We start from the raw sequence: 55,565 nt of genomic DNA, 5'->3' as shown, positions 1-55,565 counted from the left end.
GGTAGCACGGCGGCGGCGATCGTCAGCGCCGCCGTGGCCGCCGCCGCGGCCAGGCCGACGTGAAGCAATTTGCGGAGAGGAAAGGCATGCACAGCATGATGGTAAAGCCCATGCGGCCCGGCCGCTGGGCAGCCCAAGGCCCTTCTACGATCAGCTGATGAGTCACGTAGACGCCGGAGCGCCCGAGCGGCTATTCGCGCTGGCCGAACGGGTGCCGGGTTTTATGCCGGCGGAAGAGGGCCGCGCGCTTTACGACGCCGCACTGCGGTACCTCGGCGGCGGCGTCGGTGTCGAGATCGGTACCTACTGCGGCAAATCCACGCTGTTGCTCGGCGCGGCCGCAATGCAATCGGGTGGCGTGCTGTACACCGTCGACCATCACCATGGCTCCGAAGAGCACCAGCCCGGCTGGGAATTCCACGATGCCTCGTTGGTCGACGAGGTCACCGGACTGTTCGACACGTTGCCGACATTCCGCCGCACGCTCGACGCCGCGGGTCTGGACGACCACGTCGTCGCGGTGGTGGGCAAGTCACCGATCGTGGCGCGCGCCTGGCGCACACCACTGCAGTTCTTGTTCATCGACGGCGGCCACTCGGAGGCCGCTGCCACACAGGACTTCGACGGGTGGGCGAAGTGGGTGACCGCCGGCGGTGCGTTAGTGATCCACGATGTGTTCCCGGACCCCAAGGACGGCGGGCGCCCGCCGTACTACATCTATTGCCGCGCCATCGATTCCGGTCAGTTCCGCGAGGTTTCGGCTACCGGGTCACTACGGCTGCTCGAACGCACCAGCGGGCAAGCGGGCCAGCACGTGTGACCCATTCGATCAGCGGCCGGGCCCGGCAACCACGCATTCGCAATCGAAGTCCGTCTGCAGGCCCATCGGCAGCTCGTCGCCGCGGAAGATGCCCGCGCCCCGCGTGGTGTCCGAGAGCGCGTCGGCCGCCAGGATCATCGCCGCCCCGGTCCAGGTGGTGCGCTCCTCGGGCCAGCGCTTCCCATCCGCGAACACCAAACCCGTCCAGTACGATCCGTCGTCTTCGCGCAGATGGTGCATCGCGGCGAATTGCTGATGTGCGGCGGACCGATGGCCGATGGCTTCGAGAGCCATCACCAGTTCGCATGTCTCGGCACCGGTGACCCAGGGCCGATCGTCAACGCAGCGGATGCCCAGGCCGCGGACCACAAAGTCGTCCCACCGCTGCCTGATTCGCGCGGCCGCCGCCGGGCCCCGCAGCGCGCCGCCGAGGATGGGGTAGTACCAGTCCATCGAATAGCGGTCCTTCTCGGTGAACGCCTCCGGATGCGCGACGATCGCGTGGCCCAGCCGGCCGAGCGCCAGCTCCCACTCCGGCTGCGGGTCCCCGACCCGGGCGGCGAGCGCCAACGCGCAGCGAATGCTGTGAAACACACTGGCACACCCGGTCATCAACGCTTCCGGGAGCGGTCCGGCTTCGCTTTGTGCCCAACAGATCTCGCCATATCCGACCTGTAAGTCGATGACAAAGTCGATCGCCTTGTGCACCACTGGCCACATTGCGGCACCGAACGACTCGTCTCCGGTCACCAACACGTGATGCCAGACACCGGTGGCGATATACGCGCAGAAGTTGCTGTCGCTGTTGGCGTCTTCGACTGTCCCCGAACGGAATTGGATCGGCCACGAGCCGTCCGGGCGCTGGGTGCGACGGCTCCATTCAAAGGCGGCCCGCGCCGGCTCTAACAGTCCCGCGGCCGTGAGCGCCATCGCGCACTCCACGTGGTCCCATGGATCCGTATGGCCACCGTCGAACCACGGAATCGCACCCGAGGGTTCCTGCGCCGCGGCGATGGAACGCGCGGTCTGCCGACACTGCTCGGGTGTAAGGACGCCCGGAACCGCCGGCGGGCTAAACCGATGCAACTGAATATCCCGGGGTTTCCTGGCTTTCGGCGGCCTGCCGCTTGACGAAATACATCGCGACGCTCTTACCCACTATCGGATTGAGCAGTGACTCGGCCAGCTGCGTTATCTTGGGCCGGCGCATCAAATCCCACACCAGCAGCTTGTGGTAGGCGGCCACCGCCGGATGCTCGGCGTTCGACACGCCCACAGCACACTTCAGCCACCAGAACGGGGAGTGCAGCGCGTGTGCATGATGGGCGTGCGTCAATTCCATTCCGCCGCCGGTGATCTTGTCGCGCAATCGGCTGGCCCGGTAGATACGCACGTGGCCGCCCTCGTTGCTGTGATATTCGTCCGACAGCAGCCAGCAGACTCGCTCGGGAAGCCAGCGCGGAACGCTGACAGCTAACGTGCCGCCCACCTTGAGCACCCGGACCAACTCGGCGATAGCAGCGTCGTCTTCCGGTACGTGCTCGAGGATTTCGGATGCGATCACGCAGTCGAATGCCTCGTCGGGATACGGCAGGCTCAGCGCGTCACCGACAACCACTTTCGCCGACGCCGCCGCCGGCACCTCACCGGACTCGGCCATCGCACGCAGGATGGTGTCCACCGAACGCAGTTCGGACTCGTCGCGGTCGAAGGCGACGACGTCGGCACCGCGCCGATACGCTTCGAACGCATGCCGGCCCGCCCCGCAACCCACATCGATGACCTTGGTGGAGGGCCCGATGCCCAGCCGGTCGAAATCGACGGTCAGCATCGCGTGATCGCCCGCTCGTAGACCCGCACGGTCTGCGCGGCCACCGCCTCCCAACTGAAGACGTCGACGGCGCGCGCCCGTCCCGCCTTCCCCAGATTGCGGCGCTTTTCGGGCGAGTCAAGCAGCTCGCCGAGGGTGCGGGTGAGCGCATCCGCGTCGGCCGGCGGCACCAGCTCGGCGCAGGCACCATCGGTGCCCAGGACCTCGGGCAGTGCGCCCACCCGGCTGGCGACGATCGGGGTGCCACTCGACATGGCTTCGACCGCGGGCAGCGAAAACCCTTCGTAGAGAGAGGGAATGCACGCAACCTCGGCCGATGCGAACAACGCGGCGAGCTCGCCGTCGGAGAGGCCACTGGTGATGTGGACGATGTCGGAGATGCCGAGTTCGGCAATGAGTTTGTGGGTGGGGCCGTTGGGTTCCACCTTGGCGACGAGCCGCAACTCCAGGTCTCGGCTGGTGCGTAGCCTGGCCACCGCGTGCAGGAGGGTGCGGACACCCTTGAGCGGGGTGTCGGCGCTGGCGATCGCGATGACTCGGCCCCGAATCCGCGGCGTCGGCCCCGGCTTGAACAGGTCGGTGTTCACGCCCAACGGCACGACGTGTAGTTGGTCCGGCGTGACACCGAAGTCGGCGACGATGTCCGCCGCCGAGGACGACGACACCGTCAACAGGTCCGGGATCTGGCGCGCCACTTGCTCTTGCATCGTCGAGAACCCATACCACCTGTGCACCAAGGGTTTTCGCCACCACCGCGCTGCGGCGAGATCCAGCACCCGATCGCGGGTGATGGGGTGGTGCACGGTCGCCACCACCGGCAACCCCGCGCGGGCGATGCTCAGCAGTCCGGTGCCCAGGCTCTGGTTGTCGTGGACGACGTCGAAATCGGCCGCCCGCTCGGCCAGCAGCCGTGCGACACGCAGCGTGAAGGTCCGTGGTTCGGGAAACCCCGCGGTCCACACGGTGAGGAGTTCCAACAGGTCGATCGAGTCGCGAATCTCGCTCGGGCGCGGCACCCGGAACGGGTCGGGCTCTCGGTACAGGTCAAGGCTGGGCACCTTCGTCAGCCGCACGCGCGGGTCGAGCAGCTCGGGATATGGCTGGCCGGAAAACACCTCGACCTCGTGACCGAGCTCCACCAAACCGTGGCTGAGATGGCGCACGTAGACGCCCTGTCCACCGCAATGGGTCTTGCTCCGGTAGGACAGCAGGGCAATTCGCATACTCAACTCTTATCCGCTGGCCGACGCACGCCGACGGGCACCCCCCGAATCCACCGCCATCAACGCGCTCCCGAACGCGGTGACAGCAAACTGGACATGTGTCCAGACTATAGTTCGATCAGCTAACCGATGCAACGAGCGTGGTCGACCCGTTTGCTACGATCGCGCGGTGCGCGGTTCGGTTTCGCGACGCGATGTCCTTAAGTACGCTGCACCGGTTCTGCTGGGCCTGGGGTCGGTCGCCGCGACGGTCAACGAACCGAACGCACGAGCCGCGGGCGTCACGCTGATCGACTTTGCGGAGCGCAGGATCGCGCCGGACGAGATCAAGTCGGCGGGCTACGACGGGGTGGTGAACTACGTGTCCGAGGAGCGGCCGGGCGCGCACTTCGAGGCAAAACCCATCACCCGCGAGTACGCGGACGCGCTGCGGGCCGCGGGTCTTCACATCGTCAGCAACTTCCAGTACGGCAAGCCCGGGTGGCCCACGCCGTCGGACTACACCCGCGGCTACGACGGCGGCGTGGCGGACGCCCAGACGGCCTTGCGCCTCCACGGCGCGGCCGGGGGTACGAATTCGGCGCCGATCTTCTTCAGCGTCGATGACAACATCGACGAGAACACCTGGAATGGCCCTGCGGTGCAATGGTTTCGGGGCATCAACTCGGCCCTGGGCGTGGGGCGCACCGGCATCTATGGGCATGCCCGGGCCTGCGGCTGGGCGATCCGCGACGGCGTCATCGGAAACTCGACCACCCCGGGCCACCGCTGGGCGTGGCAGACGAGGTCGTGGTCGAACGGCGCGCGCGAACCGATGGCCGTGCTGTATCAGGCCGTGGTCAACAGCCCGTCGAACCCGGGTCCGCTGCTGGGCGGCATCAATGTGGACGTCGACGAGGTCCTCGCGGCCGACTACGGACAGTGGGATTTGGACCGCTGACCCAAAAGTCACCATTGCGACCGACCACGGCGTGTCGTGTGCCTGGTTTATGTGTCGCGGAAGGGCCAAAACGACGACGCCCCCCGAGCCGATTGCTCGAGGGGCGTCGCGTGGTCTCGCTGACCAGACCCTGCGTTACTTGAGATCGAACCGGTCGGCGTTCATGACCTTGACCCACGCCGCGACGAAGTCCTCCACGAACTTCCCGTGGGCGTCGTCCTGCGCGTAGACCTCGGACAGCGCGCGCAGCACCGAATTGGAGCCGAACACCAGGTCGTTGGCGGTGGCGGTCCACTTCAGCTGACCCGTAGAGCGGTCGAGCACCTCGTAGACGTTCTCCGCCGACTCCGATGCCTTCCACTCGTTGCCCATGTCGACCAGGTTGACGAAGAAGTCATTGGTCAACGTGCCGGGCCTGTCGGTGAAGACGCCGTGCTTGCTGCCGCCGTGATTGGCACCGAGGGCCCGCAGACCACCGACCAGCACCGTCAATTCCGGAGCCGTCACGCCCAGCAGGTACGCCCGCTCGACCAGCAGTTGCTCCAGCGGCGCCTTCTCGCCCGGACGGATGTAGTTGCGGAATCCGTCGGCGCGCGGCTCGAGCACCGCGAACGAGTCGACGTCGGTGTTCTCCTGCGATGCGTCGGTGCGGCCCGGCGCGAAGTGCACCGCGATCTCGTACCCGGCGTCCTTGGCCGCCTTCTCGACCGCCGCGGAACCGGCCAGCACGATCAGGTCGGCCAGCGAGATCTTCTTGCCGCCGGCCGCCGATGCGTTGAAGTCCTGCTGGATGCGCTCCAGCACCGGCAACACCTTGTCCAGTTCCGAGGGCTCGTTGCACTCCCAGCTGCGCTGCGGCCCGAGGCGCAACCGCCCGCCGTTCGCGCCGCCGCGCTTGTCGGTGCGGCGGAAGCTGGACGCGGCCGACCAAGCGGTCTTGACCAGCTGCTGAACCGTCAGGCCGGATTCCAGCACTTTCTTCTTCAGCGCCGCGATGTCCTTTTCGTCGACCAGCTCGTGGTCGACGGCCGGAACCGGGTCCTGCCAGAGCTGAGGCTCGGCGACCCACGGCCCGAGGTAGCGGGTGATGGGTCCCATGTCGCGATGCAGCAGCTTGTACCAGGCCTTGGCGAACGCCTCGGTCAGCTCCTCGGGATGGTCGAGCCAGCGACGCGTGATGTCGCGGTAGATCGGGGACTCCCGCAGCGAGATGTCGGTGACCAACATCGTCGGGGCGCGGCCCGGCCCGCCGAACGGGTCGGGGATGGTGCCCGCGCCCGCGCCATCCTTGGCGACGAACTGCCAGGCATCGCCGGGGCTCTTGGTCAGCTCCCACTCGTAGCCGTACAGGGTCTCCAGGAAGGTGTTGTCCCACTTCGTCGGGGTGGGTGTCCAGACCACCTCCAGGCCGCTGGTGATGGCGTCCCCGCCGGCGCCACTGCCGAACGAGCTCTTCCAGCCCAGGCCCTGTTGTTCGATCGGCGCGGCCTCCGGTTCGGGGCCGACCAGGTCGCCACTGCCGGCGCCGTGGGTCTTGCCGAAGCTGTGGCCCCCGACGATCAGCGCGGCGGTCTCCTCGTCGTTCATCGCCATCCGGCCGAACGTCTCGCGGATGTCGATCGCCGCCGCGATCGGGTCCGGCTTGCCCTCGGGGCCTTCCGGATTCACATAGATCAGGCCCATGGTGGTCGCGCCGTAGGGCTGCGCGAGGTTCCGCTCGCCCGAGTAGCGCTTGTTGGTGCCCAGCCATTCGTCCTCTTCGCCCCAGAGGATTTCTTCTGGCTCCCAGACGTCTTCGCGGCCGAACGCAAAGCCGAAGGTCTTGAAGCCCATCGACTCTAAGGCGCAGTTGCCGGCGAAGATGATCAGATCCGCCCAGGAGATCTTGTTGCCGTACTTCTTCTTCACCGGCCACAGCAGCCGGCGGGCCTTGTCCAGGCTCACGTTGTCCGGCCAGCTGTTGAGCGGGGCAAAGCGCTGCATGCCCTGTCCGCCGCCGCCGCGGCCATCATGGATGCGGTAGGTACCGGCGGCGTGCCAGCTCATCCGGATGAACAGGCCGCCGTAATGGCCGTAGTCGGCGGGCCACCAATCCTGCGAGGTGGTCATCACCGAGATCACGTCGGCCTTGAGCGCGTCGACGTCGAGCTTGGCGAACTCCTCGGCGTAGTCGAAGTCATCGCCGAGCGGATTGGACTGGGGGGAGTGCGGGTGCAGCGTCGACACATCGATCTGGTCGGGCCACCAGTCCCGATTAGTCAGTGGCGCATGCGATTTCGGCTTCGGCGCCTCGATAGTCGGGTTTTCGCTCTCTGACACAACATTCCTTTCGGGTGGTGGGTAAATCGGGCCACGATCACCGGAGTGATCAAGAATCTGCCGTCGAGCAGTCGGGGCACAGGCCCCAATAGATGACCTCGGCCTCGTCGAGAACGAAACCATCCAGGACGTTGTCGCCATCCGACGGGGTTAGGCACGGCGCCGAACCGACGGCGCAGTCGATGTCCGCGATGACACCGCAGGATCGGCATACGACGTGGTGATGGTTGTCGCCGACCCGGGACTCGTAGCGGGCGACCAAGCCCAACGGCTGGATCCGCCGAACCAGGCCCGCGGAGGTCAGCGCGTTGAGGACGTCGTACACCGCTTGTCGGGAAACATCGGGCAGCCCCAGCCGCACCGCCGAGAAGATCGTCTCGGTGTCGGCATGCGGATGGGCGTGTACCGCCTCCAGCACGGCGACTCTGGGCCGTGTCACACGCAGATCGGCCATCCGCAGCTGTTCCGCGTAGTCCGCCGATGAGGACACCCTGCCAATATGGCCCCTTATCTGGAATCAGTCAAGAGTTTCCTGGCGGGGATCCGGACGAGTCAAACCGATCGGCGCCGAGCCGGCGGTGCGCACCTCACGACGGCGGCGCCAGGGCGCTGCCCTTGCGCCATTGGTCCCAGCTGAGCGTCCAGTCGCCGTTCTGCGACAGCTTCAGCGGCGGTCCGCCGGTGTTGCGGACCTCGACGATGTCGCCGGGCACCGAGAAGTCGTAGAACCATTTTGCGTTGTCGCCGTTGAGGTTCAAGCATCCGTGCGAGGTGTCGGTGTGGCCCTGGGCCCACACCGTCGCGTCGAGCTGGTGCAGGTAGATGCCGTCACTGCTGATTTTGGTCGCGTAGTTGATGGTCTCGCGATATCCGAGGCGGGAATTCTTGGGCAGTCCGAAGGTGGAGGAGTCCATCACGACCGGGTTGCCCTTGTCGAGCACGGTGTAGACGCCCGGGGGAGTCCACAGCGAAATCGTCTGCGAGCCGATGGTTTCGGTGCCGCCCATTCCCATCGACGTGGGCATGGTCCGGACTAGCGCGCCGTTGTTGAAGACGCTGACCATTTTCGTGGCATCGTCGGCGATGGATACGTGCGCGTCGCCGATGCGGAATGACACTCGGGTGTCTTCCTGCCCGAATAGGCCGTCGCCCAACGCAATTCCATAGATCTTGGCTTCGGCGGTGATTGTGCTGCCCGGCGCGTAGTAGTGCTCGGGTCGCCAGTGAGCGTTTTGGCTGTCGACCCAGAACCACGAACCCTGCACGGGAGGGTTGGTGGTCACTTTGAGCTGTCGTTCGGCTGCCGCCCGGTCGGCGACTTGCTCGTCGAAGTGGGCGACGACCACCGTTCCCACGCCGTAGGTCCCGCCTTCTTGCAGGGCCGCTTCGGATGTCGTGGTCAGTGAGACCTTGGTCTGATTGGGCGGCAGCAGGGTGGAGAACGTCGACACTTGGGTGCCCGCAACGCCGTTCGGCCCGACGCTGGTGAGCGTCAGCGTGTACGTGCGTCCGTAGCCCAGGGGGGCGGTGGGCTTCCAGACGGTGTTGTCCGGGGTCATGATTCCCTCAACCGGTCTGCCGGCGTCGTTGACCATGCGGACACCGGTCAGCTTCCCCGTGTCGGCTTTGACCATGACCGGCGTGAGCGGATCGACGTCACGCGTGTCGGGGCCGGGCATGATCGTCACCCGCGCCGGCCCGGACGGCTCGGACGTCGGACGGGCGGTGCAGCTGCCGGCGCCGACCACTCCGACGACAACGAAGGCGGCCAGCAGGTACCGACGAACGAGCTGTGCACGGTTAATGGACGTCATAAGAGTTGGCCGAATCCTCGCGTTGTTGTTGATCAGGTACCCGCGGCGCCTGGGGCCTGAAACCGCGTGCCGAGGGATCACGGCGTCATGGCCGACGACGATCTTGACCGTCTGTACTCGGTGGAGCCCGGCGCATTCACCGCACAGCGCACCGAACTGGCCGCGGCCGCCAGGCGCCGCGGTGACGAAGCCGCCGCCAAACGGATCTCCGCGGCGCGCAAACCTACGACGGCGGCGTGGATCGCCAACCGGCTGGTGCTCCAACACGACGACGTCAAACAGCGCCTGGCCGACCTGGGTGATCGCCTGCGCGCCGCGCACTCCGCAATGGATGGCGACCGTATCCGCGATTTGTCCGCCGAACAGCACCGGCTCATCGACGAACTCGCGCGGGCCGCTTTCGAAGCCGCCGAGGTGAACAAGCCGTCGGCGACGCTGCGTGACGACCTGACCGGCACACTGCAAGCCGCGATCGCCGATCCCGACGTCAGGACGCGACTCGGCCGGCTGGCCAGGGCCGAAACATGGTCGGGTTTCGGCGAATTCGGGGGCGCGGCGCCGGTCGCGAAGGGGCCGGAGCGCCACCAGGACGCCCGCAGGGACAAGTTGAAGGCCGCCCTCGCCGCCGCGGAGCGGGCCAAAGCCGAAGCCGAGCGCGTGCTGTCGCGCCGTCGCGCCGAGCGCGACGCGGCTCGGCAGCGTCGGGACGACGCGGCGGATAGCCTGCGCGAGGCCGAGCGCGAGATGAAGAGAGCCGACGACCGCTACGACAAAGCGCAGCAAGAAAACCGCGCCGCCGAGGATTCGCTGAAGCAGGCAATAGCGCAGCTGAAGCGCGCGTAAGCGCGCGTGCGCGGCCGACAGGCCCGTTTCCCGACGCCGCTGCCGGGTACCAGCCCAGGCATGACTTCTTTATGGTTCGCCGAGCGAGCCGAACAATCTTGGACAGCCAGCCGGCTTGCGGACGGTCCGGCGTCCGCCGATGTCATCGTCGTCGGGGCCGGCATCACCGGGCTGATGACAGCGGTTCTGCTGAGCCGTGCCGGCAAGGACGTGCTGGTCTTGGAGGCGCATACCGTCGGTTCCTGCGCGACCGGCAACACCACCGCCAAAATCAGCTTGTTGCAGGGGACCCAGTTGTCGAAGGTCCTACCGAGGCACGGCAAGAAGGTGGCACGGGCCTACATCGACGGCAACCGGGAAGGCCAGGACTGGGTGCTCGAGTACTGCGAGTCCCACGGCATCGCGGTTCAACGCGAGGACGCCTACACCTATGCGCAGTCCGCCAAGGGCGTGCCGTCCGCGCGGCGGGAATTGGAGGCTTGCCAGGCTGTCGACCTGCCCGCGGTATGGGAGGACGACGCCGGCGTGCCATTCCCGTATCACGGCGGTGTGCGGCTGCCCCACCAGGCGCAGTTCGACCCGATGCCGTTCCTGGACATGTTGGCCACGGAGTTACTCAACCGCGGTGGACGATTGGTCGAGCACGCCCGTGTCCGGCGGGTCTCCACACGCGGCGCAGGGGTGCACGTGCACGTCAACGACGCCGACCAGCAGGACGTGGAACTCGCCGCCGGGCAGCTGGTGCTTGCCACCGGGATCCCGATCTTGGATCGGGGTGGTTACTTCGCGCGGGTGAAACCGAGCCGTTCCTACTGCTTGGCCTTCAAGGTTCCTGGAAACGTCACGCGGCCGATGATGATCTCCGCCGACTCGCCGACGCGGTCGGTGCGCTACGCGCCGGTCGCGGACGGGGAGCTGCTGATCGTTGGCGGGGCGGGCCATACCGTCGGCCGGGAAAAGAGCCCGTCCGAGGCGCTGGCGGAGCTGTCGTCGTGGGCACGCAGGCATTACCCCGGTGCGGTGCAGACTCACTTTTGGTCGGCGCAGGATTACACACCCATTGACCATTTGCCGTATGTGGGCCCCATCCTTCCGAACAGCGAAAGCATCTTTGTCGCAACGGGTTTCAACAAATGGGGTATGACGAACGGGCCCGCCGCGGCATTGGCGTTGTCGAGCCGCATCCTGGGCGGGCGGATGGACTGGGCCGGCGCGTTCGCCAGTTGGAGCCCCCACGAGCTGTCGGGCCTGCTGACCGCGGTGCAGGCCAACCTCGAGGTCGGTTTCAACCTGACCAAGGGCTGGATCACCCCGGTGATTCGTACCGGCCATCGCAGCCCCGTCAACGGCGAGGGCGGGGTCGTGAGCGGACCCCCTTGGCATTTGGAGGCCAGGTGCCGGGTCGACGGCACCGAGCACACCGTCTCGCCGGTGTGCCCACACCTTGGCGGAATCGTGAACTGGAACGACGCGGATCAGGCGTGGGAGTGCCCGCTGCACGGATCACGATTCGCCCCGGACGGCACGCTGCTGGAAGGGCCCGCAACTCGCGGTTTGACGGCCTAGCCCACAGGACGCGAAGGACTCAGGCTTCCTTCTGGTAGACGAGCCAGCGCAACTCGATGGGCGACTCGTCTCGCTCCACGTCGAACACGTCCAAGCCATGGGCCCATCCCTCGAACCACGCGGTGGGCGGCCAAGCGCCCTCGGGCAAGTGGGTTCTCTCGTACTCGTAGGCGAGGTCGTCGGCAATGAGCGCAAGGGGGAGCTCGCCCGCGGCCTCCGCGAGCTCGTCGCGGGTGAAGATCGTGCTGTTGCATTGCTGTCCGAATTCCCGCGCGGCGTCGTCGGGGGTGTAGCCCTGGCGCGCCGCGAAGGTGTTGAACACCAGGCGTCCTCCGAGAGCCAGGCAGTCCGCGGCGAGTTCGAACATGCCGCGCAGCTCCCGCGTCGTCCGGAAGTCGGGCACCAATTCCGACGCCACGATGAGCTGATACGCGTCGTGAACGCCCTCCACGGCCGTAAAGACATCGCTCTCGATCACACGCACGGGCAGTGAATCCCGTTCTGCCTCAGATCGAATGATCTCGGCGAACTTCGGCGCCATCTCGACCGCGTCCACTGGGTGCCCCCGCCGGGCCAGCGCAAGGGCGTTGCGCCCGGTCCCGGCGCCGATGTCAAGGACGCGGGTGGACCGGGCATCGGCGGCCTCGTCGGCCAGCGCCACCACACGCGCGTCCGCTTCGGTGCCGAACAGCGGCCCCTTACGAGTGGCGACCCAGTGGTCGTATTCGACCGCGATGGTCGACACCTCGGCTTTGACGCGATAGTTCAGCCCCGTCCCGAAGGGGGTGTCAAACGAAATGACGATGTTCGACCGCGACGAGCCCTTGAATGCCTTCTCCAGCTCGTGCTGGAGCACGGACTTGAGCTGAGCGGCTTGGTCGGCCGTGTGTTGTATGCCCAAGCTGGCAAAGAGGTTCTGGCACATCGAGACGTACTCGTCGAGCAGTCCCGGGACGGCCGGCAGCCTGATTTGACCCTCGGCCTCCGCGCGGCGATACAGCCGCCGGGCCATCGCTTCGCGCAGCGCCGACGGATCGAAAGATCTCGCGCCCCGATCCTCCACCAGACTGAGCCTAGTGGCCCAGGCGGGCGGCGTCTTCGAGGAGATCGGCCGCCCTGGCGACGCTTTCGGCCGGTGTCGTCATTTGGGTGGCGACCTCACGCGCGCGGGCCACGCACTCTGGAACGAGTATCGAGCGGAGGTCGGTGACCAGAGATTCCCGGGTAGTAGCCGAAAATTGGCGCCCGACACCGATTTTCAGTTGTTCGAGGGCCGCCGCCCACATCGGCTGGTCCCACACAGCCCAAAGGATTAGCGTCGGCACTCCGGCGCGCAGGCCCGCGGCCGTGGTGCCCGAGCCGCCGTGGTGGACTACCGCGCGGCAGGCCGGAAAGATTTCCGCGTAATTGAGCGCACCAACCACCTTGACGTGGTCGAAGTGCGGAACGTGGCTGAAGTCGCTCGCACCGCTGCATATCAACGCCCGCTCGCCCAGCTGCGCGCAGGCCGCGCCGATCATGGCGGCCATGTCGGCGGGAGAGTCGATCGGCGTGCTGCCGAAGCCGAAATAGATCGGCGGAGTTCCGGTGGCAATCCACGCCAAGACGTCGTCGTCGGCGTCCGTCGGAAGCTCCAGGGTCAGCGCGCCGACGAAGGGGCGCCGGCCGGGCTCCACCCAGTGGGACGGTTGCCCGGGCAAGCAGAGCTCGTCGTAGGTCTGGATTTCCAGCAATCCGCCGTCGGCCAGCTGTGGTGCTAAAGGTCCGGGTACCTCCGGCAAGCCGAGCGCACGGCGTTGGGCGACTTCAGCATCCTTCGTTATGCCCGAATACAGCGGCCCAGAGGCCAGGATCCGCGCCGGGAAGACGTGCAGTGCCGCGAGCGGAATGGCATGATACTCAGCGACATTGGCGGCAAGCATCTGATCGTTCATGTGCGCCACCAGCAGGTCGGCGCCCGTTGCCAGCGATGTCAGTGCCGCGCTTTTGTCCAACCAGACCCGGCTGACTCGCTCTACGAGTTGGGGCAACGCACTGATCAGACTCCCCACGCCGCCAATGAAATTCATGGCGCCGTCCATCTGCTCGCGCGTGTCCGGCCCGTAGGCGACCGCAATGAGTCCCGCAGACTTGGCGAAATGGACGATGTTGGGCGGGACGGCCAAGCACACCTCGTGACCGCGGCGCAGCAGCTCCCGGCCGACGGCGACGCAGGGCTCGACGTCGCCTCGTCCTCCGTACGCTGCCAGCACAAATTTCATCGCCGCAACCGTACCGCTCGGCGCACGCCGTAGGTCCCCGCCGCATACTGGTCTGCGTGGTGGAAAAGCAGATGCGGGTCGAGAGTTTGCTCCGTTACCCGGTGAAATCGATGCTGGGCGAGGTTGTGAACCGCCTCTTCGTGGACGAACGAGGCGCCGAAGGAGACCGGCGGCTGGCACTTGTCGACACGCAGACCGGGCATGTGGCCAGCGCCAAGCAGGCCCGGCTGTGGCGTGGGCTGCTCAAGTGCACCGCGAACGGAAGCGCCGGACGCGTGAACATCGGCCTGCCCGACGGGACAAGCGTCGCGGCCGACGACCCGGGTGTCGATGAACTGCTGTCGCGGCTGTTGGGGCGCCCCGTCCGGCTGATCAGCCAACGGCCGGACGGCGCAACGCTCGAACGCCCGGATCCGGAGAAGCTGCTCGAGCTGGGGGTGGACGCCGAAGTCGCGGGCCGCATCTTGACGATCGGCCAGGCAACCCCAGGCGACTCGTTTACCGATGATGCCCCGCTGCACGCGATCACCACGGCGACGCTGGAGCGCATCGGCGTCGAGGCGCTGCGCTACCGTCCCAACCTGGTGATCGCGACCCCGGCGGGCTACCCGCCGTATGACGAAGACATCTGGCTCGGGCGGGAATTGACGGCCGGTGAGGTACGGCTGCGTGTCATTGCGTCCACCTCGCGGTGTGTGGTGCCGACGCTCGAGCACGGGACGCTCGCGCGAGCCCCGGAAGCGCTTCGCACGCCCGCGGCCGAAAATCGTTTGCCCGCAGGCGGTTCCGGGGCACAGCCCTGCGCGGGCGTGTATCTCGAGGTGCTCGAAGAGGGCGTCCTCGCCGTCGGCGACCCCGTCGCACTGGGCTAGTCGCGACGCGCGGCCCGCATTTACACAAATTACGCCAAAAGAATTGCCTATTCAGGTCTCCGCAAGCTGTTTCACAGATTTCACGGTTCTTCATATTTACGCCTCTTTTGGCGCTCATACTGGGACTCCGTTAACGCCCCGATGAAAGGAAGCGCGCAAATGCCCTCACGCCGCTGGCTGGCCAGACTGTCTGTCCCCATGATGGTCGGTGCTGCCCTTCTTACGAGCACTGCGATTGCGGTCGCGGATGCCACCGATGACACATTCCTCAGCAAAATGCACACTCTCGGCTTTACCTGGCCGTCCGGAGACGACTCCGACATCGTCGCGATGGGCCATCAAATATGCGCCGATCGCTCGGCAGGCAAAACTCCGGACGCGATTGCCGCGGACATCCACTCCACGCTCGGCGCGAAAGGCATCTCGTTCGCGGATGTCACCTCGATGGTGAGCGCCGCGGAATCGACTTATTGCCCGGGTTAGCCCGCAAGTTCCGGCGATCAACCCCGTGGTCGGCTTGTGTGCCGGCCACGGGGTTGCGTTTTGCTAGTTAGAATTTCGCCGCTGCAATGCCTCGGGGTTGGCGATCCTGACGGGCGTCCCGGTCAGCCATGCCGCGACCGCTTCGACGGTGTCTGCGTAGAAGGCGCCCAGCATTTCGCGGGTGGCGTAGCCCAGGTGGGGAGTCAGCGTCACGTTCGGTAGACGACGCAATGGATGTTCCGCCGGAAGCGGTTCGATGTCATAGACGTCGAGGCCGGCCCCGGCAATGCGCTCGGCCACGAGCGCGTCGATCAGAGCCTCGTCGTCCACGATCGGCCCCCGGGAGGTGTTGATCAAGTAGGCGTGCGGCTTCATCGTGGCCAGCTCGGGCGCGCCGACCAGTCCGCGCGTGCGTTCCGAGAGAACTAGGTGGATGGAGATCACGTCGGATCGTTCGAAGAGCGTTGCCTTCTCGACGCGGCGAGCGCCGGCCGCCGCGGCCGCCTCGTCGGTGAGGTTTTGGCTCCACGCAATGACTTCCATGCCAAACACTTTCGCGTATTCGGCCATACGCTTACCGATCCTGCCCAGACCAAGAAGCCCGAGCGTCTTGCCGGATAGCGTCAGACCGGTGGTCGTCTGCCACGCGCCCTCACGCATGCGACGGTGCTCTTCGGCCAGATTGCGCACCGTCGCGATCATCAACCCCCAGGCCAATTCCGGAGTGGCATCGCGAACGGACCTGAATCGCGGATGGGCGAAATCCGAGTGCGCGACAAGGACGCGGTGTTCGGTGGCCGCGGCCATGTCCAGGTTCGGCAGGTTCCTGCCGACGATGGTGATCAGCTTCACGTTGGGCAGCCGCTCGATGAGACTGCGCGGAAACGCCATCCGCTCGCGCATGGTGCACAACACGTCGAACGGCGACAGTGCGTCCGCGGCTTCCTCCTCGGAAAGGTGGCGGTCGAAGACGGTCACTTCGGATCGGCTCTGCACCGGCGACCAGTCGGCGAGCTCGAGGGCCACGCCCGCGTAGTCGTCGAGTATCGCCACCCGGGGTAGCCGTTCTCCCATCACACCGCCGCTTCTTCCAGAAGATCGGCGGTGGCGGCGGCGCTCTGCGCGGGCTTGGTCATCCGGGCGGCGACCTCGCGAGCGCGAGTGACGCATTGAGGAGTGAGAACGGAACGCAGGTCCCCGACCAGTGATGCGACGGTGCTGGCCGAAAAAGCCCGGCCGGCGCCCACTTCGAGCCTTTCGACCGCGGCCGCCCACATCGGCTGATCTTCGAGCGAGAACCAGAGGATCAAGGTAGGGATTCCGGCCCGCATGCCGGCCGCCGTGGTGCCCGCACCGCCATGGTGGACGACCGCGCGGCACGCCGGAAAGATGGCGCCGTGGTTCACCGCGCCCACGGCCTTCACGTTGTCGAACGGCCGGATGCCCGAGAAGTCGCTCGCCCCAGCACAAATCAGGGCGCGCTCGCCCAATTCCGCGCAGGCCCTGCTGATTGCGGCGATCGTCTCGGCGGGGGACGGGAGCTGGACGTTATTGCCGAAGCCGAAGTAGATCGGTGGCGTTCCCGCGGCGGTCCACGACAACACCTCGTCGTCGGCATCGGTGGGCAACTCCAGTGTCAGCGCACCAACAAACGATCGCCCACCCCTGGATTGCGTTGCCATTTCGGGAAAGCAGAGCTCGTCGTATGCGTGGATCTCCAGCGATTCGAAGGATCCGGTTGCCTCCGGCAGGCCCAGCGCGCGGCGTTGGCCTTCTTCGGCATCCTTGATGATGCCCCCGAGGATGCCAGCCGCGCGCGACCGTCCACCCGGGAAGAAATGCAACACGGCAAGCGGAATGCCGTGATACTCCGCGACGTTGGCGGCCAGCCCCTGGGCGGCCTTGCCCGTAAGTATCAGGTCGGCCCCGTCCGCCAGCGTCGTCAGCGCCTCACCCCAGTCGGCCCAGGCCCTGGCTACATGTTCCATCACTTCGACCATCGCGCCCAACGGGTTCCGGTTGTTCATGTCGCGGTCGAGATCCCCGACGCCGGGGCCCGGCGGGCACCCACCGAAGAACCACTTCAACGAATCCGATTGGAACGCAGCGGGTTGCGGCCCGTACGCGATGCCCGCCAGCCCCGCCGACTCGACAAAGCCAACCATGTTCGGCGGGACCGCCATGCACACGTCGTGACCTCGCCGCAGCATCTCCCGCCCGACGGCGGCGAACGGCTCGACATCCCCGCGGCTTCCATAGGCGGCGAGCACGATTTTCATCGGCGCAGCGCGGCTCGCGGCTCGGCGCGCGCGTGGCTCAGCGCCACTTGATGCCGCACCCGATCGACGGTCGCTGGTCCGGATCGACCGGCCGACCGGCGAGCACGGCGTCGACGGCGGCCCGCACGTCGGCGGCCGTCACCGGCAGGTCGTTCTTCGGTCTGGAGTCGTCGAGCTGACCGCGATAGACCAGCCGACGCTCACCGTCGAAGACGAAGGTGTCCGGCGTGCACGCAGCGGAGAACGCGCGGGCGACTTCTTGGGTCTCGTCGTAGAGGTACGGGAACGTCCAACCGTGGCGGCGGGCCTCCTCGGCCATCTGGTCGGGGCCGTCCTGCGGGTAGGTGGCGACGTCGTTGCTGGAGATGCCGACCATCGCGACCCCCAGATCGGCCAGGTCGCGGCCGAGCGCGGCGAGGCCGGCGGCGACGTGCTGGACGTACGGGCAGTGGTTGCAGATGAAGGTCACGACGAGCGCGGGACCGGTGAGTTCGTCGAGGCTGACCGTGGCGCCGGTGGCCGGCTCGGGCAGCGCGAACTGTGGCGCGGGGGTTCCGAGGGCGAGCATGGTGGACTCGATTGCCATGCCGCCAGGTTAACCGCCGCAAGGTGAGCGGGCCGATCAGAGCTTGGCGCCCAGCCCCGCGATCAAGTTGACGGTGACGGCCAGAACTACGGCGCCGAGCAGGTAGGACAGCATCGCATGGCGCAACACGGTCGCCCTGATGGATGTCAGCCCAATCTCCGTGTCCGACACCTGGAAGGTCATGCCGACGGTAAAAGCCACATACGCGAAGTCGCGAAAACGCGGCGGCTCGGGGTCGTGGAAGTTGATGCCCCCGGGCTCGTCGGAGTAGTAGAGCCGCGCGTAATGCACCGTGAAGAGCGTGTGCACGGCAAACCAGGACGCGGCGACGGCCAGGATGCCGAGAATGGCGGCTGCGACGGCTGGGGCACCCGCGTGCGTCCCGGCGGCCACCACGTAGCCGACCCCGGCCAGGCTCGCAACGCTTGCGGACACGACGACCACGTCTGCAATCCACCGGGTCGGATCTTCGCGTGTCACATATCTGCGGGTTTCCTCGGCATCCATGCCGCCCAGGATGAGCCGCGTCCACACGACATACACCCCGGCGGTCACGACCCAGCCGACAAGCGCGAATCGCCAGCCGACCGTGTTACCCACCGCGACGGCGACGGCGACTCCCAGCACCATGGCGATCAATATCCGAATCGCGACGGTGTCGCGCGAGGAGGTAGCTAGGGATTTCACGGTCAGCACTCGCTACGTGCGCGGCGGCGTCCCTTGATTGAGGTGGTTGGCCGCGAAGGTCGCGGCCTGGTTAGTCATCCCGGCGTCGATGTAGGAAACGTGCGCCATGATGTTGCCGCCCCCAGAGCAGATCGGGTCGTCGGGGGCGCACAAGCTGATGGTCTTGCCGGTATACACCGGGTTGATCGTGGGCAGCGGCTGGCCGCCCCACAGCATGCTGGAAAAGCCACTCGAGGGCTCGCCGAAAAGCGCGACGGCGGCGACGTGGTCAGCGACCGACGCGGGCATCGCGTTGGTGGCCAGGTCGATCACCGTGGAGCCCTGAGAGTACCCACCGAGCACAATTTTCGAGTTCGGGCAGCTGGCCACGGTGTCCTGGATGTGAGCGCCAGCGTCGGCGGCGCCCGCGTTCGCGCTGTTGTGGTAGTCGTCGTTGGCGGGGTAGTTGACCGCATAAACCCCGACGGATCGCCCGCCGACCTGCGAGGTGAGCGAGTCGACGAAGGCCTGTCCGATGTTGCCGAGACCGGGCTCCTGGTGGGTGCCGCGCGCGAAAACGACGGCGACGTCGGAGCAGGGATCGGCGGCCGCGGCCGGACTGCTGAGGGGCACGCTGAGCAGCGCCCACGCCGTTGCCACCAGAACACCACCGATGCGAGCCAAGCTGCGTGCAGTCATGTCCGAATCCTGACATACGGCCCGCGACCGCGACGCGGGCGGTTCGCCCGCAATCAGTCGTGCGCAGGCGGCGCCGCGGTGGAAGTATCGCAGAAGTGGCCACCAAGAAACCGCAGACGATCTCCTACCCGGCACCCGACGCCCGGCCGCGCCGCCACGGCGAGCAGCCGCTCGACCCCCACGTCATCGTCCTGTTCGGCGCGACGGGCGACCTAGCCAAACGCAAGCTGCTGCCCGGCCTGGCCTACTTGGATCAGTCGGAGCTCGCCCCCGATATCCAAATCGTCGCGACATCGCTGGAAGACTTCAGCGACGACGAGTTCCGCGAACTGGCGAAGACCGCGATCGACTCGTTCGGCATGCACAAGCTGACGCCGGAAGAGTGGGCCAGCTTCGCGAAAATTGTCAGGTACGTCCCGCAAAGCGCCGGGCCCGAAGCCCTCGCGGACGCGGTCGCCGACGCCGAGGCCAATCTGGGCGCAAACGTGCGCCGCCTGCATTACCTGTCGGTCCCTCCGAAAGCGGCGCGCGACGTCATCACCATGCTGCGCGACGCCAAACTCGTTGAGCGCTCCCGCGTGGTGATGGAGAAGCCGTTCGGCACCGACCTGCCGAGCGCGGTGTCGCTCAACGACTTTCTGCACGAAACATTCGAGGAAGCCCAGATTTTCCGCATCGACCACTTCTTGGGCAAGGAGGCGGCCCAGAACATCTTGGCGTTCCGCTTCGCCAACGGTCTTTTCGAGCCGATCTGGAACCGCAACTTCATCGATCACATCCAGATCGACATTCCCGAAGCCCTGGGTCTGGATCAGCGCGCCAACTTCTACGAAAGCACCGGCGCTTACAAGGACATGGTGGTGACGCACCTTTTTCAGGTGATGGCATTCGTCGTGATGGAACCACCGACGGCCCTCGAGCCGTATGCCATCAGCGAAGAGAAGAACAAGGTGTTCCGATCGATGCTCCCCGTGAAGCCGTCAAATGTGGTGCGCGGCCAGTACAACGGCTACCGCCAAGAAAAAGGAGTGGCAAAGGATTCCGACACCGAGACCTTCATCGCGCTCAAGGTCGGCATCGACAATTGGCGCTGGGCCGGGGTACCGATCTATCTGCGCACCGGCAAAAAGATGGCCGAGGGCATCCGCATCATCTCGATCGCCTTCAAAGAGGCTCCCCGGAGCATGTTTCCGCCGGGATCGGGCGTGGGGACCCAAGGTCCGGACCACCTCACGTTCGATCTCGCTGACAACTCGAAGGTTTCACTGTCCTTCTACGGCAAGCGACCCGGTCCCGGGATGAAGCTCGACAAGTTGTCCATGCAGTTCTCCTCCCAGGAGATCGACACCGTCGTCGACGTGCTGGAGGCCTACGAACGCCTCATCCTCGACGCGATGCGCGGCGACCACACCCTGTTCAACACCGCCGAGGGCATCGAATCGTTGTGGGAGCGTTCGCAGGAACTGCTCGACGACCCGCCGCCGGCAAAGATGTACCAGCCCGGCACCTGGGGCCCCAACGCCATCCACCAACTGATCGCCCCCAACGCCTGGCGGCTGCCATTCGAGCGGGGATGGCGTGAGTCCAGGGGCCAGGACAACTCCGCCTAGCCGGTGAACTCGGTCGGCCCCGCCGATTCACCCAGCCACTCATGCAGTTTCGCGTAGATGGCTGTGTGATTGAGCAAATCGAAGTGGTGCAGGCCCGTCAGCGTCAGCCCATGCGCCGCGTCGAACGGAACCTGGCGGGACTTACCAACACCAGAGGCGCTGTCGGGGCGTACCAGGCGGTCGCCGAGGACAGCCCCGACGGCCCGCGGACCCGCGCTGCTCGCCACGAAGTGGTATACGGCGCCGGGCAGGAACGGCACCTCATGGCAGCGGTCCCGCAGGAACTCATCGGGGTCGCATTCGCTCCAGTCCTCGTCGAGCAATGCACCGTAACGCAGGTCCTTCGTGCCCGAGCTACGCGCGTTGAGAAATGAAGAGACGGCCCGTGTTTCGGGCAGCCGGGCCAGCACCCAGGACGCCGCGTTGACTCCTTTTTCCAGGTCGGCTCCCAAGTGCGGAGAACCCAGGCAGATGACGTGACTAACGGCGTCGGGCCAGCGCTGCGATTGCTCGACCCCGTAGTGGCAGGCGCTGCGGATTACCAGGCCGCCCATCGAATGGCCGATCAACGCGATCTCCTCGACCGGCACCGGCCACAGCGCCCGCAGCTCGTCGATCAGTGCGGCCAAGGCCTTGCCGTTGTCGGAGATGTGCAGTCCCGTGTTGTACCGCAGATAGACCGGCGTGAACCCCAGGTCACTGCGCAGCCGGGTGCCGTAGGGGAGCGCGGCCTCGCCGTCGCGCGGCTGCCGCCGCCACGACATTTCGGTCATGCACCAGCCGTGGACGAACACCGCGATCCGGCCGGTGGCTTCGGGAAACGCGGCCGCGACGGCGGCGGCATCGAGGGCAACGGGCTTCCCGCGCTGGCGGATCCGCATCGTCAGCGCGAATTCGTTGCGGCGGTTGGTCAGCTCGTCGCCGTAAATCCCATTGAGTGCGGCGACGACGCCGGCGACCGTGGGATGCGATTGGACCGTGTCGTCCTCGTCGCTGCCGCGGACTTCGGCGGCCAGTTCACCGGCCCCGTGTAACGAGGCCCGCACCCCGCGGTCGACGGCGTAGTACGTGGCCGCGGCAATCGTGTTGTGGACGATCTCCACGGGTTTCGACGCCGGCCCTATGGCGCCGAAAACGCGCTCCGCGATGCCGCTGTGCGTGTCCCGCACGAACGTGGTGAGAATGCGGGTGCCTTCGCCCGCAAGGTCTGCCAGTGATCGGATTTCCTGTCGCTGCACGAGCTGCTCCTCCCTACGTTGGCCATGGGTTCCCATTTTGGGCAAGTGTTAGTGCCCGCGGGGCCAATCGGGGCCGACCACGCGGTAGGTTGAACGCGATTCCGCACAACCGCGAAGGGAGGCACCGTGCGCCACACCGCGGCCTTGACTGAGGGCGACCGCGCGTGGATGGTCGACACACTGCTCGCGCTGCTGCAGACCCCGAGCCCGGCAGGGCGGACGGACGCCGTGATGCAGCTGATCGGCGACACTTTCGATCACTTCGGCGTCCCGTTTTCGCTGACCCGCCGCGGGGCGTTGACCGCCGAACTCGCGGGTGAGTCGTCCACGATCGACCGGGCGATGGTGGTTCATGCGGACACGATCGGGTGCATGGTGCGAAGGCTCAAGGACAACGGCCGACTCGAGGTAATTCCGGTTGGCACCTTCTCGGCCCGCTTCGCCGCGGGCGCCCGCGTCCGGATCTTCCCCGACGACCCCGACGAGTTCATCACCGGCACCGTTTTGCCCCTCAAGGCCAGCGGGCACGCCTTCGGCCATGAGATCGACTCCCAACCCACCGACTGGCAGAACGTCGAGGTTCGAGTCGACCGCAAGGTGTCGTCGCGAGAGGACTTAGTCCGGCTCGGCCTGCAGGTCGGTGACTTCGTCGCGTTGATCACCAGCCCCGAGCTCACCGCCGACGGCTTCATCGTGTCCCGCCACCTCGACGGGAAGGCCGGCATCGCCATCGCGCTGACGCTGGCCAAGAACTTCTCCGAGAAACGGATCATGCTGCCGCACCGCACCATGATCATGGTGACCATCACCGAGGAGGTCGGGCACGGGGCCAGCCACGGCCTGCCCGCGGACGTCGCCGAACTCATCTCGGTCGACAACGCGGTGTGCGCGCCCGGCCAGCAGTCGATCGAGGACGGCGTGACGATCCCGATGGCCGACATGCACGGCCCGTTCGACTATCACCTGACCCGAAAGCTGTGCCGGCTCGCCGAGGAGCAGGGCATACCGTACGCACGGGATGTGTTCCGCTACTACCGATCCGACGCCGCCGCGGCGATCGAGGCGGGCGCAGGCACCCGGGCCGCGCTTGTCGGCTTCGGCCTCGACGGCAGCCACGGGTGGGAACGCACCCACATGGACTCGCTGGAGGCGACGTACAGCCTGCTGCATTGCTGGTTGCAGACACCGCTGACGTTCGCCAAGTGGGACGCGAAGCCCTCCGGCAAGCTACGCGACTTCCCCTCCTCGAAGCAGCCCGCGCCGAGCGAGCAGTGGGTGCCGCTGTCCCGAGGCGAGCACGGTGAACCCGGCGAACCCTCCCCGGGTTCACCCTGGCCGCCCGCGGGGCCGCAGAGCTGACGTTGCGGGTCGCGCGCCACGTCGACGCACCGCTACCGTTGACCTATCCCGACGTTTCGACGGGAGTGAACAACGTGAGCCGTAACCATGCAGTCGCTGTCGTAGGCGTGGGTGCGATCGTGGTCGCACTAGCGGGTTCTGCGCAGCCCACGCCGGTGGGCATCCAGCTCGCCTCGATTACCATGCTGGCCGACGCGCCAAGCACGCCCGACGGCGCGCAGCCGCATCTGGCGTCCGACCCCGCGCAACTGGCCGACGACCTCGTCGCCGACGAAAACGCGCTGCGTGACCCATCGACGGGGGAGGCGGCGCTGGCGGCGGCGGCGCATCGCCAGCAGGCGGCCTATCGCGCCATCGGACGCCACCCCGAATGGGATGCGACGACGCGGCCGCGCATCCCGTCGTCATTGCTCGACGTCTACGATCGCAACGTCGACGTCCGGCGGCAGCTCACCGCGATGACACCGGTGCGAGACACGCTTCCCGCGTGGCGCGTCGAGCCGCCGACTCCGGCCGACCAGCTGCTGGGCTTCTACCACCAGGCGGAGTCGGAAACCGGCGTCGGCTGGAACTATTTGGCCGCCATCAACTTCGTCGAGACCCGCTTCGGCAGCATAGTCGGCGCGAGTACCGCCGGCGCGCAAGGGCCGATGCAATTCCTGCCGGCGACGTTCGCGACCTACGGGGCGGGCGGCGACATCGAGTCGCCCCACGACAGCATCATGGCCGCGGGCCGCTACCTCGCCGCGAATGGCTTTGCCAACGACCGCGATCACGCCATCTATCGGTACAACCACGCGAACGAATACGTGCGCGCGGTCGATCAATACGCGACGCTGATCGCCGCTGATCCCGCGGCGTTTGCCGGCTATTACCGGTGGGATGTGTATTGCTACACGAACGCGGGCGACGTGTTGCTGCCCATCGGGTATGCCGCGACATCACCGATCCCGGTGGGGGACTACCTGGCATCCCACCCGCAGTAATCCGGCACCTATGTGCCTTGTCGTTCGATCCATTCGGAGAGCGCCGCCTGCAGCGCGCCCGCGACGTCCACACCGGCATCGTCTGCGGCCCGCTCGAACCGCTCGACCAATTCCGTTGGGAGCGAAACGTTTAGCTTGGAGCGCGCCGGTTTCGGTTTGGGTGGCGGCGTGACCGGGACGTGTTGCGCGGCGGTCGTGTCCATGGTTTCGCGCAGCGCGGGTATCTGGTCGAGCAAGCGTGCGAGATCGTCGCGGTCGATGCGCAGCACCTCGGCCGGCCCCATCGTCGTCACGGTCGCCGAACGCAATTTCCCACGGCGCAGCGCGGATTCGCCGATCACCTCGCCCGGCCCCAGGACGGCGATGCGGTCGTCGCCGACATACACGCCCGCGTCTCCGCTGAGCAGGATGTAGCAGGCGTCCGACGGAGTCTGCTCACGAATCAGCGGCCATGGCACCGACCGCGACGTGTGGTGCGCCGCTTGCACGAGACGCTCCAAATCTTTATCCGAGAACTTTTCGAAGGTGCTGAATTCGCGTAGCCGGCGTGGGTCTATCTCCGGTTCCTGCGCGTCTGACTTCATAGCGGGCTCCCGATGCGCGATGTGACCGTGCCACCGAGGAGCCTAACGCTGGTTTTGCAGAAAAAGCAGAAGTTAGCCCGCGACGGATCGCTCGAGGGACGCCAGCGAATCGGCAAGGTAGTCCTCACCGAAGATGGGCATCTCGCCGACCCGCTCGCGGAACTCCTGGGGCGTGCCGCTCCAGTCGTAGGTCAGCGTGACGTCGGTGCCGTCCCCGTTCGGCGCGAGGTCGTAGCGCCAGAACCAGCCGCCGGGATTGTGGTTGCCGGCGTCGTCGAGCACGCCCGGCATCCACCCGATGGCGCGATCCTGGTCGAAGACATTGACCAGGTTGTAGGTGACGTAGTCACCGCCGGCTCGGATCAAGTACATGTTCATCGCGAACATCTGGCCCGCACCGGTGATCGGGGTGGTGTCCAAGGCGTCGCGGACCCAATCGGTGGGCTCGGTGGCGGCGTGCCGGGACGGATCGGCGAGGACGGCGAAAATCGCTGCCGGGCTCGCGCCGATCGTGCGGGTGACGACGTAGCGTTCGGTGGTCATGGTCATGCGTTGTCCCTACTTGTCACTGGGTCCGTAGGCGCGGGCGATATCGGGGGAGTCGAGCCAACCCGAGTATGTGGGACGCGACGGCCACCCTTCGGGCGAATCGAGCCATTCCTCCTGACGGCCCCACGGAAGTATGTCGATCAGCGCGAAGCTATGGCTGAGTTGCTCAGTGCCCCGCCCGTTGGTATGCCACGTGCGATACACGGTGTCACCGTCGCGCAGGAACACGTTGACCGCAAAGCCGCCGCCGGGCGGTGCGTCCATGTCGGCACCGAACGAGCTCTCCGACGACGAGTACCACTCCATCCGGTTGCCGACTTTCCGCTTGTAGGCGAGCGCCTCGTCGATCGGCCCGTTGGTGACGATGACGAAACGGGCGTCGTAGCTGTCGAGGAACTCCAGCCGGGTGAACTGCGACGTGAAGCCCGTGCACCCGCCGCACTGCCACTCCGCGCCGTCCGTCCACATGTGGTGGTAGGTGATGAGCTGCGAGCGGCCAGCGAATACATCGACCAGCCGGATCGGGCCGTCGGCGCCGATCAGCGTGTAGTCGGGCAACTCGACCATCGGCAGACGGCGCCGCTGGGCGGCGATCGCGTCCAGCTCGCGGGTGGCGGCCTTCTCGCGCTTGCGCAGTTCGTCGAGGGCGGCGCGCCACGTCTGGTGATCAACGATTGGCGGTAGGGCGTCAGGCATGGCTTCAACCTTTGCTGTCGATCTGTCGGTCTCAAAGGTATGACCGGCGGCGGCCCAGGAATTCATCGGTGGATCGTCGGTCGTGATGTCACATGTGGGTGCGCTACTACGTCTAGCGAATGAAAGAGAACAAGCAACGTGGACGAGGGGGCGTGATGAATCGGTTGAGCAGCCTGGCGCGCATATACCTGGTCGCGGTGACGGCTCTGGTCGGGGCGATCACCGTCGGGATCGGGATCTGGTGCCTCGTCGGTCCGACGTCATTCGCGAATGCCGTCGGCTTCGATGTGCACCGGCACTTCCTGCACGACCTCGGCGCGTTCCAGATAGGCCTGGGGGTAGGGCTCCTGCTTGCGCTGATCTGGGCGGACGCCCTGGCCACCACGCTGGCGGGATTTCTTGTGGCCAACACCCTGCACACCGTGAACCACGTGATGGACCTCGAGCTGGGCGGTTCAGCGGCGCAGGCGTGGGGGCTCGGCGTGGTATCGGTGTTGCTGGTGGCGGCATTCGCGCTGCGGTTGGGTCAGCTCGGCTACGTTTTGGGTGCCGTTGGCACCGCCACCACTCCGGCGTTGGCGCGATTCGTGCGGCAGAAGACGATCCGGCTCATCACGTTTCGCAAGGACGGTACGCCCGGCTCGAGCCCGGTCAGCATCGTGGTCGACGGCGACCGCGCCTACTTCCGCAGCTTCGAGAGGGCGATCAAAGTTCGCCGGATTCGGCGCAACCCGAGCGTCGAGTTCGGCCCGGCGACAGCATCGGGCAAGCCGACGGGATCCGTGCAACCCGGCACTGTCCGCATCCTGGAAGGTGCTGAGTACCGCAACGTGGGACACCTGCTGCGGCAGAAATACCCCGTCCTGCATGGCGTGGTGGTGCCGCTGACGCACCGTCTCATGCGGTCCAAGTTCGGTCGCACGGTTCACGTCGAGCTCACCCCGTCGGCGCAGTAATTTGGCAGTCGTTGGCAGCGCCGTGTGTCGAAGTGGCAGGGCACTGACACGCATGTTGACGGAGTGAACAAAAACTCGGATCCGGAAGAGTTCGTCGCCAGATTTGCCGACTTCTGGAGCAACCCCTCACCACAACGCCTGCCGGAACTCCTTCACGCGGATGTTGTGTTGCTGCAGCCTCTCGCGGCTCCCATGGTCGGGATCCACGCTGCGCAAGCGGACTTCCGACGCATCTGGTGCTGCCTTCCTGACCTGCGCGCGCACGTTGACCGCTGGTGCGGAGAGGGTGACCTCTTGTTCATCGAGTTCCGGCTGCACGCCCGCATCGCGAGCTCCGTTGTCGAGTGGTCCAACGTGAACCGACTGCTGCTGCGCGATGGCAGGGCGATCGAGCGCGTCACCTACTTCGACCCTCTCGCGATCCTGCCCGCGCTTCTTCGGCATCCCTCCATATGGTGGCGATGGTGGCGCTGTAGAGCCGCGGGACGACCGATAGGCGTGTCGTAGCTGCGCTACTCGTTCATACCTGACGCCCAGCCCGGGCGGCGATATCCGATATCGCGTCGATCACCGCGTCCGGCTGGTCAAGTGAGACAAAGGTTTTCGCGTCTGCGACCTCGATCAGCTTCGCGTCGCTGAACTGCTTGGCCAGGCGCCGGCCCAAGCCCGGGGTGAAGCAGCGATCCCGCTGTCCCCACACAAGCGTGACGGGCTTGGTGAACCGGGGGAGTCGGGTGGCCACGTCGGTGAGATCGGTGACCGCGACCTGACGCAGGAGCGCCGCCAGGTCGCGGCAGATGCGTGCGTCCTTGAGGCAGGGCTGCAGCCACGCGGCGGTGACGTCCGGATCGGGATGGTTGATCAGCAGGCCGAAGCCGAGTGGCGAGTTGCGCAGCGCCCGCAACCGCATCTGTCCGAACAGCGCCTTGATCGAGATGGGGCCGCGAAGCAACCCGAACACGAGATCGAACGGGAAGGGCGGGCACTTGTCGAACGCGTCGCAGTTGGTGAGCAACAGACGTCCGATCCGTTCCGGATGAGCGTCGACAAGCAGTTGGCATATCCCGCCACCGGTGTCGCTGCCGACCAGCGTCACATCGGAGAGGTCGAGGGCGACGATCGCGTCGTTGATCATCTCCGCGACACCGTGCAGCGAGAGCGCCGTGGCATCACTGACCGGGATGGTGTGCGAGCCGAGCGGCAACGTCGGCACGATGCAACGGAAACCACGGCGCGCCAGCCCTTCAGCGACCTCGCGCCACAGTCGACCGTCGACCAGGATGCCGTGCACGAACAGCACCGGCGCGTGCGCAGAATCCTGCGGTCCGAACTCCTGATATTCGATCGTGCCCTGCCGGAGTGCCAGCTCTGCCATGTCGGTTGTTCCTCCTCGCGCCTCGGTGCCGACCCACCACAATCGAAGCCCGAGAGCGGCTGCCGGGGCCACCCCGCGAACTGCCAAATACTGCCAATCTCCCGGACGCAGGGAGCGAAGCGCCCGATCAGGGCTCCAAATTCAGCAACGCCGCACCGGTTGCCGGATCCAGGGGTGCCGACGCGTGGTCATGCGCGACGAGCCAGCGGCCGTTGACCTTCTTGAGACACACCGTCGCTCGAACCCAGAAACCGGCGGTCGTGTTTCCACCCTTCAGGGTGCCGCTGAGCCGATTGAGGCTGTGCGCGAATGCGACGTCGCCGCACACCGTGACAGTCAGGTCGCGAATCTCGTAATCCGGATGCTGGTAGACCGCGAATACGCGCTCCCAGTTCTTCCGTTTCGCTTCCGTCCCCACGTGTTGTAGGGGTGGCTCGATGTCGAACGACACAACATCTGTCGTGTAAGCCGACATCACGGCCTCGAGATCCCGGGCGCGGATCGCGCCGGCGAGCGCGTTGATCCGCTGTCGAATGTCAGCTTCGTCAGCCGGATGTTCGGTAGGCGTGGTCACAGAATTCACGGTAGCCGGGGCAAACCGGTGCTTGACCTGTCCGGCTGGGCCGGGTTCGATAATGCATACGGCTAGGGGGAGGCCCGCAATGAGGACATTCATTCGCCATCTGGTTTCCGTCGCCATGGTTGCGTGGGCAACGATGGCCACCGTAACGATCGCAACTCCGGCGGTGAGCTGGGCCGACTGCGGTAACGGCGATGTGTGGGACCCGAAGGCCGAGGTGTGCCGGCCCGCAGGAGGGCCGATACCTCAGCAATGTGACCCAGGCCAGTGGTGGGACCCGACGGGCGACGTATGCCGGCCACTGGGTGTCGGGCCACAGCCCTTGGCATGCGACCCGGGCCAATGGTGGGACCCCACGGCGAACGTGTGCCGGCCGCTCGGGGTGGGACCGCAACCGTTGGCGTGTGACAACGGCTGGTGGTGGGATCCGACCGCCAACATCTGCCGTCCACCAGTGGTACCTCCCGCCGGCTAGGGCCGCGTGCCTTCCATCAATCCTTTAGTAGCCGCTAGCGTTCCTTCGGCGGCGCGAGTATGCTCCTTTCGCATAGTGAACGGATACGTCTACAATTGAGCAGGCACGGCCGCATGTACAGCGCACCATCGCCTTTTGACGAGCCAACTGCACCTATCGATACGCAAACCCTGCGCTTGTGGTGGGCGCGGCAGCATCGTGAAACGTACGTCATCGAGCGGCGCAAGCCCTGGCGCGCGCCCATCCGCGCAACCTCGAACCGCTGACGACCTCACCGCCCTCAAGAGTTGCCGGTGAGCAGGTTTTAGCAAGCAGATCACCACGGGCAGCGTTGCCGCAACAACACCTGCCTACTCTGGCGGGATCCGATCGGGGAGGCCGCGTCTATGCCTTGGTACTGCTGGGCAACCGTCGTCATCATGCTCATTGCCCTTACCGCGCGACATCTGGCACCTCATGAAGGGGAATACCGCCGGCCGGCAGGAGAGGGCGAATCACCCACCGTCTCGGCAAACCCTTTCGCGCGCAACGGAATCAACGACGAGACGTACCGCCAGCGCTTTATGTGACCGTTCCAGACCGAACAACTTCTTGCTTTCACCGCAATCGATCTCGGCTGACTAGCACGCCGTCCGCCACAGTTTTGGCCTATGCACAAAATAGACAAAAAGGCTAAAATAGCTCGTATGCCGACAACCACCAAGGCGGGCGCCGCGTCCACAGTCTCGTTCCGCAATCGCGACGGCAAGCTGGTCGACGTGCCCAGGGTGACCGCCAGCCGCCTCAAGAACGAGTTTGGCACGGTCTTTGAGGAGGCCGCACTCAACGGGGCAGTGGTGATCACCAAGCACGACACTCCTCGGGCGGTGCTGCTGTCGTATCCCGAATTCGAGGCACTCACCGCGCCGGTCACACCTGCCCTCGACGACCTCAGCGAGCGCTTCGACACGATGCTGGCCACCATGCAGACCCCGAAAGCCAAAGCCGGGGTCGCCGCGGCCTTCGACGCCACGCCGGAGGAATTGGGCGCCGCCGCGGTGAAGGCGGCGCGCGCGGCCCAGCGACGGTGATCCAAAGCGGGCCATGGTTCGCAAACCAACGACGCCGCCGCAGATACACGTGTTGGCCGGCGTCAACGGCGCCGGCAAGAGCAGCATCATCGGCGCGACGATCCGCGACAAGGGCGGTGAGTACTACAACCCCGACGAGGCCGCACGCGAGATCATGGCGGCCAACCCCGGATTAGGCCAGACCGAGGCGAACGCGGCGGCCTGGGACCAAGGCCGAAAGCTGCTGGAGCGGGCGATTGACAAGGGCCTCGATTTCACGTTCGAGACGACACTCGGCGGCAACACCATGCCGCGGCTGCTGGCCGATGCCGCCAAGCGTGGCATTGAAATCCACGTGTTCTACGTCGGGCTCGACACCGACGACGCCCACATCGCGCGAGTCCGGCAACGGGTCCGCGGCGGTGGGCATGACATTCCCGAAGCCGACATCCGACGCCGCTGCCGGCACAGCCTGATCAATCTCGTGACATTGCTGCCTGTGCTGACCGAGCTACGGGTGTACGACAACTCCGCGACCGCCGACCCGGCGAAGGGGCAGACACCCCGGCCGGTCTTGGTGCTGCACCTGCTGCGCGGCCGGATCGTCGGGCCGCCCGACTTGACCTCGACGCCGGAGTGGGCCAAGCCCGTCGTCGCGGCGGCGCTGGAGCTCGTTAACGGGACGGACGCCCGCCGGGATAGCTGAGCCGCAGCGTCCGAACCGCGTTTGCGAGGGTTTCCCCAAACTGCGTCAGCGGTGGATTATGGTGTTGCTGGCTTGCTGCTGTCGGGAGGTTTCGGTGGAAGGGACCCCGTTCGGCCAGTACCGGCTAATCAACTTGCTTGGCCGAGGCGGCATGGGCGAGGTCTGGCGGGCCTATGACACCGTCACCGATCGGATCGTCGCGCTCAAAGTTCTCCCGGCGCATTTTGCAGCGGACAGGACGTTTCAACAGCGATTCCGTCGCGAGGCCCACGCGGCGGCGCAGTTAAACGACCCTCACGTGGTGCCGATTCACACCTACGGCGAGATCGACGGGCGGCTATTCGTCGACATGCGGCTGATCGAAGGCCGCGACCTGGCAACCGTGCTGGCCTCCGGCTCGATGCCACCCGCACGCGCGGTGCACATCGTCGAGCAGCTGGCGCACGCCGTGTATGCCGCGCACAAGATCGGATTGGTCCATCGGGACATCAAGCCCTCCAACATCTTGCTCGACGACAACGATTTTGCGTATCTGATCGATTTCGGGATCGCGCGCGCTGTGGGTGAGACCGGCCTGACGGGCACGGACGTGGTAATGGGCACGCTGCGCTACATGGCACCGGAGCGTTTCGGTGTCGGTCAGGCCGATGCGCGCTCCGACATCTACGCGCTGGCCTGCGTGCTCTATGAGTGCTTGACGGGAGGCGCCCCATTTCCGGGTGACAGCATCGAGCAACAAGTGGCAGGGCATCTGTCGGCCCCGCCGCCGCGGCCATCGGACTCCGGCGCGCCGCCGGGGTTCGATGCGGTCATCGCTACGGGTATGGCCAAGGACCCTGCCCAGCGCTACTCCACCCCGGTGGAAATGGCACGCGCCGCTCGTGACGCGATCACTATGCCGATGCGCCTACCGGACCCGACTGTTCAGGCACCCACGGTCGGTGAGCCAACGGAGCACGTGCAGAAAGCATTGCCCCGCAACACATTCCAGTTCGTCGAGGGAAATCTCAAACGCGCTAAGCGGCCGTGGGTGGTCGCCGCGGTGATTGCGGCGATCGTGGCCCTGGTGGGCGCGAGCGTATACCTTCTGCGCACGCACACATCCACGACCGCAGCTACGCGCACGACGGAATCCCCGGCGGCCGTGGTACCACCTCCGGCACCGAGCGGGACGGTCACGGCACCGCCGAGTGGTCCGCCCACGATCGCCGGCTCAATCCGGGTGGGTAACGGCGCCTTCGGCATCGCGGTCGACTCCGCCGAACACAGCGTCTACGTCGCGAACACCGGTTCCAACTCCGTCTCGGCAGTCGATACCGCCAGCCGCACGGTCACAGCCACGACCGCTGTGGGGCGGCACCCCGTGGGCCTGGCGGTGGATCCGTCGACCAAGACCATTTACGTCACCAACTACGACGACTCCTCCGTGTCGGTCATCGACATCGCCAGCAATAAGGTCATCGCCTCGGTAGGTGTCGGTACCCATCCCGGCGGAGTAGTGGTCGACCCGGATGCGCGTATCGCCTATGCCACCACTGGTGATAGCGCATCGGTGTCGGTCATCGACACGACCACGCATACCGTGACGGCGACGGTGCCCACAGGAAAAGGTCCAAGCCGGGTAGCCATCGACCGGACCGCCCACCGCCTGTTTGTCACGACTGCCGATCCGACAGTGACGGTTATCGATACGGCGAACCGAACAGTTATCGGTTCCGTCGCGCTTCGTGGCCGCCCGGCCGGCATCGCAATCGATACCGATTCGCACACGGCCTACATCGCCAGCGGCGACGACGCGTCGGTGTCCTTCGTCGACACCAATAGCCTCACCGTCACGGCGAGTGTGCCCGTCGGACAACGCCCCGCCGGTGTGGCGGTGGACCCGGCGACGAAGACCGCGTACGTCGCCAACTACAGCGGTGCGTCCGTGTCGGTGATCGACACCGCGAAACGCACCGTCACCGGAATCCTTCCCGTCGGGAACAATCCGCTCGCCATCGCTGTCGACCCAAACACGCATTTCGCTTACGTCACCAGCGATCTGAACCACGGCTCGGTGTCAGTGATCGAACGCGGGTGAGACGCGAGGACACTTCGTCAAGCCGAGTGGCGTGCGCGCAGGCCGCGCAGCGTCCTTTTTATCAGTTCACGTCGCTCGTCGATTGTCATCGAGTCGCCGAGGGGGGCGTGCACCCGCAAATAACCTTTTGTCACCAGGTCGCCGACCAGAAACCGCGTCGCGCCGAGCGGCAAGGCCAGACGAGCCGCGATCTCCGCGACCGAGGGGCTGTCCACGCACCACGCGAGGATCTGGCCCCGCACATCATTTCTCGGCCAGCGCGCCGGCTTCGCTGTGGTGTTGAGCGCTTCGATCCGCGCCTCGAGTGGCAATTCGACACCAGAGTCGGTATGGCCAGCCGTCAGCGCGTATGGCCGCACCGGGCTCGGCTCGTCGGCGGTTTGAGGTTCGGTGAACCAGTCGCCGACCGGTTCGCTCTCGCCCTCCGACAGCTGATGCGCGTCGGTGTGCTTCTCGCGGACCGGTGGCGACGTGTTGTGGTGTTCCAGGAACCACAAGGCCTGGTCGGCGTGCACCGATGCGCGCAGCTCGTTGGAGACGACCTTGAGCACGGTGCGGTCGGTGTCGATGACGAACGTGGTCCGCCTGACCGGCAGCAGCCGGGCCAGCAGGCCGCGGCGCCGACTGTGCCGGCCACCCCGGGCCGCCTCACGCGCCACGACGGATCGGCGCAGCTTGGCGAACCTGCCCCGGCGCACCCCGAATAGCTCGGACACGACACCGTCAGCGTCGGAGAGCAGTGGATAGTCGAATGAGCGCTGTTGGGCGAAGTGGGCCTGCTTGTCGACGGTGTCGGTGCTAATGCCGACCCGCTGGGCGCCCACCCGGGCGAATTCGTTGCTCAGGTCCCGAAAATGACAGGCCTGGGCTGTACAGATCGGTGAAGACGCTAATGGAAAGAAGAACAGCACCACCGGGCCGTCGGAAAGGAGCGCCGCCAGTGTCCGAGGCTGACCGGTGTGATCGTGCAGAGTGAAGTCAGGCGCCTTCTCGCCCGCGATCATCGGCAAAGACTAACGCGGGGAGGCGCCGAAGCGGAACGGCTCCGATAATTCGGTCATCGCCGAACAGCTAGCTGGTCGTGGCCGACACACCCGGTTGGGCGGGGACGCGTGCCGAGTTGCTAGCCCTTCCAGACGACCTTGTCCGTGCCTCCGGCGTCCCGGTAGACGACACTGTCGGGGTTCGTGCCGTTGCGAACGTCGAAGTAAATGCGGCCCTTAACAGGGGTGCCTAAGGGGAGTGGCCCCTCCGGAAGGCCGTCGGTCTGGTTGCCCTTCATCACCGCGAACGTGGAACTGTTGACGGCCCGAGCGTTGAAGTCGGCAATGTTCGGAGTTGCGTTGCCGCTGACACCGGTGGCGGTGACGTCGGAGTACCAGATGCCGTCGTTGTGGCCGCTGGGCTGCAGGTTGCTCACGGTGTAGTCGATGGTGCCGCCATTACTGGAAAGCTCTGCCATCTGGCCGAATTGCAGCACTTGCGGATCGGCCCATGCCGGCGTCGCCGCGAGGATTCCCGCCGCCGCCAGTGCAGCCGTGGCTGCCGTTGTTTTCGATGCAATGTGTGAGAACGCCACGTCTGACTCCCTTCGTGATGTGCCGCTATCCAGGAGCGGCAGTTGGATGGAGGTCTATCCACAGCTCGGAATTTCAAACCATCGATGCGATGCTCTGCCTGGCCGGCTATGACCGCGTCGTAAGGTCGTTCGGAGCTACGACGACCGCGACGCCTGCGCAACTCAAGTGGTTCGGTTGTGGTCCGGGGCCGGGCGGGAATGCCAGCCGCAAGTTGACCAACACCACGGGAAGACGGGGAGGAAGCCCATGAGAACGATCGCATACCGCCACCCGGCAGTCGTCGGCCTGGCCGCCGTCGCGCTGATCACTGCCGGCTGCAGCACTGGCCAGAGGGTCGACGCGTCGCCACCGTCTCAGGTCGGGGCGAACGCCAGTTCCACGTCTAAATCGCCAGCGCCGCCCACCGAGGTGAAGCTGATCGGGGAGAGCGACATCGAGGTGACGCTAACCGGCCCGATCGCTGCCAAGTACTCGTCGGCAACCGAGGATCAGAAGAAGGCTCTCGGCAAGCCGCTGACGGGTGACCGCAACGCCGGAACACGGGACAGCGGCGTGGTGTTCCAGCAGTTCCAGGGCGGCGCGATCACCGCCAAGAACGGCGCGGCCGGCACGCCCGCATACATCACCGTGGGCAAGATCCGGGAGGCCTGGAATGTCCCGCGCGACCCGGACGGCACGCCCGCAGTCACCGGCACCAACGGTTCGGCAGGTCCGCTGGGCTTGCCCACCAGCGACGCGAACGCCGTCGGCGATCTGCTCGTGTCGAACTTCGAGCACGGCAAGATCGAGTACAACCCGAAGACCGGCCAGGTCGAGGTGACGGTGAACGGCAAGGCCGTACCGTCGGGGCTGTAGCCCGAATCAGGCGTTCAGCGATCTCGCCACTACCGCACATCGCCACCGGGATGGCTCGCATGGAGGTTCCACTGGCCGCAATCGGAAGCCAGGACGTCGTTGACGTCGACTTCGAGTCCGCCGACCTTCGGCCCGGGATTGGACGAGGTGCTCACGACTCGCTGGTAGAGAACAGCGGCGGGGTGGACCTGATTGCCGGACCAGGCTCGAGTTTGCCAAACCCAGCGGCGACCAGGTGTGCTCGAAGACCCGACAACGCCATCGGCCGCGGCCCACTCACACACCCTCACGCCTCCGTAGACTCCCGTGCGTTGAACGCCAAGAACCGAGTTGATTCCGCGAAACCACTGAAGCGCGCTGCGATTCCAGGTGTCGCGATTGATGTCCTCGTCGATCGTGAAGAAAATCGGTGCACCTTGGCTGCCACCCGCGGCGGTGTGCAGCTGCCAGGCGGTGCGCGCGTCCGCGATGCCGCCGGCGTAGCCGCGCGTGAAGTCCGACGGTGCCGACCCACCAGGTTTGCCGTATTGGTAGTTACTGACGATCACCAGGCCTGCGGCTTTCAATGAGTCGGCGTAGGGCCGAGTGATCGGCTTGGCGCCAAACGATGAGCCAGGACGCGACTCCGAAACGTAGGTGACCACACCGCTATAGCCGGCAGCTCGAATCTGCTGCGCAGGAATTTGGCGCGCGGCGAAGTCGATCAGTTGGGGAGGAGCGGCGGCGGCCGCCGCCGGCATCCCGCAGCCTAATGATCCGACACCCAAACCGGCCAACGCTATTGCATAGCGCAGCGCGTCGCGCCGAGAAGCCGCTCGCGGTCGCACGTCGCTGGCCAGCGGGGGCAAACTGTGCATCGCGCGATGTTAACGATGTGACTGTTGTTACCGATAGGGCTGCGCCAGCCGAAACGCGGTTGCGCTCCCAAACGGATACCAAACGGTGACCGTTCGGCTATGACCTCGGACGCGGCGCGCGAACGGCTCGGCGTAGCAATTGGACTGAATCGCGCCCTGGTCTACCGCATGCTGGCCCACCTCGAGGCCGACGCGACGACGTCGAAACAATTCGATGGTCTTGTCGAGGTGATCATGCGGGGACTGCACCGCGTTGTGTGCTGTGACCGTTAAGGAGCATTACCGCAATCGTGATCTCGTACACGTATCTTCGGATATACGAGAAGGCCGAACCTTTCGACCTCCCTACCTAATAACGCCGATCGGCGTTCGTACGCCCGGGGGCTGATATGACCACCGCAATCGCCGAGCACAACCCAGTCGACAAAGACGCAACCGACGGGCATGACGATGTCTTTTTGGCGGTCGCAAAAGTGAACGCAATTGCCCGTCGAGGGGACACCGTTCTTGTCGAATCGAAGCCGCGCTGGCGACTCACGGAAGAAGAGATCGTGCGCGCTGCGATCGCGGTGATTTTGGTGGCTCTTGCAACGGTGATTGGCGTCGCCGCGGCCGCGATCTTGACAATGGGTTAGCAGCGGATACGGCACGGAAGGCTCGCCCCGTGGGGCCTGGAAGACCGCAACACACGAAGACCGCCTGCTCGACCCGGAGTACGCGGGACCCCTTGGACGGCAAGCGAAATCGGTGGGTGGTCGGCGTGTGGCAGGGGAGCGCAAGTACTGATCGGTTGCGGCTGTGTTCATGCATCACGCCGGTGGGCCACGTTCGCGGCTGGGCACTGACCGACATCGCGCCCGCAGGCTGCCGCATCACATAGCCGGCACAGCCAGCCGCCGCCCGGCGACTGCCCAGTTCGGCGATGTTCGAGGCGGTCGTGCGCCAACGTCCCAACGACCGCACGACTTATCCCGCGAAGCTGATTCCGTTGCTCGCCACTCAGCCGCCTGAGCGCGGCGACGACCGCATCGTGGCGAGCGCGTCGCAACCGGTGCGCAAGTCGTCGTCCTTCGGCTGTCAGCGCTAGGGAGCGGGTGCGGCCGTCCGCACCGGGCCTCCGGTCAACGAGCCCGTCGCGAGCCAGTCGATCCACGATCCGGACGCAACCCGAGTGAGTGACACCCATCATCGAGCTCAACGACTGAACGGACCCCGCGTGCGCCAAATCCGCCAACGCGACCAGCGCTACGGCGGCGCTGCGATCCTGCCGGGTCGACGCTTCGAGCGAGTCGTAAATGGCGTCGCTGATGGCGAGCGCGGCTACCGCCACCCAGTTAATCAGCTGCTCGCCGTCGTGGTTGTCCATCGCACCCGCCGCTTGGTTTCTTTGGTCGCATTACAGGGTAGTCGAAATATGACTCAGTCATATATCTAGTGGAGGAGGGTCATCGATGACGTTCACAGCGACCGCTGAAGTCGATGTCAACGCACCCATTCAGCGGGTGTGGCAGGCACTCACCGATCCGGAGATCGTGAAAAAGTACTTCTTCGGAACACGCGTCGATACCGACTGGAAACCAGGCAGCCCTATCACATGGTCGGGCGAATATGACGGAACTGCATACGAGGACAAGGGGTCGGTTATCGACGTGCAGGAGCCGCATTTGTTGCGGGTCACGCATTTCAGCCCCATGACCGGCCTGCCGGACAAACCGGAGAACTACCACACATTGACCTACGAACTGACGTCCACGAATTCAGGCACTCGGGTGAAGCTGTCCCAGGACAACAACGCAAGCCCGGACGAATCCAACCGAGCCGAGGCGAACTGGACTTCGATGCTGTCGGGCCTAAAGAAGACCGTCGAGGGATAGCGGGTTCGAACGACGTAGTTGGGGGATCTGGGCGGCGGCAACAGTCTCGGCTGACTTGACATAATGTCGCTTATCGGTAGAAGCATGCGCAGGTCGCATTTGGTTAAAGAACTCGCGTCCCCGGTGATCGGATACCGCCGGCGTCAGTGCAGCGCTGCTCCGCGGACCCGCCGCGGCGCGCACGGTTGCCGAAGAAGGTCCCAGTGCGTGGATGGTTCGGACGTTTAGGTGACGCCTAGTAGGTGCCGGCAATCCGGGAAGCCGGCGGGTCGACACCGGCCCCCGCTTCCTGCTGCACAGCACCGGTAATACGTCACAGTGACGAAATGTCTTGGCCGGCAGGGCTATTGGCGATACCGTAAACCTCAGCCCGCCCTCGGGACAGGCGCCTCGGTGACGAATATCTTGGCGGACCGGCGGGCCTGCACCGCCTGCAGCTGGTCGACGCCCTCGAATTCGTTGCAGAGCAGGAACAGGTGCCGGCCGTCGGGACCGCCGAGGGTGCACGCGAAGCAGGGCAGCTCGGTCTCGACGCGGTGGGTGATCTCGCCGCCGTCGAGCACCCGCACGCACGCGCCGGCGGGAGCGTCCGGATCGCCCGTATGGGAAAAAACGTCGGCGGTCTGGGACCAGATCGCCGACTCGGCGTCGATGCAGATGCCGTCGGGGCCCAGCCCCTCGGCCCACACCCGACGGCCGGACAATGAACCGTCCTCGTGAATATCGAACGCGCTCAACCGCCCAGCGAACGATTCGGCGATTACCAGGGTGGAGCCGTCGGGCGTAACGACCATGCCGTTGGGAAACTCGATGTCACCCGCGACCTGACGGTAGGTCCCGTCGGGCGCGACCAGGTTGATCCAGCCCGGCTCGGGCGTGCCGCCGCCGACGAAGTCGAAATCGAAGCCATTGACATACATGTGGCCGCGCGGGTCCATCACGATCTCGTTGCCGCCCCGCTCGCAATGCGTCGCCAGCGCCCCATTCGGTTCGTGCCGAGTCACCGACGGACCGGTGGTGATCAGACGCCCGTCGGGCAGCCAGTCGATCGACCAGCCCATCTGGCGCGGACCCGGGGCCATCACCTCGGCAGTACCGTCCATGTCGACGGCGACAACCTCGCCCACACCCCAGTGGGCGAACCACAATCGACCCTCGTGCCACCGGGCTGACTCGACCATCACCAGGCCGGCCAGCAGAGTGCGGACGGGGGGCAGGTGCTCGACCATGAGGCCACATCCTAGTAGTCGCGCTACGACTCCCCCGACGCGGCCGTTTGTGCCTGAGACATCGACCTCAATTCGTCAGTGTGACGAATTGTCTTGTGGTTCAGTCCTTTTCCCCGGGATGGTCGTGGTCCCACGTATTCGGCAGCATGGGCGCGGTCGGTCCCCCGCCGAACTCGTCGCTCGACAGCGTGGTCAAGCCCGTCGGCTCGCCACAGCCCTTCGACAGAGTCCCCGCAAACCCCAGGGGCCCCGCATCACGATCCGAGGCCAGAGTCGACACGACAGGCTGCTCGTCCGGCGGCGCAGCCCAGTCCGGATCAACCTCGACATCCATATCCATGAACTCGTCGTTGTGCCCGCGCTGCTTCGCGGCCTGCCGCCGCCGGGCCCGCGCCTGCTCGCGCGCGGCCGCCGCTGAGAGCGCCGCAACGCTATCGGGCTGCGATGCTTGCGTTTTCGCGCTGGAGCCAGCCCTGGCGCCCTGCCCGGAACCGAACCCGATGCCGGGAGGCCCGACGGCGTAAGGGGGGATGAAACCCACCCCGCCGGCGCCTACCGGCGCTGGAGCCGCCGGCGTAGCGACCGCACTCGCCGCGGGTGCCGGGGCCGGAGCCGTGCCAGGGGTGACGGCCGGTGCGGTCCCGGTGGGAGCCATCCCGGCGAGCGGCAGCGCCGCGGGCGCGGCCACCGCGGGTGGGAGCGCCGGCGCGATGGCGGGCGGGGCGCCTGTCGGCCCGGGCGCCTGAGCCAGCTCCGCGAATCCCGCGATGCCGCCCACCGCCCCGACGGGGGCAACCGCCGCGGGGATGAACGGAGAAAAAACGCTGTAGCCGATCGATGCGAAATCGTCCGGACTCAGGACCAGCAAAAACGGATTACTCAGCGCGGTCACCGGATCCGCCAGGAACTTGTTGATGATGTTCTCCACGAACCCCACCGGATTGGCCGCGAATTCGAAGAGGTGGTCGCCGCCGAATCCGAAATAAAGGTCCGAAAGCAGAGGGAACTGCCCTACGAAGGACTCGACGACCTGCTGGCTGTACCCGATCGGATCCTCCATGAAGGCCGCGACGCTGAAGTTTTGGATCAAGTTCAGGACCGCCGACCCCAATTCGGACAGGTTCAGGGTGGATGCGTCTTGGGCGAGTTGCTCTGCGGTTTGGACGGCACTGGTCACAGAACTGACCCACGTCGACACAGGGTTTACCACCACGGGCGCCTGGGTTGTCGGTGGGGTCGACGCAACCGCGGAGCTGGACGTCGCCTCATAGGTGCTCATCGTGGTCGCGGCCTGGATCCACATCCGCACATAGTCGGCCTCGTTGAGCGCAATCGGGATGGTGTTGATCCCGAAGAAATTGGTCGCCACCAACCCGCCGTGGACGATGTGGTTGGTGGCCAGCTCGGCCAGCGTCGGCATGGCCGCCAACGCGGCGGTGTAGGCCGTCGCCGCGGTCTCAAGCTGCGCGGCCGCTGCGGCGCTGTTGGCGCTGGCCTGAATCAGCCACGCCAGATATGGCACATGCGCGGCCGCATACGACTCCGCGGTCGGCCCCTCCCATGCCCCCGCCAGCACACTGGCCAACACCGCGGCGACCTCCTCGGCCACCGAGGCATATTCGGTGCTCAACGCGTTCCACGCGTCCGATGCCGCAAGCAACGATGCCGGACCGGGCCCGGCGCTCAGCAGTGCCGAGTGCATCTCCGGCGGTGCGGCCATCCATATAGGCGCGGTCATACGCCCAGCCCCCTACCCCCAAACGCGTAGGCGGTCAAGTTAGCATAAGCTAACTTGACGTCCGGGCCCCACTACCCCACTGAATCGTCACAGTGATGAATTCCCTTGGTGCACACGGCAATACGATTCACATCAGTCGCGCGGGTGCTGGGCCTCTTCGGGAGTCCAGGCCAGCGGATTGCCGGGCTGACTGGGAAAGAGATAGTCGAGAAAGGCCGCGGCGGTGGGTTGTGGTTCGTGGTTGGCCAGCCCCGGCCGCTCGTTGGCCTCGATGAAGGCGTATTCCGTGCCGGCGATGTCCGGCACGATGAGGTCGATACCCGTCACCGGGATACCGATCGCCGCCGCGGCCGCCACCCCGACATGGCACAGTTCCGGGTTCACCTGGGCGGTGACATCGTGGATCGTGCCGCCCTGATGGAGGTTGGCGGTGTGGCGAACGCGAAGTCGAGTCCCTTTCGGCAGCACATCGTCGAGCGTCCAACCCGCTTCGGCGACCGTCGCCTCGGTGACCTCGTCGAGCGGGATCCGGGACTCACCGCCGGTGGCCGCGGATCGCCGCCGACTCTCGGCCGCGATCAAGTCCCGCACCGTGTGGTCACCCGTGCCGATGATTTCGGGCGGCATCCGCAGCGCGGCGGCGATCACCCGGCCGTCGATCACTACCAACCGGAGATCGTCGCCGCGCACCCGCTCCTCGATCAGCACCTCGTGGTATTCCGCTTGCGCCCTTCTCAATGCGGCGGTGAGCTCGTCGGGACCATCGTCGGCGGTGATGCCCACGGTGATGCCGTTGCCCTGCTCGCCGCGCGTCGGCTTGACGACGACCTCCCCAACCTCGGTCACAAAGTCGAAGTCGCTCTTGTCGAACGTGGCCAGCCGGGCACGAGGCACCGTGATGCCCACTTCGGAGACAAGGCGGCGCGTCAAACGCTTGTCATCGCAACGCGACATCGCAATCGCCGACGTGAACTCCGACAGTGATTCACGCGTGATCACGGTGCGGCCACCGTGCGCGAGTCGCATCTCACCGGTTTCGGCATCGAGGACCTCCACCCAGATGCCGCGGCGCAACGCCTCGTCGGCGATGATCCGGGCGTAGGGATTGAGGTCCTCGACCGTCTCGGGCGGCGGCGTGAACAGCGGTTCGTTGATCGCGTTCTTCCGCTTGATGGCCAGCACCGGAACTCGTCGAAAGCCCAGCTTCTCGTAAAGCGCTATGGCGCCGGCATTGTCGTGCGCCACCGACAGATCCAGATAGGCGCGCCCCTTCCTGCGGAAGTGCTCGGCCAAAGCCCGGGTCAGGGCTTCGCCTATGCCGGGAAGTGCCGCGGCGGGGTCGACGGCCAGCGTCCACAGGCTGGATCCTCGCTCCGGATCTTTGAAGAGCAACTCATGGTCGACACCGGTGACGGTGCCCACCACCGCGCCGTCGTTGTCGCGCACCGCGAGTAGATATGTCACCGCCTCCACGTGTTGGTGGTTGTCCCAAATCGTTTCGACCGGCGCAGGAACCATTCCGCAGCGCACGAATACGCGGTTCATCGCGTCGGCATCGTCCGGGTCGTTCAGCGTGCGCACGGTCACGCCGAGCGGTGAGGGTGTCAAGTCTTCCTGATCGGACTCGCCGAAGCGCAGCCGATAGGTGTGGCTGGGATCGATGAACAGCTCGCTCGGGGATCCGGCCACCACGACGTGGGATTCGTGGGCGTAGATACAGATGTCCCGCCGCCCGGGCGCTTCCCGTCGCAACGTCTCGGTCAGCTTGCCCGCGTCGACGAAAGTCTGACCGAAAATCAGTCGCCCCCAGCCCAATTCGAGCTCGACGTCCTCGGCCATGGCCTTCGCCAGGTGGTCCGGCGACGCATCGTGCAGGCTGAGTGTGATCGCCTCGGGATTCTCCTCGGACGGTTCGATGGCGGTCACGCCGCAGATCCCGTCACGCCGTGGCGCTGCAACCAGAGTTCGAGCAGCGCGATCTGCCAGAGTTCGTTGCCGCGCAGTGGGGTCAGCTTGCCGTTGGGGTCCGCCAGGAGCGCATCGACCGCGTCTGTGTCGAACAGCCCCCGCTCCTTGGCCTCCGGCGAATACAGCGCATTGCGAACCAAATCGAGGTACGGGCCTTCCAGGTGAGTCAGGGCGGGCACCGGGAAATACCCCTTGGGCCGATCGATGACTTCCGACGGGATTACCCGCCGCGCGGCCTCTTTGAGAACTCCCTTGCCGCCTTGAGCGATCTTCAACTCCGGCGGGCAGGTCGCCGCGAGCTCGACCAACTCATGGTCGAGGAAGGGAACCCGGCCCTCCAACCCCCAGGCCATCGTCATGTTGTCCACCCGTTTGACCGGGTCGTCCACCAGCATCACCGTCGTGTCGAGCCGGAGCGCACGGTCGACACCGGTGTCGGCGTTGGCCTGCGCGAAATGCTCGGTGACAAAGCGCACGCTGGGATCACCGGAAGCCGCGTTGCCTGGCCCGAGAAGCGCCGCAACGCCTTCCGCATCGCGATCGAAGAAGGCGCCGCGATATTGCGCGACCGCACCCTCTAGAGTGGCCGCCGCGGGTAATTGCATCGGCGGATACCAGTGATAGCCGGCGAACACCTCGTCGGCGCCCTGACCCGACTGCACGACCTTGACATGACGCGACACTTCCTGGCTGAGCAGGTAGAAGGCGACGCAGTCGTGGCTGACCATCGGCTCGCTCATCGCGGCGATCGCCCCGTCGAGCGCGGGCAGCATGCGGTCCGTCCCGATGCGGATCTGATGATGGTCGGTGCCGAAACGTTCGGCGATGATGTCCGACCAGCGGAACTCGTCTCCCGCGACGCCGCCGGCTGATTCGAAGCCGATGGAAAAGGTGGACAGGCCGTGCTGCCCGGCTTCGGCGAGCAGCCCGACGATCAGGCTGGAGTCGACACCACCGGACAGCAGGCAGCCGACCGGCACATCAGCGACGAGGCGGCGCTTGACCGCGACGCGCAGTGAGGACAGCACGGCGTCCTCCCAGTCGCGTTCGGACCAGTCCGCGCGATCGTCTCGCCTCGTGAAGTTCGGTGTCCAGTACGTGGTGGTGGTGCGTTTGCCGTCGGGCTCGATGGCAACGAGCGACGCGGGCGGGACCTTGCGAACTCCACGCAGGATGGTCAGCGGTGCCGGCACGACGGAGTGAAACGTCATGTAGTGGTGCAGCGCGACGGGGTCGATCCTGGTGTCCACGCCACCCCCGGCAAGCAACGCCGGCAAAGTCGACGCGAAGCGGATCCGGTGATCGTTTTCGGTCAAGTACAGGGGCTTGATCCCGAGCCGGTCGCGACCCAACAACACCCGGCCGCTGTCGCGTTCGACAATGGCGAACGCGAACATCCCCATCAGGTGGCTGACGAAATCGTCGCCCCACCGGTGGTAGGCCTTGATCAGCACCTCTGTGTCGCTGTGGGAAAAGAAACGGTAGCCGTAACCCTCGAGCTCGCGGCGGAGCTCCTTGTAGTTGTAGATGCAGCCGTTCCAGGCCAGCGCCAGGCCCAAGTCGGAATCGACCATTGGTTGGGCGCCGTGCTCGGTCAGATCGATGATTCTGAGGCGACGATGACCCAGGGCAACACGCCCTTGTGACCAGGCGCCCGCCCCGTCCGGCCCTCGCGGCGCCATGACCTCAGCCATCGCTGCTACCGCCGCTACATCTGGGACGCGGCCGTCGAGTCGCACCTCACCGGTGGCTCCACACATCCGTTCCAGCGTACCGAGAGCCATTCCGGCGCGCGCACGCCGCCTTGTTCAGCCAGCGAAGGGCGGACCGTCGAAGCGCTCACGGGTAGCGAACTCGGCGACGGGCCGTCGCCGCAGCTTCGTCACCTCGCGAACCGGTTTGCCCAACGGCAGGATCGCGGCGACGGCGAACGTGTCGGGCACCCCGAGCAGCTCTTTGACGCGCGGCTCCTCGGCCACGGCCATTGTTGTGAGCACGCCGCCGTAGCCCTCGTTGCGCGCGGCCAGCAACACGTTCCACACGAACGGGTACACCGACGCCCCGGGTACCACGGCGATCCGATCGAGAGCTTGATCGGTTGCGGCGACGACGGCGAGATCGAGGCAGACCACCAGCGTCACGGGCGCTTCGCGCAGCGGGGCCGACATCTGCGGCGGTGGCTCGGTCGCCTCGATCGTTGACCGGTCTACGGCACTGGGCTGCAACGGATTCCACGGTGACTCGCCGTTGGCGAGCTGGGCGGTGTAGCGGCGGGCGGCGGTAAGCCCCAGGTCCGCCAACGCTGACCGGCTGTGCCGATCGCGAAGCACGACGACGCGCACGCCCTGCCGGTTACCGCCTGTCGGCGCGAAGCGGGCGCTATCGAGGATCCGTTCGAGAATCTCGTCGGGAAGTGGATCGTCGGTGAATTCGCGCACAGCGGGCGTGGTGCGCATGACGTCGTAAAGCTCCATGAGCAACATGGTGCCCGAAGCGAAGCGGCTTTCAGGCGGCGTCGTGAAAGATCAATCCGAGGGTGTAGCGCTCGCCGGAGCGGACCGCCGACACTCCGTGGCGGACCGGGGCGGCCGACCATCCCCGGGTCGAGCGGACCGGTCGTTCTCTGGTGGTGAAGATGTAGCCGTGGCCGTGCGGCAGCGTCGTGGCGGTGCCGCGTGACTGTGCCCGGGGCCGCTGCTCGACGAGCAGGAATTCGCCACCCGTGTGCGTTGCGCCCGGCTCGTTGAGGTTGATGACGACCTGAAGCGGAAAGACCAGGTCTCCGTAGAGGTCTCGGTGCAGGGCGTTCCAGTCCCCCGGCCCGTACTTGAGCATCAGAGCGGTGGGCTTGGTTTGACCGGCGCGATGGCACATTTCCAGCCATTCGTCGAGGGTGTCGGGCCACGGGGCCTCGCGGCGCAGTTTGGTCCACCAGTCGCGGGCGATCGGTAGCAGCCGGGGGTAGAGAGCTTGCTTCAGCGCTTCGATCGGGTGCGGGTAGGGCTGTTTGAAGTAGCGGTATTCGCCTTGCCCGTAGCGGTGCCGACCCATGTCGATCGTCGCGCGAAAAAGCCCGTCGTCGCGATAGAGATCACGGACCTTGCCACACTCGCGTGCGGTGAGCAGCCGTGGGAGCAGTGCGCCGCCGACATCGTCCATTTCCGCGGCGACCGCGTCCCAGTCGGCGGCGTCGACGCGCCGGCGCCACGTCGACGGCATCAAAACAACCTACCGGCCGCCGCGGGCGCCGGCTCCTCGAGGTCCAGCAGGAATCGCTTGCGCTTCAGGCCGCCAGCGTAACCGGTTAGGGCACCGTTCTTTCCGACGACGCGATGGCAAGGCACCACGATGCTGAGCGGGTTGCGCCCGACGGCTTGGCCGACGTCATATGCGGTGGTGCCGTCGGCCAATTTGGCAGCCAACTCGCCGTAGGTAGCGGTCTGGCCGTAGGCGATATCGGGGAGCAGATCCCAGATTCGCCGATCGTTCGGGTCGCCGGTCGCTACGACGGGAAGCTCGAATTCGGTCCGCTTCCCGGCGAGGTATTCGTCGAGCTGGTTCTTGGTGCGATCGAACAACTCGTCGGCGGTTGCCTCGACGTAGTTGCCCAGCGTGTCCGTCGTGGGCGGGTGCCAGTGATGCCGGAAGTACACGCCGGTCAGGGCGTCGCCGTTGGCGACGAGTGTCAGCTCGCCCAGTGGGCTATCGATCACCGTGTGTCGTGTTGTCATCGTTTTCCCTCCTTCTGGGTAAACGACGACCGAGCCGGAAGCGTGAGATCGATCAACGACCGAGTATCGCTGCGATCCGAGCGGCGACCTCGGCTGCCACCTGCTGGGCCGCTCCGCCCTCCGCCGGCTCGTAGCGATCGGCGAGCGGGTCGTACACCGCGCCGGCGATCGACCCATGATCGGCTTCCAACTCCACCAAATCCACCGGCCAGCCGATGCGTTGAAGGCCGTTGGCGAAGGCCCTGCTCGCTGCCACCGGCACCGCGTCGTCCGCGAGACCGTGCAACAAAGTGAATGGCGCCCCGACACGCGCAGAAGGAACTTCCTCGGTGAGGGTCCGACCCGAAATGGGATCGGGGACCATGAAAGCGCCTGCGAGGCAAACCGTATGGGCGACAACGATTTCGAACCGTCCGGCCTCGACTGCCAGGCCCGCCGCGGCCGCGCCTCCCAGAGACCACCCGACAAGCAGGATGCCGCCCGTGTCGCTGGCTCGCTGCCGGACGAAGTCCACCGATCGCAACAAGTCCGCGCGGCCGCCGTCGTGAGCATGGGAGTTCCAATCCGGGACGACCACCGCAACGCCGTGGCCGGCGAGCAAACCGGCAAGGGGCCGTACGACGGTGCGCGCATCGGACTGCATGCCGTGCCACAGCAAGACCGCGGGTTGCGTCGCGTCGCCGTAAACATCGGCCAATCGTTCCGGGGCGTACTCGACCGTCTGCACGGACACCAGGGTGCCCAGGCGCGGCGGATCCAATCGTTTCTCACATTCCATGGCGCGCCGACGTCTTCATAGTTGAGTTGTTTAATCCGTACGGAGGAGCGCGAATGCATACCCGAGCCTGCCGGTGATGCCGGGGTGACGGCCCACCAGCATCCGAAGCCGCCGTTCGAGGCCGTCGTGGCACGGCACGGCGCCACGGTGCTGCGCGTGGTCCGCGCGGTGGTCGGCCACAGCGATGCCGATGACGCATGGTCGGACACCTTCCTGGCCGCCTTGAAGGCCTACCCGCGGCTGCCGTCCGACGCCAACATCGAGGCATGGCTGGTGACGATCGCGCATCGCAAGGCCATCGACATCACCCGCACAGCATCACGCCGGGCCATCCCGGTCGCCGACCCGCCCGATGTCCCCGCCCCCGACCGGACAGATCGCCACGACCTCGACTTGGACACCGCGGTGGGCGCATTACCACCCAAACAGCGCCACGCCGTGGCTTATCACTACCTGGCCGGCCTTCCTTATGCGGAGATCGCGCTGATCCTCGACAGCAGCGAGGCCGCCGCCCGGCGCGCCGCCGCCGACGGGATCGCCACACTCCGACGCACCTATCCGCTTCTCGACAACACAAGGGAAAATCGATGACCACACCAAGCCTGTCCCGGCACTTCCCGGTTGACCCGGCCCATCTCAAGCGGCTGCACGCGCGCCTGGAACAGGACGCCCAGAACAGCGATCTACTCGACATCGCCTATCGCACAGTGGATTCCGCTGTCGGCCCACTGCTGTTGGCGGCGACCCCCCTCGGCTTGCTGCGGGTCGCGTTCGCCAACGAAAGCCGCGACGCGGTGCTGCAGAACCTCGCTGCCCGCGTCAGCCCGCGAGTGCTGGAGGCGCCCGCGCGGCTGGATCCGGTCGCGCGGCAACTCGAGGAGTTCTTCGCCGGCCGGCGGCGGAGCTTCGAGGTTGCGCTGGACTGGTCGCTGTCGCAAGGGTTTCGGCGCACGGTGCTGGAACGCCTCAATGCCGATATCGGCTACGGCAGCACCACCAGCTATGCCACGCTGGCCCGGCTGTCCGGCTCCCCCAAGGCGGTGCGCGCCGTCGGCACCGCGTGCGCGACCAACCCGATCCCTATCGTCGTGCCGTGCCACCGGGTGATCCGGTCCGACGGAGCCGTCGGTGCATACCGCGGGGGGCCCGACGCCAAGCGCGTTCTGCTCGACCTCGAGCGGCCCTGACGGGTTCGCCGGCCGCGGCGAATTCCTATATCGACACTGTTTCCGCTGTGTATGGTCAACGTGGCCTGGCACCGGAGCAGAGGGCATCCATGGCAAGCAGATCGTCCGACAAGCCTTTCACGTCACGACGGGCGCTGGATCCCGGCTTGCGCAAGGTGGCCCCCTTCTTGCCCCGGGGATATGCCCTGCACCGCGGCTACAAAGTCCAGCGGGCGCTGATGCTGCTGATGGGCAACGCGGGCCGGCTCCGCAGCGTACCGGTGGTCGCGGTCAACGAACACGTCAAGGTCCGCCTCCATCGCCCGACGGGCCTTCCCGATCGGGCGCCGGCGCTGCTGTGGATCCACGGCGGCGGCACGATCATGGGGACCGCGGTGCAGGACGACAAGTACTGCCGCAAGCTGTCCCGCCTCACCGGTGTCGCGGTGGCGGCGGTCGAATATCGACTCGCTCCCGAACACCCGTATCCCACACCGGTGGAAGACTGCTATGCGGCGCTGCGGTGGTTGGCGCGCCAGCCATGGGTGGACGCCGATCGCGTCGCCGTCGGCGGAGCAAGTGCCGGTGGACATTTCGCGGCCGCGGTGGCACAGCGTGCGCACGATCGCGGCGACGTCAAACTCGCCTACCAGATGCTGGTCTACCCGATGCTCGACGATCGCACGGGCGCCACTCGCGATGGCCTGAAGCGCCTCATGTGGACGGAATCCGACAACCAGTTGGCCTGGCGCTGGTACCTCGACGGCGCGGACCCGAAGGAGGCGGTGCCGGCGCGCCGGGAAGATTTGACGGGCCTGCCGCCGGCCTGGATCGGTGTCGGGACGCTGGACCTGTTCTATCAAGAGTGTCTGGAGTACGCGCGACGCCTGCGCGAGGCGGGGGTGAGCGTCCACGAGGAGATCGTCCCGGGCGCATTTCATGCGTTCGACCAGATCGCGGAAAAGGCTCCGATATCGGTGGCCTTCTTCGCCAGCCAACGCGATCACCTATGGTCCGCCCTAGCCACGCCGACCGGAAACCTGTCCCCCTGACGATCAAATCGCCTTGCCGTTGAACGGTTTTCGGTGATGCCCGGGGGCGGGAGCCCATGCGGCGCCGGCAGGGCCATCAGCGGGCCATCCGAATCCACTTTGCGCCAGTTGACTGCAAAGTGTGCAGAACGTGCAACTATAGGGTTATGACCAATCAGGTGGGTCTGCGCGAGCGCCGTCGCCGCCAGACCAGCGCGGATATCCGCGACGCCGCGGTGCGCCTGGCACAAGAACGCGGCTTCGACAAGGTGACGATCGAGGAAATCTGCGTCGAAGCCGGACTGTCGACGCGCACGTTCTTCAACTACTTCCCGAACAAGGAGTCCGCGATCGCCTACGGGCCCTCGGACCTCCCGCCCGAGCTGGCCGCGGACTTCGTCGCCGCCGGGCCCGCCCCCTACTCGGTGGTGCTGGCAGAGCTGATCGCCCTGGCCGCACACCATCTCCGTGACACGCCGCCGCGGCGCGAGCAGGCCACCGGCATGCTCGAACTCGCCAAGACCTCCCCCGCGGTGCTGGCGGCATTCCTGGCCGAGCTGGAGCGGTTCCAGAACCAATTGACCGACATCATCGTCCGCCGCCAGGCGATGCGTCCCGACGACGAGATGGCCGCCTTGATCTCCGCGCTGGCGCTGACGGCCGTGCGTTCGGGCATCGAACGGTGGGCAAGCGGAAAGCCGAGAGACCCCGACGACACGCCGATGCCCTACGTGGAGCGCGCCGCCGCGCTGGTCAACAGCATCTTCACGAAGTGATCTGAAACACCGCCCCTGATTGTTGCATGATGTGCAAGATATGCACATCATGTACTATGCTCTGGTTGCGGTACTCGAGAAGGCCTCCGCAATGCGAGGTGGGGGTCGAGGCGCAGGAATCACACCAATCGCCGAATTTCCTTGCTGAGCGGTGTAAATCGCGCGCCCACCTGGCGACGATTCCGCCCGCGGGGAACGTTCTCGCCGACCACATCACCGTTGCGCGGTAAGGAAGGGAATCACCTAAGTGCAGACGTCAAAGGCTCTGCGAAATGCGTGGTTGCCGCTGTTGATCGTCGCGGTCGTGGTTGTCGGCGGCTTCGCGGTGGTCCGCGTCAAGTCGTTCTTCGGCGCCCACGACACCGGCGTGATGACAAGCCCGCGGCTCGATGATTCAAAGCCGTTTAAGCCCAAGGTCGTCAAGTACGAGGTCTTCGGTTCGGCGAGCCACGCAAACGTGAACTACCTGGATCTCAACGCCGACCCGACGCGAGTCGACGCCGCGCCGCTCCCCTGGACGCTGGTCCTGAGCACTACCGCCCCTTCGGTCTTCCCGAACCTCTCAGCCCAAAGCGATGGCGACTACCTCGGGTGCCGCATCACCATCGACGACGAAGTCAAGGACGAGAAAACAGTTAACGGCGTTCACGCCCTGACCTTCTGCTTGGTGAAATCCGCATGAGCACAGCCACTGAAGACACGGCCGACGCCCGCACCGATGTCATCCCCGTCGCTAAACACAAAGCGCGGCCGTCGATCCCGCGGATCATCCGAAAGTTCGGCATACCCATCATCCTGGGCTGGGTCGCTCTCATCGGTGTGCTCAACGTGGCCGTGCCCCAACTCGACGAGGTCGGCAAAATGCGCTCGGTGTCGATGGCTCCCGACGACGCCCAGTCCGTCGTCGCGACCAAGCGTATGGGTGCGGTGTTCAACGAGTACAAGTCCAACAGCTCGGTGATGATCGTCCTGGAGGGCCAACAGCCACTGGGCGCCGACGCCCACACTTATTACGACCAGATCGTCAAAAAGCTCGACGCCGACACGAAACACGTTGAGCACGTTCAAGATATGTGGAGCGATGCGCTGACCGGCGCCGGTGCCCAGAGCAACGACGGCAAGGCCGCCTACGTTCAGGTCTACCTCGCCGGTAACCAGGGCGAAGCCTTGGCCAACGAATCGGTCGAGGCCGTGCAAGACATCGTCAAGAGCGTCCCCCCGCCCCACGGGGTCAAGGCCTACGTCACCGGGCCTGCGGCGCTGTCGGCGGATCAGCACGTGGCCGGCGACCGCAGCCTGCAAGTCATCACCGCTGCCACGTTCACGGTGATCATCGCGATGCTGCTGTTGGTCTATCGGTCGATCGTCACGGTGCTGCTCACGCTGGTGATGGTGGTGCTCGAGCTCTCAGCCGCGCGCGGAATGGTCGCTTTCCTCGGTTACTTCAAGATCATCGGACTCTCGACGTTCGCCACCAACCTCTTGGTCACCTTGGCGATCGCTGCGGCCACCGACTACGCGATCTTTCTGATAGGCCGATATCAGGAGGCTCGCTCACTCGGCGAATCGCGAGAAGACGCCTACTACAACATGTTCGGCGGTACGGCACATGTCGTGCTGGGCTCGGGGTTGACCATCGCCGGAGCGACGTTCTGCCTGCACTTCACGAACCTGCCCTATTTCCAGACGCTGGGCGTCCCGTTGGCCATCGGCATGGTCGTCGTGGTGGCGGCGGCGTTGACGCTGGGCCCGGCGGTCATCTCGGTGGCAACCCGGTTCGGCAAGACGTTGGAACCCCGCAGAACGCAACGGATTCGCGGCTGGCGCAAGGTCGGCGCGCTCGTCGTCCGCTGGCCCGGACCAATCCTGGTGACGACGATCGGAGTGGCGCTCGTCGGCCTGTTGACCCTGCCCGGGTACCGGACCAACTACAACGACCGCACCTATCTGCCCACCGATCTACCCGCCAACGAGGGATATGCGGCGGCGGATCGGCACTTCTCGCAGGCGCGGATGAATCCCGAGGTGCTGATGATCGAAAGCGATCACGATCTGCGCAACTCGGCGGACTTTCTGGTCATCGACAAGATTGCCAAGTCGGTCTTCCGGGTGCCGGGAATCGGCCGCGTGCAAGCCATTACACGGCCGCAGGGCACGCCGATCGAGCACACGTCGATCCCGTTCCAGATCAGCATGCAGGGCGTCACCCAGCAGATGAACCAGAAGTATCAGGCAGACCAGATGGCCGACATGCTCCGCCAGGCCGACATGATGCAGTCGACCATCGACAGCATGGTCAAGATGCAGAGCATCACCGTGCAGATGTCCAACGATATGCATGTAATGGTGCAAAAGATGCACGACATGACCATCGACATCGAAGACTTACGGAACAAGATGGCCGATTTCGAGGACTTCTTCCGGCCCATCCGTAGCTACTTCTACTGGGAAAAGCATTGCTACGACATCCCGGTATGCTGGTCGCTGCGTTCGGTTTTCGACGCCCTCGACGGTATCGACACGATGACCGACGACATCCAGAGCCTGCTGCCCGTGATGGATCACCTCGACACGCTGATGCCGCAGATGGTGGCGCTGATGCCCTCGATGATCGACAACATGAAGGCCATGAAAACCACAATGCTGACCATGTATTCGACCCAGAAGGGTCTGCAAGATCAGCAGAACGAGGCGCAGAAGAACTCCAACGCCATGGGCAAGGCTTTCGATGCGTCAAAGAACGACGATTCGTTCTATCTGCCGCCGGAGACGTTCAACAATGCCGAGTTCAAGAAGGGCATGAAGAACTTCCTCTCCCCCGACGGCCATGCCGTTCGGTTCATCATCAGCCATGACGGCGATCCGATGTCGCAGGAAGGCATTTCGCACATCGGTGCCATCAAGAAGGCCGCATACGAGGCGCTCAAGGGCACCCCGTTGGAGGGCTCGAAGATCTACCTCGCCGGCACCGCGTCGATGTACAAGGACCTCAGTGACGGCAACACCTACGACCTGTTGATCGCCGGAATCGCCTCGCTGTGCCTGATTTTCATCATCATGCTGATCATCACGCGAGGCGTGGTGGCGTCGGCGGTCATCGTGGGCACCGTCCTGCTCTCGCTGGGCGCGTCGTTCGGGCTGTCGGTGCTGATCTGGCAACACCTCATTGGCATTGAGCTGCACTGGATGGTGCTCGCGATGTCGGTCATCATCCTGCTCGCCGTGGGCGCCGACTACAACCTGCTATTGGTGGCGCGGTTCAAGGAGGAGATCCACGCCGGGCTGAACACCGGCATCATCCGATCAATGGGCGGCACCGGCTCGGTGGTCACCTCCGCGGGGTTGGTGTTCGCCTTCACGATGATGACCATGGCGGTCAGCGAGCTCACGGTTATCGGACAGGTCGGCACCACCATCGGCCTCGGCCTACTCTTCGACACACTGATCGTCAGGTCGCTGATGACGCCGTCCATTGCCGCACTGCTGGGCAAGTGGTTCTGGTGGCCGCAACGAGTTCGCCAGCGGCCGGTCCCGTCGCCCTGGCCCGCCCCGGCCAAGAAAGCCGAAGAAGCCCTGACCCACGCGTGACGCGGCTAGGTGACCCACTCGGGTTGTTCGGCCACATCGATTGCGGAGAAGTCCTTGTGGCCCAGGCCGGCCATGGTGCCTCCGTCGACGACGAGCTCCGATCCGGTCGAATAGCTGGATTCGTCACTGGCCAGATAGACGACGAGGTTGGAGACCTCCGCGGGGTCCGCCGCGCGGCCCAACGCGGTTTGGAAAATGTCGTCGGGAACCCATTGCGTCATCGGTGTCTTGATCAGCCCGGGGTGAATCGAGTTGACCCGGATGCCGTTGAGCCCCAATTCCATTGCCGCGGACTTCGTGAGTCCACGGACACCGAACTTGCTCGCCGTGTAACCGTGGCAGGCCATGGTGCCGGCCATTCCTTCGATCGAAGAGATGTTGATGATCGATCCTCGGCCCGCTTCCTTCATCGGTTTCACCACCGCGCGGATGCCGAGAAACACCCCGGTCAGGTTCACGTCGAGGATCTTTTGCCACTCGGACAGCTCGTAGTCCTCGAAGGTGCCGACGTTGAGGATGCCCGCATTGTTCACCAGCACGTCGATACTGCCGAATTCGCTGATGGCGGTGTCCACCGCCGCCTCCCATTGCTCGGGCTTGGTGACGTCGAGGTGCACATAGCGGACAACGTCACCGAGTTCCGCCGCGACGGCCTTGCCCTCGTCGTCCAGGATGTCGCCGAAAACCACCCTGGCGCCCTCGGCCGTCATCGCCCGCACGTGCGAGGCGCCCATCCCCCGCGCACCGCCACTGACGAGTGCGACCTTGCCCGCCAACCGTTCTGCCACTTCGATTCTCCTGTCGTGTCGGTACTCGCACCATACATATGCGTATTGGTGTATGACCAGGGTCCCGTCGTGGGTGCCGGGCGGCCGCGATGCGCTACCGTTTGAGCTGTGCTGGACCGGCGCGGCTTCCTGAAGCGCGGCGCGGCCGCGGCGGTGCTTGC

Annotated in this window: 58 protein-coding genes and 3 pseudogenes (2 of these 61 only partly in view); 27 read left to right on the top strand and 34 right to left on the bottom strand. The window is 65.8% G+C overall.

All coding sequences use genetic code 11. The annotated features are described in order from the left end of the window. Nucleotides 1–92 carry the 5' end (the start) of a cutinase family protein gene (locus A5747_RS21840; RefSeq protein ID WP_076128206.1) on the bottom strand. The gene continues 604 nt to the left of window position 1, outside the view, so only the first 92 of its 696 coding nucleotides appear in the window; its start codon is at nucleotides 90–92; its stop codon lies beyond the left edge, outside the window. 65 nt (nucleotides 93–157) lie between these two features. Here A5747_RS21840 and A5747_RS21835 point away from each other — a divergent pair, with 65 nt between their 5' ends. After that, entirely contained in the window at nucleotides 158–820 is a 663-nt protein-coding gene (locus tag A5747_RS21835; RefSeq protein WP_076128204.1) for a class I SAM-dependent methyltransferase, read from the top strand. A 9-nt stretch (nucleotides 821–829) separates the two neighbouring features. Here A5747_RS21835 and A5747_RS21830 read toward each other — a convergent pair whose 3' ends face one another. Genes A5747_RS21830 through A5747_RS21820 form a run of 3 tightly spaced genes read right to left on the bottom strand, consistent with a single transcriptional unit; the run spans nucleotide 830 to nucleotide 3,874 of the window. After that, nucleotides 830–1,906, bottom strand: a complete 1,077-nt coding sequence (locus A5747_RS21830; RefSeq protein ID WP_076128202.1) for a prenyltransferase — start codon at nucleotides 1,904–1,906, stop codon at nucleotides 830–832. Further along, the gene (locus A5747_RS21825; RefSeq protein WP_076128200.1) at nucleotides 1,893–2,651 is read right to left on the bottom strand and encodes a class I SAM-dependent methyltransferase; all 759 of its coding nucleotides are present in this window, start codon (nucleotides 2,649–2,651) and stop codon (nucleotides 1,893–1,895) included. Before A5747_RS21825 ends, A5747_RS21830 begins: the two co-directional genes overlap by 14 nt. Continuing rightward, the gene (locus A5747_RS21820; RefSeq protein ID WP_076128198.1) at nucleotides 2,645–3,874 is read right to left on the bottom strand and encodes a glycosyltransferase family 4 protein; all 1,230 of its coding nucleotides are present in this window, start codon (nucleotides 3,872–3,874) and stop codon (nucleotides 2,645–2,647) included. Before A5747_RS21820 ends, A5747_RS21825 begins: the two co-directional genes overlap by 7 nt. A 169-nt stretch (nucleotides 3,875–4,043) precedes the next feature. On the opposite strand from A5747_RS21820, the gene A5747_RS21815 reads away from it, so the two are divergent. Beyond that, nucleotides 4,044–4,814, top strand: a complete 771-nt coding sequence (locus tag A5747_RS21815; protein ID WP_076128196.1) for a DUF1906 domain-containing protein — start codon at nucleotides 4,044–4,046, stop codon at nucleotides 4,812–4,814. Nucleotides 4,815–4,949: 135 nt separating this feature from the next. Here the strand turns inward: A5747_RS21815 and katG are convergent, their stop codons facing one another. The 3 genes from katG to A5747_RS21800 form a co-directional block, all read right to left on the bottom strand. Continuing rightward, nucleotides 4,950–7,190, bottom strand: coding sequence for a catalase/peroxidase HPI (katG, locus tag A5747_RS21810; RefSeq protein ID WP_142245679.1), 2,241 nt, complete (start codon nucleotides 7,188–7,190; stop codon nucleotides 4,950–4,952). Next, on the bottom strand, nucleotides 7,183–7,623 hold the full coding sequence (locus A5747_RS21805) for a Fur family transcriptional regulator (protein ID WP_076128192.1): 441 nt from the start codon (nucleotides 7,621–7,623) through the stop codon (nucleotides 7,183–7,185). Before A5747_RS21805 ends, katG begins: the two co-directional genes overlap by 8 nt. Before the next feature lie 97 nt (nucleotides 7,624–7,720). Further along, nucleotides 7,721–8,947: an Ig-like domain-containing protein gene (locus A5747_RS21800; RefSeq protein WP_076128189.1), complete on the bottom strand. Its 1,227-nt coding sequence runs from the start codon at nucleotides 8,945–8,947 to the stop codon at nucleotides 7,721–7,723. An 87-nt stretch (nucleotides 8,948–9,034) separates the two neighbouring features. On the opposite strand from A5747_RS21800, the gene A5747_RS21795 reads away from it, so the two are divergent. Together A5747_RS21795 and A5747_RS21790 are read left to right on the top strand one after the other, a co-directional pair. Then, nucleotides 9,035–9,790, top strand: a complete 756-nt coding sequence (locus A5747_RS21795) for a hypothetical protein (protein WP_076128268.1) — start codon at nucleotides 9,035–9,037, stop codon at nucleotides 9,788–9,790. A gap of 60 nt (nucleotides 9,791–9,850) precedes the next feature. Continuing rightward, nucleotides 9,851–11,356: an FAD-dependent oxidoreductase gene (locus A5747_RS21790; protein WP_076128187.1), complete on the top strand. Its 1,506-nt coding sequence runs from the start codon at nucleotides 9,851–9,853 to the stop codon at nucleotides 11,354–11,356. 19 nt (nucleotides 11,357–11,375) lie between these two features. On the opposite strand, the gene A5747_RS21785 is transcribed toward A5747_RS21790, so the two are convergent. Next, nucleotides 11,376–12,419, bottom strand: a complete 1,044-nt coding sequence (locus A5747_RS21785) for a bifunctional 2-polyprenyl-6-hydroxyphenol methylase/3-demethylubiquinol 3-O-methyltransferase UbiG (RefSeq protein ID WP_233148104.1) — start codon at nucleotides 12,417–12,419, stop codon at nucleotides 11,376–11,378. Nucleotides 12,420–12,429: 10 nt separating this feature from the next. Continuing rightward, nucleotides 12,430–13,617, bottom strand: a complete 1,188-nt coding sequence (locus A5747_RS21780; RefSeq protein WP_076128183.1) for a glycosyltransferase — start codon at nucleotides 13,615–13,617, stop codon at nucleotides 12,430–12,432. A gap of 71 nt (nucleotides 13,618–13,688) precedes the next feature. Between A5747_RS21780 and A5747_RS21775 the strand changes: the two genes are divergently transcribed. Both A5747_RS21775 and A5747_RS21770 read left to right on the top strand, forming a co-directional pair. Continuing rightward, on the top strand, nucleotides 13,689–14,489 hold the full coding sequence (locus A5747_RS21775) for an MOSC domain-containing protein (RefSeq protein WP_076128266.1): 801 nt from the start codon (nucleotides 13,689–13,691) through the stop codon (nucleotides 14,487–14,489). Nucleotides 14,490–14,648: 159 nt separating this feature from the next. Further along, nucleotides 14,649–14,972: a DUF732 domain-containing protein gene (locus A5747_RS21770; protein ID WP_076128264.1), complete on the top strand. Its 324-nt coding sequence runs from the start codon at nucleotides 14,649–14,651 to the stop codon at nucleotides 14,970–14,972. Between the two features lie 63 nt (nucleotides 14,973–15,035). On the opposite strand, the gene A5747_RS21765 is transcribed toward A5747_RS21770, so the two are convergent. The 5 genes from A5747_RS21765 to A5747_RS21745 form a co-directional block, all read right to left on the bottom strand. After that, the gene (locus A5747_RS21765) at nucleotides 15,036–16,046 is read right to left on the bottom strand and encodes a D-2-hydroxyacid dehydrogenase family protein (protein WP_076128181.1); all 1,011 of its coding nucleotides are present in this window, start codon (nucleotides 16,044–16,046) and stop codon (nucleotides 15,036–15,038) included. After that, the gene (locus A5747_RS21760) at nucleotides 16,046–17,251 is read right to left on the bottom strand and encodes a glycosyltransferase (RefSeq protein ID WP_076128179.1); all 1,206 of its coding nucleotides are present in this window, start codon (nucleotides 17,249–17,251) and stop codon (nucleotides 16,046–16,048) included. Before A5747_RS21760 ends, A5747_RS21765 begins: the two co-directional genes overlap by 1 nt. A gap of 37 nt (nucleotides 17,252–17,288) precedes the next feature. Beyond that, the gene (locus A5747_RS21755) at nucleotides 17,289–17,837 is read right to left on the bottom strand and encodes a thioredoxin family protein (protein ID WP_076128176.1); all 549 of its coding nucleotides are present in this window, start codon (nucleotides 17,835–17,837) and stop codon (nucleotides 17,289–17,291) included. A gap of 36 nt (nucleotides 17,838–17,873) precedes the next feature. Continuing rightward, nucleotides 17,874–18,467, bottom strand: coding sequence for a DUF1345 domain-containing protein (locus A5747_RS21750; protein ID WP_175611351.1), 594 nt, complete (start codon nucleotides 18,465–18,467; stop codon nucleotides 17,874–17,876). 69 nt (nucleotides 18,468–18,536) lie between these two features. Beyond that, a complete protein-coding gene (locus A5747_RS21745; RefSeq protein WP_076128174.1) occupies nucleotides 18,537–19,202 on the bottom strand; it encodes a cutinase family protein in 666 nt (221 codons plus the stop codon). A 95-nt stretch (nucleotides 19,203–19,297) separates the two neighbouring features. Between A5747_RS21745 and zwf the strand changes: the two genes are divergently transcribed. Then, nucleotides 19,298–20,812 carry a glucose-6-phosphate dehydrogenase gene (gene zwf, locus A5747_RS21740; RefSeq protein WP_076128172.1) on the top strand — a complete coding sequence of 505 codons (1,515 nt, stop codon included), beginning with the start codon at nucleotides 19,298–19,300 and terminating at the stop codon, nucleotides 20,810–20,812. On the opposite strand, the gene A5747_RS21735 is transcribed toward zwf, so the two are convergent. Beyond that, complete coding sequence (locus A5747_RS21735) at nucleotides 20,809–22,050, bottom strand: triacylglycerol lipase (protein ID WP_076128261.1); 1,242 nt, start codon at nucleotides 22,048–22,050, stop codon at nucleotides 20,809–20,811. The two genes, zwf and A5747_RS21735, sit on opposite strands and share 4 nt — an antisense overlap. 126 nt (nucleotides 22,051–22,176) lie before the next feature. On the opposite strand from A5747_RS21735, the gene A5747_RS21730 reads away from it, so the two are divergent. Continuing rightward, nucleotides 22,177–23,409 carry an osmoprotectant NAGGN system M42 family peptidase gene (locus A5747_RS21730; protein WP_142245674.1) on the top strand — a complete coding sequence of 411 codons (1,233 nt, stop codon included), beginning with the start codon at nucleotides 22,177–22,179 and terminating at the stop codon, nucleotides 23,407–23,409. Nucleotides 23,410–23,591: 182 nt separating this feature from the next. After that, entirely contained in the window at nucleotides 23,592–24,395 is an 804-nt protein-coding gene (locus tag A5747_RS21725; RefSeq protein WP_233148110.1) for a lytic transglycosylase domain-containing protein, read from the top strand. 8 nt (nucleotides 24,396–24,403) lie between these two features. Here A5747_RS21725 and A5747_RS21720 read toward each other — a convergent pair whose 3' ends face one another. From A5747_RS21720 to A5747_RS21710, 3 genes are all read right to left on the bottom strand, one after another. Then, a complete protein-coding gene (locus A5747_RS21720; protein ID WP_076128169.1) occupies nucleotides 24,404–24,979 on the bottom strand; it encodes a cyclic nucleotide-binding domain-containing protein in 576 nt (191 codons plus the stop codon). A gap of 72 nt (nucleotides 24,980–25,051) precedes the next feature. Continuing rightward, nucleotides 25,052–25,528 (bottom strand): SRPBCC family protein, encoded by a 477-nt coding sequence (locus A5747_RS21715; RefSeq protein WP_076128167.1) that lies wholly within the window; start codon nucleotides 25,526–25,528, stop codon nucleotides 25,052–25,054. 9 nt (nucleotides 25,529–25,537) lie between these two features. Next, a complete protein-coding gene (locus A5747_RS21710) occupies nucleotides 25,538–26,224 on the bottom strand; it encodes a DUF899 family protein (protein ID WP_076128165.1) in 687 nt (228 codons plus the stop codon). Nucleotides 26,225–26,376: 152 nt separating this feature from the next. Here A5747_RS21710 and A5747_RS21705 point away from each other — a divergent pair, with 152 nt between their 5' ends. Both A5747_RS21705 and A5747_RS21700 read left to right on the top strand, forming a co-directional pair. Then, nucleotides 26,377–27,180: a PPOX class F420-dependent oxidoreductase gene (locus tag A5747_RS21705; RefSeq protein WP_076128162.1), complete on the top strand. Its 804-nt coding sequence runs from the start codon at nucleotides 26,377–26,379 to the stop codon at nucleotides 27,178–27,180. Between the two features lie 24 nt (nucleotides 27,181–27,204). Beyond that, nucleotides 27,205–27,687 (top strand): nuclear transport factor 2 family protein, encoded by a 483-nt coding sequence (locus tag A5747_RS21700; protein ID WP_369805160.1) that lies wholly within the window; start codon nucleotides 27,205–27,207, stop codon nucleotides 27,685–27,687. A gap of 13 nt (nucleotides 27,688–27,700) precedes the next feature. Here the strand turns inward: A5747_RS21700 and A5747_RS21695 are convergent, their stop codons facing one another. Together A5747_RS21695 and A5747_RS21690 are read right to left on the bottom strand one after the other, a co-directional pair. Next, complete coding sequence (locus A5747_RS21695) at nucleotides 27,701–28,555, bottom strand: alpha/beta fold hydrolase (protein ID WP_076128160.1); 855 nt, start codon at nucleotides 28,553–28,555, stop codon at nucleotides 27,701–27,703. Nucleotides 28,556–28,682: 127 nt separating this feature from the next. Continuing rightward, the gene (locus tag A5747_RS21690) at nucleotides 28,683–29,279 is read right to left on the bottom strand and encodes a nuclear transport factor 2 family protein (RefSeq protein WP_233148102.1); all 597 of its coding nucleotides are present in this window, start codon (nucleotides 29,277–29,279) and stop codon (nucleotides 28,683–28,685) included. A 73-nt stretch (nucleotides 29,280–29,352) separates the two neighbouring features. Between A5747_RS21690 and A5747_RS25810 the strand changes: the two genes are divergently transcribed. The 4 genes from A5747_RS25810 to A5747_RS24675 all read left to right on the top strand — a co-directional run bounded on the left by A5747_RS25810 (nucleotide 29,353) and on the right by A5747_RS24675 (nucleotide 33,445). Then, nucleotides 29,353–29,610 carry a hypothetical protein gene (locus A5747_RS25810; RefSeq protein ID WP_369805162.1) on the top strand — a complete coding sequence of 86 codons (258 nt, stop codon included), beginning with the start codon at nucleotides 29,353–29,355 and terminating at the stop codon, nucleotides 29,608–29,610. Between the two features lie 686 nt (nucleotides 29,611–30,296). Continuing rightward, on the top strand, nucleotides 30,297–30,680 hold the full coding sequence (locus A5747_RS21680; protein ID WP_076128156.1) for a type II toxin-antitoxin system Phd/YefM family antitoxin: 384 nt from the start codon (nucleotides 30,297–30,299) through the stop codon (nucleotides 30,678–30,680). A gap of 13 nt (nucleotides 30,681–30,693) precedes the next feature. Then, nucleotides 30,694–31,365, top strand: a complete 672-nt coding sequence (locus A5747_RS21675) for a zeta toxin family protein (RefSeq protein ID WP_076128154.1) — start codon at nucleotides 30,694–30,696, stop codon at nucleotides 31,363–31,365. 94 nt (nucleotides 31,366–31,459) lie between these two features. After that, entirely contained in the window at nucleotides 31,460–33,445 is a 1,986-nt protein-coding gene (locus A5747_RS24675; RefSeq protein ID WP_083700583.1) for a serine/threonine-protein kinase, read from the top strand. A gap of 17 nt (nucleotides 33,446–33,462) precedes the next feature. On the opposite strand, the pseudogene A5747_RS25805 reads toward A5747_RS24675, so the two are convergent. The 3 genes and pseudogenes from A5747_RS25805 to A5747_RS21640 all read right to left on the bottom strand — a co-directional run. Beyond that, nucleotides 33,463–33,804: pseudogene (locus tag A5747_RS25805) on the bottom strand (DUF742 domain-containing protein); the annotation flags it as partial. Between the two features lie 126 nt (nucleotides 33,805–33,930). After that, a pseudogene (locus A5747_RS25800) lies at nucleotides 33,931–34,449 on the bottom strand (peroxiredoxin); the annotation flags it as partial. Nucleotides 34,450–34,568: 119 nt separating this feature from the next. Next, nucleotides 34,569–35,024 carry a DUF1942 domain-containing protein gene (locus A5747_RS21640; RefSeq protein WP_076128149.1) on the bottom strand — a complete coding sequence of 152 codons (456 nt, stop codon included), beginning with the start codon at nucleotides 35,022–35,024 and terminating at the stop codon, nucleotides 34,569–34,571. A 247-nt stretch (nucleotides 35,025–35,271) separates the two neighbouring features. Here A5747_RS21640 and A5747_RS21635 point away from each other — a divergent pair, with 247 nt between their 5' ends. After that, nucleotides 35,272–35,880: an LGFP repeat-containing protein gene (locus A5747_RS21635; protein ID WP_076128146.1), complete on the top strand. Its 609-nt coding sequence runs from the start codon at nucleotides 35,272–35,274 to the stop codon at nucleotides 35,878–35,880. Between the two features lie 29 nt (nucleotides 35,881–35,909). Here the strand turns inward: A5747_RS21635 and A5747_RS21630 are convergent, their stop codons facing one another. Continuing rightward, nucleotides 35,910–36,737: a DUF1906 domain-containing protein gene (locus A5747_RS21630; RefSeq protein ID WP_076128144.1), complete on the bottom strand. Its 828-nt coding sequence runs from the start codon at nucleotides 36,735–36,737 to the stop codon at nucleotides 35,910–35,912. A gap of 99 nt (nucleotides 36,738–36,836) precedes the next feature. On the opposite strand from A5747_RS21630, the gene A5747_RS25135 reads away from it, so the two are divergent. The 3 genes from A5747_RS25135 (at nucleotide 36,837) to A5747_RS25570 (ending at nucleotide 37,824) form a co-directional block, all read left to right on the top strand. Continuing rightward, nucleotides 36,837–37,010 (top strand): hypothetical protein, encoded by a 174-nt coding sequence (locus A5747_RS25135; RefSeq protein WP_158070284.1) that lies wholly within the window; start codon nucleotides 36,837–36,839, stop codon nucleotides 37,008–37,010. 116 nt (nucleotides 37,011–37,126) lie between these two features. Next, nucleotides 37,127–37,372, top strand: a complete 246-nt coding sequence (locus A5747_RS21625; protein WP_076128142.1) for a hypothetical protein — start codon at nucleotides 37,127–37,129, stop codon at nucleotides 37,370–37,372. Between the two features lie 287 nt (nucleotides 37,373–37,659). Next, complete coding sequence (locus A5747_RS25570) at nucleotides 37,660–37,824, top strand: hypothetical protein (protein WP_233148101.1); 165 nt, start codon at nucleotides 37,660–37,662, stop codon at nucleotides 37,822–37,824. Between the two features lie 21 nt (nucleotides 37,825–37,845). On the opposite strand, the pseudogene A5747_RS25795 reads toward A5747_RS25570, so the two are convergent. Further along, nucleotides 37,846–38,103, bottom strand: a pseudogene (locus A5747_RS25795) (hypothetical protein); the annotation flags it as partial. An 85-nt stretch (nucleotides 38,104–38,188) separates the two neighbouring features. Here A5747_RS25795 and A5747_RS21620 point away from each other — a divergent pair. Next, entirely contained in the window at nucleotides 38,189–38,611 is a 423-nt protein-coding gene (locus A5747_RS21620) for an SRPBCC domain-containing protein (RefSeq protein ID WP_076128139.1), read from the top strand. Between the two features lie 365 nt (nucleotides 38,612–38,976). Here the strand turns inward: A5747_RS21620 and A5747_RS21615 are convergent, their stop codons facing one another. The 8 genes from A5747_RS21615 to A5747_RS21580 form a co-directional block, all read right to left on the bottom strand. Beyond that, complete coding sequence (locus A5747_RS21615; protein ID WP_076128137.1) at nucleotides 38,977–39,840, bottom strand: SMP-30/gluconolactonase/LRE family protein; 864 nt, start codon at nucleotides 39,838–39,840, stop codon at nucleotides 38,977–38,979. A gap of 100 nt (nucleotides 39,841–39,940) precedes the next feature. After that, complete coding sequence (locus tag A5747_RS21610) at nucleotides 39,941–41,578, bottom strand: PPE family protein (RefSeq protein ID WP_076128135.1); 1,638 nt, start codon at nucleotides 41,576–41,578, stop codon at nucleotides 39,941–39,943. Between the two features lie 132 nt (nucleotides 41,579–41,710). Then, nucleotides 41,711–43,504 carry an N-acetylglutaminylglutamine synthetase gene (gene ngg / locus A5747_RS21605; RefSeq protein WP_076128133.1) on the bottom strand — a complete coding sequence of 598 codons (1,794 nt, stop codon included), beginning with the start codon at nucleotides 43,502–43,504 and terminating at the stop codon, nucleotides 41,711–41,713. Continuing rightward, entirely contained in the window at nucleotides 43,501–45,306 is a 1,806-nt protein-coding gene (locus A5747_RS21600) for an N-acetylglutaminylglutamine amidotransferase (RefSeq protein WP_076128253.1), read from the bottom strand. The genes ngg and A5747_RS21600 overlap by 4 nt, the downstream gene beginning before the upstream one ends. Before the next feature lie 48 nt (nucleotides 45,307–45,354). Beyond that, the gene (locus tag A5747_RS21595) at nucleotides 45,355–46,020 is read right to left on the bottom strand and encodes a nitroreductase family protein (RefSeq protein WP_076128251.1); all 666 of its coding nucleotides are present in this window, start codon (nucleotides 46,018–46,020) and stop codon (nucleotides 45,355–45,357) included. 31 nt (nucleotides 46,021–46,051) lie between these two features. After that, nucleotides 46,052–46,765: a 2OG-Fe(II) oxygenase gene (locus A5747_RS21590; RefSeq protein WP_076128131.1), complete on the bottom strand. Its 714-nt coding sequence runs from the start codon at nucleotides 46,763–46,765 to the stop codon at nucleotides 46,052–46,054. Then, the gene (locus tag A5747_RS21585) at nucleotides 46,765–47,277 is read right to left on the bottom strand and encodes a methylated-DNA--[protein]-cysteine S-methyltransferase (protein ID WP_076128129.1); all 513 of its coding nucleotides are present in this window, start codon (nucleotides 47,275–47,277) and stop codon (nucleotides 46,765–46,767) included. Before A5747_RS21585 ends, A5747_RS21590 begins: the two co-directional genes overlap by 1 nt. Nucleotides 47,278–47,329: 52 nt before the next feature. Then, nucleotides 47,330–48,004 carry a S9 family peptidase gene (locus A5747_RS21580; RefSeq protein WP_076128249.1) on the bottom strand — a complete coding sequence of 225 codons (675 nt, stop codon included), beginning with the start codon at nucleotides 48,002–48,004 and terminating at the stop codon, nucleotides 47,330–47,332. Nucleotides 48,005–48,139: 135 nt separating this feature from the next. Between A5747_RS21580 and A5747_RS21575 the strand changes: the two genes are divergently transcribed. The 6 genes from A5747_RS21575 to A5747_RS21550 all read left to right on the top strand — a co-directional run bounded on the left by A5747_RS21575 (nucleotide 48,140) and on the right by A5747_RS21550 (nucleotide 54,616). Then, nucleotides 48,140–48,646 (top strand): RNA polymerase sigma factor, encoded by a 507-nt coding sequence (locus A5747_RS21575; RefSeq protein ID WP_076128126.1) that lies wholly within the window; start codon nucleotides 48,140–48,142, stop codon nucleotides 48,644–48,646. Beyond that, nucleotides 48,643–49,242, top strand: coding sequence for a methylated-DNA--[protein]-cysteine S-methyltransferase (locus tag A5747_RS21570; protein ID WP_076128124.1), 600 nt, complete (start codon nucleotides 48,643–48,645; stop codon nucleotides 49,240–49,242). The genes A5747_RS21575 and A5747_RS21570 overlap by 4 nt, the downstream gene beginning before the upstream one ends. Nucleotides 49,243–49,331: 89 nt before the next feature. After that, on the top strand, nucleotides 49,332–50,273 hold the full coding sequence (locus tag A5747_RS21565) for an alpha/beta hydrolase (RefSeq protein WP_076128122.1): 942 nt from the start codon (nucleotides 49,332–49,334) through the stop codon (nucleotides 50,271–50,273). A 146-nt stretch (nucleotides 50,274–50,419) separates the two neighbouring features. After that, nucleotides 50,420–51,028 (top strand): TetR/AcrR family transcriptional regulator, encoded by a 609-nt coding sequence (locus A5747_RS21560; protein WP_076128120.1) that lies wholly within the window; start codon nucleotides 50,420–50,422, stop codon nucleotides 51,026–51,028. A 265-nt stretch (nucleotides 51,029–51,293) separates the two neighbouring features. Continuing rightward, on the top strand, nucleotides 51,294–51,710 hold the full coding sequence (locus tag A5747_RS21555; protein WP_076058738.1) for an MmpS family transport accessory protein: 417 nt from the start codon (nucleotides 51,294–51,296) through the stop codon (nucleotides 51,708–51,710). Continuing rightward, a complete protein-coding gene (locus A5747_RS21550) occupies nucleotides 51,707–54,616 on the top strand; it encodes an RND family transporter (RefSeq protein WP_076128118.1) in 2,910 nt (969 codons plus the stop codon). The genes A5747_RS21555 and A5747_RS21550 overlap by 4 nt, the downstream gene beginning before the upstream one ends. A gap of 5 nt (nucleotides 54,617–54,621) precedes the next feature. On the opposite strand, the gene A5747_RS21545 is transcribed toward A5747_RS21550, so the two are convergent. Then, nucleotides 54,622–55,404, bottom strand: coding sequence for an SDR family oxidoreductase (locus A5747_RS21545; protein WP_076128116.1), 783 nt, complete (start codon nucleotides 55,402–55,404; stop codon nucleotides 54,622–54,624). 108 nt (nucleotides 55,405–55,512) lie between these two features. Between A5747_RS21545 and A5747_RS21540 the strand changes: the two genes are divergently transcribed. After that, nucleotides 55,513–55,565, top strand: the 5' portion of a protein-coding gene (locus tag A5747_RS21540) for a multicopper oxidase family protein (RefSeq protein ID WP_198938234.1). Its footprint extends 1,414 nt past the window's final position; only the first 53 of its 1,467 coding nucleotides appear in the window; the start codon lies at nucleotides 55,513–55,515; the stop codon falls past the right edge of the window.

Source organism: Mycobacterium sp. IS-836 (assembly GCF_001954275.1).
In the GTDB taxonomy this organism is placed as follows: Bacteria; Actinomycetota; Actinomycetes; order Mycobacteriales; family Mycobacteriaceae; genus Mycobacterium.
Note: the sequence above shows the minus strand (reverse complement) of the source record. Positions and strands in the feature narration are given on the sequence as shown.

Bases quoted from the DNA above. Each gene is read 5' to 3' on its own strand.
- A5747_RS21680 (WP_076128156.1), top strand. From the start codon at position 30,297: ATGCCGACAACCACCAAGGCGGGCGCCGCGTCCACAGTCTCGTTCCGC.
- A5747_RS21725 (WP_233148110.1), top strand. From the start codon at position 23,592: ATGCTGGCCGACGCGCCAAGCACGCCCGACGGCGCGCAGCCGCATCTG.
- A5747_RS25135 (WP_158070284.1), top strand. From the start codon at position 36,837: ATGACCTCGGACGCGGCGCGCGAACGGCTCGGCGTAGCAATTGGACTG.
- A5747_RS21710 (WP_076128165.1), bottom strand. From the start codon at position 26,224: ATGCCTGACGCCCTACCGCCAATCGTTGATCACCAGACGTGGCGCGCC.
- A5747_RS21595 (WP_076128251.1), bottom strand. From the start codon at position 46,020: ATGGAGCTTTACGACGTCATGCGCACCACGCCCGCTGTGCGCGAATTC.
- A5747_RS21790 (WP_076128187.1), top strand. From the start codon at position 9,851: ATGACTTCTTTATGGTTCGCCGAGCGAGCCGAACAATCTTGGACAGCC.
- A5747_RS21635 (WP_076128146.1), top strand. From the start codon at position 35,272: ATGAGAACGATCGCATACCGCCACCCGGCAGTCGTCGGCCTGGCCGCC.
- A5747_RS21720 (WP_076128169.1), bottom strand. From the start codon at position 24,979: ATGAAGTCAGACGCGCAGGAACCGGAGATAGACCCACGCCGGCTACGC.
- A5747_RS21750 (WP_175611351.1), bottom strand. From the start codon at position 18,467: ATGGTGCTGGGAGTCGCCGTCGCCGTCGCGGTGGGTAACACGGTCGGC.
- A5747_RS21755 (WP_076128176.1), bottom strand. From the start codon at position 17,837: ATGGCAATCGAGTCCACCATGCTCGCCCTCGGAACCCCCGCGCCACAG.
- A5747_RS21615 (WP_076128137.1), bottom strand. From the start codon at position 39,840: ATGGTCGAGCACCTGCCCCCCGTCCGCACTCTGCTGGCCGGCCTGGTG.
- A5747_RS21800 (WP_076128189.1), bottom strand. From the start codon at position 8,947: ATGACGTCCATTAACCGTGCACAGCTCGTTCGTCGGTACCTGCTGGCC.
- A5747_RS21550 (WP_076128118.1), top strand. From the start codon at position 51,707: ATGAGCACAGCCACTGAAGACACGGCCGACGCCCGCACCGATGTCATC.
- A5747_RS21765 (WP_076128181.1), bottom strand. From the start codon at position 16,046: ATGGGAGAACGGCTACCCCGGGTGGCGATACTCGACGACTACGCGGGC.
- A5747_RS21695 (WP_076128160.1), bottom strand. From the start codon at position 28,555: ATGGCAGAGCTGGCACTCCGGCAGGGCACGATCGAATATCAGGAGTTC.
- A5747_RS21585 (WP_076128129.1), bottom strand. From the start codon at position 47,277: ATGACAACACGACACACGGTGATCGATAGCCCACTGGGCGAGCTGACA.
- A5747_RS21780 (WP_076128183.1), bottom strand. From the start codon at position 13,617: ATGAAATTTGTGCTGGCAGCGTACGGAGGACGAGGCGACGTCGAGCCC.
- A5747_RS21630 (WP_076128144.1), bottom strand. From the start codon at position 36,737: ATGCACAGTTTGCCCCCGCTGGCCAGCGACGTGCGACCGCGAGCGGCT.
- A5747_RS21770 (WP_076128264.1), top strand. From the start codon at position 14,649: ATGCCCTCACGCCGCTGGCTGGCCAGACTGTCTGTCCCCATGATGGTC.
- A5747_RS21775 (WP_076128266.1), top strand. From the start codon at position 13,689: ATGCGGGTCGAGAGTTTGCTCCGTTACCCGGTGAAATCGATGCTGGGC.
- A5747_RS21625 (WP_076128142.1), top strand. From the start codon at position 37,127: ATGACCACCGCAATCGCCGAGCACAACCCAGTCGACAAAGACGCAACC.
- A5747_RS21760 (WP_076128179.1), bottom strand. From the start codon at position 17,251: ATGAAAATCGTGCTCGCCGCCTATGGAAGCCGCGGGGATGTCGAGCCG.
- A5747_RS21610 (WP_076128135.1), bottom strand. From the start codon at position 41,578: ATGACCGCGCCTATATGGATGGCCGCACCGCCGGAGATGCACTCGGCA.
- A5747_RS21745 (WP_076128174.1), bottom strand. From the start codon at position 19,202: ATGACTGCACGCAGCTTGGCTCGCATCGGTGGTGTTCTGGTGGCAACG.
- A5747_RS21590 (WP_076128131.1), bottom strand. From the start codon at position 46,765: ATGCCGTCGACGTGGCGCCGGCGCGTCGACGCCGCCGACTGGGACGCG.
- A5747_RS21835 (WP_076128204.1), top strand. From the start codon at position 158: ATGAGTCACGTAGACGCCGGAGCGCCCGAGCGGCTATTCGCGCTGGCC.
- A5747_RS21715 (WP_076128167.1), bottom strand. From the start codon at position 25,528: ATGACCATGACCACCGAACGCTACGTCGTCACCCGCACGATCGGCGCG.
- A5747_RS25570 (WP_233148101.1), top strand. From the start codon at position 37,660: ATGTTCGAGGCGGTCGTGCGCCAACGTCCCAACGACCGCACGACTTAT.
- A5747_RS21795 (WP_076128268.1), top strand. From the start codon at position 9,035: ATGGCCGACGACGATCTTGACCGTCTGTACTCGGTGGAGCCCGGCGCA.
- A5747_RS21600 (WP_076128253.1), bottom strand. From the start codon at position 45,306: ATGTGTGGAGCCACCGGTGAGGTGCGACTCGACGGCCGCGTCCCAGAT.
- A5747_RS21565 (WP_076128122.1), top strand. From the start codon at position 49,332: ATGGCAAGCAGATCGTCCGACAAGCCTTTCACGTCACGACGGGCGCTG.
- A5747_RS21825 (WP_076128200.1), bottom strand. From the start codon at position 2,651: ATGCTGACCGTCGATTTCGACCGGCTGGGCATCGGGCCCTCCACCAAG.
- A5747_RS21675 (WP_076128154.1), top strand. From the start codon at position 30,694: ATGGTTCGCAAACCAACGACGCCGCCGCAGATACACGTGTTGGCCGGC.
- A5747_RS21560 (WP_076128120.1), top strand. From the start codon at position 50,420: ATGACCAATCAGGTGGGTCTGCGCGAGCGCCGTCGCCGCCAGACCAGC.
- A5747_RS21620 (WP_076128139.1), top strand. From the start codon at position 38,189: ATGACGTTCACAGCGACCGCTGAAGTCGATGTCAACGCACCCATTCAG.
- A5747_RS21820 (WP_076128198.1), bottom strand. From the start codon at position 3,874: ATGCGAATTGCCCTGCTGTCCTACCGGAGCAAGACCCATTGCGGTGGA.
- A5747_RS21570 (WP_076128124.1), top strand. From the start codon at position 48,643: ATGACCACACCAAGCCTGTCCCGGCACTTCCCGGTTGACCCGGCCCAT.